Raw genomic sequence first — 57,671 nt, forward strand, 5'->3', positions numbered from 1 at the left:
AGTTAAGTATGGATGGTAAAGGAAGAGCTATCGATAATGTTTTTATAGAACGCTTATGGAGAAGTGTGAAATACGAAAACATCTATCTCAATCCTCCGGAATCCGGGGTAGGTTTATACAGGCAACTCCGGGACTACTTTGATTTTTACAACCATAGGAGAAGGCACCAGGGAATAGAAAATGAAATACCTATCAACCGATATTTAAAACAAGAAAGAAATGCTGCTTAAAAAATAAAAAATAGAACTTAATTTAGCAGCTAAGCTGTCCTAACAAATGGGGGTTCTTCAGAATTCGGCAAGAGAATAAGATTACTGTTGGTTTCCTCACCAATGGCCTGCAGTGTATCATAATGCTGCGTTACCACAATTAATGCCGAAGCTTCCTGGGAGTTTATTCCCACATTATTCAGTACATCTACGCTTTCTTCAAGTCCGCGGGCAATTTCCCTTCTTTGATCGGCAATTCCCTGTCCCTGTAAACGCTTACTTTCGGCTTCAGCACGTGCTTTTGCAACAATTCGTATTCTTTCGGCCTCTCCTTCGTATTCTGCAGCCACTTTCTCGCGTTCTGCCGAGTTTATTCTGTTCATAGCGTGTTTAACCTGTTCATCTGGATCAATGTCTGTTACAAGCGTTTTAATGATGTCGTAACCATAATCCTGCATAGATTGGTTAAGCTCACGGTTAACGGCAATGGCAATATCGTCTTTTCGTTCAAAAACATCATCCAGGATCATTTTTGGAACTTCGGCCCGAACTACATCAAAAACATACGAAGTGATCTGGTCTGACGGACTTTCAAGTTTATAAAAGGCGTCGTAAATATTGGTTCTAATTACCTGGAATTGCACCGATATTTTAAGCTTAACAAACACGTTATCCTTGGTTTTGGTTTCTACTAGAACGTCTAATTGCTGAACTTTTAAATTAATCCTGCCGGCAATTTGATCTATTACAGGAATCTTTAAATGAAGGCCGGAGTTTTTAATGCTTTTAAATTTTCCAAATCGTTCGAGAATCACCGCTTTTTGTTGGCGAACAGTGAAAATTCCGCTGAAAAGGATCACCAGAAATAAAACAATAATGATGGGGATGAATACGTAGCTAAGCATATTTGAAGTTTATGAATTGATTGTTCCCCAAGATAGTGAAACTTTGCTCGATAATCGAGATTAAATGCGCCGAGGCATTACTCTAAATCAAATTATATTTGCTAAAAATATTGCTGCTTGAGCTTGCTCTGAAGTAGTTTACTTAGCTATGCGGTAGAAGGTAAGAACAAAAAATAGGCTGTTTGAGTAGTATCGTATTCGTCAAGCTGAACTGGTTTCAGCTTCTAATGTTTCAAATTAATAACAAGTTAGATCCTGAAATAAATTCAGGATGACGTCTCAGAGATTTTTCAAACAGCCTACTCTTAAAAGTATACCTGAATTATTTTAACCTAAAGTTTTTATCGCTTTTTCCAGACGGGAAATGGTTTCTTCTTTTTCAATCATTTCAGCGATTTCGTAAAGGTCAGGACCTTGCATAGCACCAACTAAGGCTAATCTAAAAGGTTGCATCACTTTCCCAAAACCAACTTCTTTTTGCTGTATCCAGGCTTTTACTTCCGTCTGAACGGCTTCTGCTGTAAAATCTTCCTGTTTCTGGAGGACACTTATTAATTCCTGCATTAGATCGGCTGTATCATCCTTCCACGCTTTTTTCGCATTTTTAGGATCGTAAGAAGTAGGAGCGAGGAAGAAAAAATAACCCTGATCCCAAATATCGTTTACGAAAACAGCGCGTTCTTTCATTAAGCTTACTACCTTTAAAACGTAATCTGAAGAAACTTTAATTTCTTTTTCCCCAATTATTTTTTCTAGTTTTTCAGCGATTACTTTTTCATCTGCCTCGTGCATATAATGTTGCTGAAACCACTTGGTTTTTTCGGGATCAAATTTAGCTCCGCCTTTATGAACACGATCTATTTCAAAAGCTTCAACCAGTTCGTTAAGTTTAAAGAATTCCTGTTCTGTTCCGGGATTCCAACCCAAAAAGGCTAACATATTGGTAACGGCTTCGGGGAAATATCCATCTTCTCTATAACCTGCAGAAATTTCTCCTGAATTTGGATCTTTCCATTCCAGCGGAAATACGGGAAATCCGAGTTTATCTCCATCTCTCTTGCTTAATTTTCCTTTTCCCTGCGGCTTCAAAATAAGCGGTAAATGCGCAAATTTAGGAGCGTCCCATCCAAAAGCTCTGTACAACATAAAATGAAGCGCTAAAGAAGGCAGCCACTCTTCACCACGAATAACGTGAGAGATTTCCATTAAATGATCGTCAACAATATTGGCCAGATGGTAAGTTGGCATCCCATCACTTTTAAATAAAACCTTATCGTCTAAAGTGCTGGTATCAATTTCCATTTCACCACGAATTTCATCTTTAATATGAAGATTTTCTGCTTCAGGCGATTTAAACCTGATCACGTAATCTTCGCCGGCATCTAATTTATCCCTGATTTCATCTTCAGAAAGTGCCAGGGAGTTTTTCAATTTTTGGCGATTATGCCAGTTATAGATAAAGGTTTTGCCTTTTTCTTCGTGGTCTTTTCTATGTGCGTCTAATTCTTCAGCCGTATCAAAAGCATAATAAGCATTATCGGATTTAATAAGTTCTTCGGCATATTTTCGGTACATATCTTTGCGCTCACTCTGGCGGTAAGGGCCGTAATCACCTTCTTTGCCGGGACCTTCGTTAAAAGGAATTCCGCACCAATTAAGGGATTCAATAATATAATCTTCGGCACCTTCTACATAGCGGTTTTGATCGGTATCCTCAATACGCAATACAAAATCGCCCTTGTGTTTTTTGGCAAATAAATAATTATATAAAGCTGTTCTTACCCCGCCAATATGCAAAGGGCCGGTTGGACTTGGTGCAAAACGCACGCGAACTTTAGCTGACATATCTAATTTTGTTTTTAACCACAAAGATACAACCTTATTAAACGAAACCTAATGTGTGGATTATCAATCCCGTGGTAAATTACTCCGCTAAAATTGTTGTATTTTTAAGCCTCAATTATGGAAAGTTACAATCAAATAAAAAGAAAGCTGGCGGCTTTTATCAGGAAGTTTTACCTGAATAAATTGCTGAAAGGAATTATCTTATTTCTGGCTATTGGCTTACTTTATTTCCTAAGCGTTTTGACGATAGAATATTTTCTGTGGTTAGAACCTTCCGCAAGAACATTTTTGTTCTGGATTTTTGTTGGTGTAGAGGTGATGCTTTTGGGATACTTTATTATAATTCCGTTGACGAAACTATTTAAATTTTCCAGTGGAATAAATGATGAAGAAGCTTCAAGAATTATCGGCGCACATTTTCCTGAAGTAAACGATAAATTGCTGAATATTCTTCAGCTTAAAAAAGATTCGCAACAATCTGAATTATTATTAGCCGGGATCGAACAAAAGTCGGCCGAACTAAATAAAGTTCCATTTACCCGCGCTGTAGATTATAAAAAGAACCGGAAATACTTAAAATACGCCTTATTTCCAGTAGTATTGATTTTAGGACTTTTAGTAACCGGAAATATTAAGTTGATTGCTTCGCCTTTAGATAGACTTGCAAAATATAATACCGAATTTGAAGCACCGGCGCCATTCAGGTTTATAATTTTAAACGATTCTTTGATAGCCAGGGAGAATTCTGAATATAAAATATTGGTAATAACAGAAGGAAATATCACTCCAGAAAAACCTGAAATTTCTTATAACGGACAAACCTATTTTTTAAAACAAATTGTCCCGGGAAGTTTTGAATATACTTTTAAAAGGCTTCAGAATAATGTAAATTTTAGATTGAGTGCCAACGGCATAAATTCTAAGGAATATACTCTTGAAATCTTAAAAGTACCCAAACTTTTAGATTTTAAAATGAAGTTTGACTATCCCAATTACATAGGAAAGCTTAACGATAGTTTAAGAGGTTCAGGGAATGTAAATGTACCGGAAGGCACAAAAATTACCTGGAATTTTAATACCCGAAATACCGAAATTCTCAATTTTACAACTGAAGATTCTTTAATAAAACTTCCTGCTGAAAACTCCGCTTTCCAATATTCCCAGGCGGTTTATTCCCGTTTGGATTATAGTGTTAGCACTTCAAATAAGGCGATTAAAAACTTTGAGGCTTTAGATTATTCTATAAACGTGATCAAGGATGAATATCCGGTAATTGAAATTCAACAAAAACTGGATAGTACAGATAATACTACACAATATTTCTATGGAAAACTTTCTGACGATCACGGTTTAAATAGGTTAAATCTGATTTATTACATTGAAAATAAAGAAGATAGCCTTCAAAAAGAAGAGATTTTGATCTCTAAAGCCGCTTTTGATGATTTTCATTACACATTTCCCGGGAATTTGGATCTAAAACCCGGAGAAACCTATAATTTCTACTTTCAGCTTTGGGATAATGATGCGGTGAATGGAAGTAAAAATACAAAAACTTCAACCTTTAGTTTTAGAAAGAAAACAAGCGAGGAAATAGAAGAGGAAAAGTTAAGACAACAAGGTGAGTCTATAAATAATTTGAGTGAAAGTCTAAAAGATATTAAATCTTCAGAAGAAGAATTAAATGAACTTAACCGCCTGCAAAAAGAAAACGAAAACCTGGATTATAATCAGCGTAAAAAACTTCAGAATTTTATTCAACGCCAAAAGCAGCAATCTGAAATGATGCGTAATTATTCTGAAAAACTTAAAAATAGTTTTGAAGAAAATGAGCAGGAATTAAATTCAGAATCTTCTGAAAAAGATGAACTCAAAAAACGTTTGGATAGAAATGAAAAACGCCTTCAGGAAAATGAAGCGCTATTGAAAGAGTTGCAAGAAATAGCCGATAAGATTAACCGGGAAGAGTTGGGAGAAAAACTGGAAGAACTATCTAAAAGAAACCAAAGTGAAGAGCGAAACCTGGAGCAACTTTTAGAATTAGCCAAGCGCTATTATGTAGAAGAAAAACTTCAAAAACTGGCGAGAGATTTGGATAAACTTTCTGAAAAACAAAACCAATTGTCAGAAAATTCTGATGCTGAATCTTTAGAGGAGCAAAATAAAATTTCGGAAGAATTTGAAGAATTTCAGCAAGAAATGGATCAACTGGAAGAGGATAATAACGACTTACAAAAGCCAACAGATTTACCGCGTGAAGAAGTTGATGAAGAAAGTATAGAAAAAGAATTAAATGATGCCGAGGAAAATTTAGAAAAAGGAGATAAGGAAAAGGCAAAAGAAAAACAAAAGAATGCTGGGCAGCAAATGAAGGAAATGAGCCAAAAAATGCAGCAGCGTTCTATGCAGCAAAGTGGGGAAGAACTAAAGGCCGATATTGAAACCCTTCGACAAATACTGGATAATTTGGTCACATTTTCATTTCAGCAGGAGGAGCTATTGGAGGATTTTAGTAAAATTGATATCAATAATCCTGGATACGCGGCCAGGCTTAGAAGACAAAACGATCTTAGGGAAAACTTTAGGCATATTGATGATAGTTTATATTCCCTTGCGCTTAGTAATCCTATGATCACCGAAAATATTACTAAAAGCTTAACCGATATTGAATTTGATATCGATAAATCTCTTGAGCGACTTGCCGAGAATCAATTACCACAGGGAACGGCTAGTCAGCAATATGTGGTAACCGGCGCAAATGATTTAGCTTATATGCTGAGTGAAATTCTGTCGATGATGCAACAACAGGCCAATCCTCAATTAGGAAAAGGGCATGGTGAAAATTCAGAGTTTCAATTACAGGATATTATTAAGAAGCAGCAGGAAATTAATAAAGAATTTCAGGAGCAGGGAAAACAGCAAAAAGGAAAGCAGAATGAAGGAAAGAAACCTGGGGAAGGAATGGGAGAAGGGGAGATGGAAGGCTTGTTTGAGATTTATAAGGCTCAGCAGGAACTGCGGCAAAGCTTACAGGAATTAAATAAAAAAGAGGGATCGCAACAGGGAAGGCAAATTGAAAAACAAATGGAGGATGCCGAGGAACAACTTCTGGACAAAGGTTTTGATCCTGAAAACCTTCAGAAATTGCAGCAATTGGAACACGAATTGATGGAATATGAAGACGCGCGTTTGCAACAGGGAGAAAATAATAAGCGAGAGTCTGAAACCAATCTTCAGCAATTTGATAACCGGGCTAAAGATCAAAGTATTAAGGCTAAAGAATATTTTAATTCTATAGAAATTTTAAATAGACAAAGCTTACCTTTGCGCGAAATTTATAAACAGAAAGTAAAAACCTATTTTGAGCGAACAGATAATTAATTTTTATCCGGAAAATGATTTCGAGTTTCAGGAGGAAAAATCTTTTGATACCTGGATTAGAAAAGTAATCTCTTCAGAAGAGAAACAACTTGGAGAAATTAATTATATTTTTTGCGACGATCATTATTTGTATAAGATTAATCTCAAATTTTTGGAACACGATACTTATACCGACATTATCTCTTTTGATAATTCAGAAGGTGATGAATTGAACGGAGATATCTTTATTAGTACAGATCGAGTAACCGAAAATGCGAAAGAGTATAATGTGGATTTTTCTGATGAACTTAAAAGGGTTATGATCCACGGGATTTTGCATTTGTGTGGATATGGAGATAAGACTGAAAGTGAAGCTGCTTTAATGCGACAGAAGGAAGACGAAAAGATTGCATTGTTCCACGTGGAACAATAAATTTAGAAAGAAGAATTTTTATGTTCGAAAGTGAATATGATGTTATTGTAGTGGGTGCCGGTCACGCTGGAAGTGAAGCCGCAGCCGCAGCCGCAAATATGGGTGCTAAAACCTTGTTGGTAACGATGAACCTGCAGAATATTGCGCAAATGAGTTGTAATCCTGCGATGGGTGGAATTGCAAAAGGACAAATTTTGCGTGAGATTGATGCGATGGGAGGTTACAGCGGATTGGTTAGTGACACGAGCGCCATTCAATTTAAAATGCTTAATAAATCTAAAGGGCCTGCAATGTGGAGTCCTAGAGTGCAAAGCGACAGAATGATGTTTGCCGAGCATTGGAGACTTAGATTGGAGCAAACACCTAATCTAGATTTTTATCAGGAAATGGTTGCCGGTTTGATTTTAGAAGGCAAAGAACTTAAAGGTGTAAGAACTTCTTTAGGCCTGGAGATTCGTGCTAAATCTGTGGTGCTAACTAACGGTACTTTTTTAAATGGATTAATTCATATTGGCGATAAGAATTTTGGAGGCGGTAGAGCAGGAGAAAAAGCCGCAACCGGAATCACAAAAGATCTAGTTGATGTAGGTTTCGAATCTGGTAGAATGAAAACGGGTACACCTCCAAGGGTAGATGGTAGATCTTTAGACTATTCTAAAATGATAGAGCAGCCAGGGGATGATGTTCCTTCTAAATTTTCTTTTTTAGATGAAACCCAACCATTAAAAAAACAGCGTTCTTGTTATATGACTTACACCTCACCAGAGGTGCACGAAATTCTTAAAGATGGCTTTGAAAGATCTCCAATGTTTAATGGACGTATTCAAAGTATTGGACCTAGATATTGCCCAAGTATAGAAGATAAAATAAATAGATTCGCAGATAAGGACAGGCATCAACTTTTTGTAGAACCCGAAGGATGGAATACGGTAGAAGTTTATGTAAATGGCTTTTCTACTTCGCTCCCAGAGGATGTTCAATTTAAAGCTTTAAAATCCGTAGCCGGATTTGAAAATGTGAAATTTTTTAGACCTGGTTATGCAATAGAATACGATTATTTTCCACCTACACAGTTGAAACATACTTTAGAAACCAAGTTGGTTGAAGGGTTATATTTCGCTGGCCAAATTAATGGAACTACAGGATACGAAGAAGCCGCTTGCCAGGGATTAATGGCGGGAATTAATGCTGCTCTAAAAGTTCAGGAAAAGGAAGAATTTATCATAAAAAGGAACGAAGCTTATATAGGTGTTCTTATAGACGATCTTATTACGAAGGGTACAGAAGAGCCTTATCGAATGTTTACTTCCCGTGCTGAATACAGAACTTTATTGCGCCAGGATAATGCCGATTTTAGATTGACCGAACGTTCTTATAAATTAGGTTTGGCTTCTGAAGAACGTATGCGAAAAATGGAGGAGAAGAAAGAAAAGTCTTCTGATTTTGTAAATTTCCTTAAAAATAAAAGCGTTTCTCACGAGGATGCTAATCCTATTTTAGAAGAGAATAATTCTTCTCCAATGAAACAAAGCGATAAGATCTTTAAAATATTTTCCCGTCCAAATATTACTATGGATGATGTTCGAAATTTCCCCGGGGTAGAGGAATATATTCAGGAGAATAATTTGAATACCGAGATTTTGGAACAGACCGAAATCCAGGTAAAATATTCAGGATATATTGAAAAGGAAAAGAATAATGCTGATAAATTGAATAGGCTGGAAGATGTAAAAATTCCCAATAGTTTTGATTATTCTAAGATCAAATCTATGTCTTTTGAGGCACGGGAGAAACTAAATAAAATTCAACCGACATCAATTTCACAGGCATCAAGAATAAGCGGGGTGAGTCCTAATGATATTTCTGTTTTATTGGTTTATATGGGAAGATAATTTTAAAAGTTCCACGTGGAACAATTTAATTTTTGAAGTACTTTGTTTAGATAAATCAAATAGGATTAACTTGAAAAAACATTAAAGATCAATCACATTTTTCATTTTTTAAAAGCGAGTTTAGGTAATAAGAGCTTCTTATTGCTCTTCACTTTTTTGATTTTACAATCCTGCATAATTACTACGCATTCTGTAAAGGAAATTAAGACTTCAGAATTAAATTCCGCTGAAGATAAATCTGATTATACTTCTTTTAAATTTAGTAGTCCAATTAAGGTGCAAAAAACAAGAGATTGGTTTAGGAATTATTTCGCCTTAGAAGGTGAAGATGATTTAATGAATTTTGAAACCAGTTTTTTAAAGGGATCAGATCACGAATTTATTGTAACCGTTTTTGATTATTCCGATAGGGAACAATATATGGATCTCACCGGACTTTTTTTTGGAGGTGGCGTTGAAACTAGAGAGAGCGATCTAAAGTTTTTTGTAGGCATTACAGTAACCGATAAAACCGGAGTAGATCATTTAGCAGAAAGCTCTATTTTTCAAAAACCGCTACTTGAACAATTAGCTGAAATACGAGAAGAATTTAGAAACTTCACCGAGAATAATCCCGATCAAAAATTCTTTTAATGAGCGATAAAAATTTTCATTTAACCTGTAAAGATCATTTAGTTTCTGGCGAAGAATTTCAATTACAAAAAAGAAGTGATTTTGAAATATTAGAAACGATTCCAAAACCCGAAAATCTTTCGGCTTACTACGAAAGTGAAAATTATATTTCTCATACAGATTCCAGTAAAAGTTTTACCGATAAAATTTACCAGGCTGTTAAGAATTTTATGCTGCTGCAAAAATTGAAGTGGATCAATAAAGTTTCTAAGGGAAATCACTTATTAGATATCGGTGCCGGAACCGGAGATTTTTTACAAACTGCCAAAAGAAAGAAATGGAATGTTGAAGGTATTGAACCAAATTCACAGGCAAGAAAATTAGCCGCTGAAAAAGGGATTAAACTTCAGCAAGAATTATCCTACTTTGAAGACAATTCTTTTGATGTTATTTCTATGTGGCACGTTTTAGAGCACGTTCCAGATTTCGATTTTCAGGTAAAAGAATTGTATCGCTTATTAAAACCAAATGGGGTAGCGGTTATCGCGGTTCCGAATTTTAAAAGTTTTGATGCTGAATACTACAAAGAATTTTGGGTGGCTTACGATGTGCCAAGACATCTTTGGCATTTTTCTCAAACTGGAATTACCGAGTTATTCAAAAAGCATAATTTTGAAAAGCTTAAAACCAAACCTCTTGTTTTTGATTCTTTCTATGTGAGTTTACTTTCAGAAAAAAACAAAACGGGAAAATCAAATATGCTAAAAGCTTTTAAAACCGGCCTGGAATCAAATTTAAGAGCACAACGCACTTCAGAGTATTCTTCTCTCGTCTATTTCTTCAAGAAATGCTAAAAAACGTGTTTTAAGCGCGTTTAAGACTGTTTTGACTTCATTATAATATACAATCAGGTTTATTTTGAGAAATAAGCTTATTTTTAAGCTATTTAATTCATTTTTCATCTATTAAACTTATCGTTATAATTTTATACATAAGAATTTCTTATATATACTTCATAAGTCTGTTTTGATTTAAATCGAAAATTTAACTTTCATACATTTGCGGCAAACAAATTCAATTAATGATGAAAAAACTTTTAATGATTTTGGTAGTTGCTGTTTTGCTTACTTCCTGTGACCAGGAAAAAACGGCTTATGTAGATACCACAAAACTTATCCAGGAGTACAAAGAAATGAAAGATGTTGAAGCTGACTTTACTTCTAAATCAGATTCGGTAAAAAGACAATTAGATTCTATTGCCAGAGGATTTCAGCAGGAAGTTCAGGCTTACCAACAGGAAATGAATTCTATGTCTCAGGCGCAACGCCAGGAAAAAGAGCAGGAATTAATGCAGAAGCAGCAAAGAATCCAACAGCAACAGCAAATGCAAGGTAGTCGCCTTAGAGAGCAGAGCGATGCTGTTATAGATTCTATTGTAGATAAAGTTAAGGATTATGTAGCTGATTATGGTGAAGAGAATGGCTACACCTATATTTTTGGTTCTAACGAGTCTGCCAATATTATGTATGCGAAAGATGGGAAAGATCTAACCCAGGAAATTCTTGATAATTTGAATGAAACTTATAACAAGAACTAGGCTTAAGTTCTGAGTTTTTAAAAAAGGTCTGAGAAGCCATTCTTTTCGTCAAGCTGAACTTGTTTCAGCTTCTAAGTTAATTTTAACCTAGATCCTGAAATAAATTTAGGATGACGAGTTTAGAAAACTTCTCAGACCTTTTTCTATTTTAAGACATTAAGTAAACTCCAAAGATCACTACGATAAAGTAACCGGTTAATGTAAAGGCACCGGCGTAATCTTTAGCAATTCTTTGTCCGAATAATAACATTAAAAGGGTGATAGCAGCCAGGATGCAAGCGTAAAGCGCTATTGCAGGATCATTATAAGCGATTAGCCATATTATTCCCAGGATAGTGGCAAAACCTGTAATGATTTCAATTATCATTATTATTCCTACCATAAGCGGCACCTGCCCGGCAAGAAATGTTCCTGAAAAGTGCTCTTTTAACCAACCGGTATTTCCTTTCCAGTCGGCAGCTTTATCTATTCCAGACTGTAAAAATGTAATTAGAATAAATAATAGAATAAGAAGTTCGGTAATATTCGCGTAAAGGTTCTCCATAATTTTAAGTGGCTTTTTTATGTAAATATCGGGTTAGTCTTATAGAAAGATCGGTGAGTATAATTTTTGCATTTCCGTTTCTTTCAATATGATAAATGGCTTCTTCAAGAGCTTCAATAATATCTTTTATATTATTACCATGAACAAAGGGCGCAAATTTCTCCAGTTTAAATCCAGGCGTTGCCGGTTCAAGATAGACCAGGTTTTCGGCTTTATAATTCAGCATTAAGGCCTGGCGGAAAAAATCTATGCAATACAATAAAAAACTCTTTTGAGATTCCCTGCCCATTCCTGCAATTTCTTCGCTCCAGGCAATAAGTTCAAGAACCGTAGATCGATTTCCTTTAGCTTTAAATGCACTACGCACCCAATTGATAAACCAGGTTTCAAATTGCTGATCTCCGCTATCTTTTTGTAATAAATGCAAAGCGCGGGTATAACTACCATTGGCCTGGTGGGCAATTTTTAAAGCTTCAGGTTTACTACAATTTTCATTCTTTTCTAAAAATGCGGCAATTTCATCTTCCGGTAAAGGAGGGAAATGCAGTTTTTGGCAACGAGACCTTATGGTTTGTATAATTTGTTCTTCATCTTCGGTAACTAGAAGAAAAAGGGTATTGTTTGGTGGTTCTTCTATTAATTTCAACAATTTATTTGCAGCCGCAGTATTCATCTTTTCGGCCATCCAAATGATCATTATTTTAAATCCGCCTTCGTAAGCTTTTAAGGAAAGGGATTTAACCACTTCCTGTGCTTCATCTACACCAATTTGACCTTGTTTATTTTCAATTCCAAGTTTTTGGTACCATTCAAATAAACTTCCGTAGGGATTGGTTTTTACAAATTCCCGCCATTCTTCTAAAAAGTGAGAGGAAACAGGATGTTTTTTTATTTTTTGATTGGCAGCAACGGGAAATGCAAAATGAAGATCGGGATGCGCCAATTTTTTAAATCGTTCATTACAATTACTGTTTCCAGTATTGTTTTCTCCTTCCGTATTTTTACAAAGTATGTATTGCGCGTAAGCAATGGCCAGAGGCAAAGTACCACTACCACTTTTTCCTACAAATAACTGCGCGTGCGGAACACGGCCATTATCTGCAGTAGTAGTAAGATGTTTCTTTAAATGCTGTAAACCTATTATTTCTTCAAAAAGCATAAGCAAATATAAAATTTATATACACTTTAATGTCTTCGGAAAAATTTATATTTGTAAATAGCACAAGCTGAATGAAAGTCGATTGTGCTTAATGTTAATCAACCAAACCAGATTTTTAGGTTTTAAAAAAGAAATGAAAATGAAGACTTTAAACGATTTTAATTTTAAAGATAAGCAGGCCTTAATAAGAGTAGATTTTAATGTTCCGTTAGACAAGGATCTAAATGTAACTGATGCTAACAGGATTGAAGCTGCAAAACCAACAATTCTAAAGGTATTGGAAGATGGTGGAAGCGTAGTGCTGATGTCTCATTTAGGAAGACCAGAAGGACATGAAGAAAAATACTCTCTAAAAAATATTGTAAAAAAGGTTGCCGATGTTATTGGAGTAGAGCCAAAATTTGTGGACGACTGTGTTGGAGAGGAAGTTCAAACTGCTGCCGATAATTTAAAACCGGGCGAAATATTATTACTCGAAAACCTTAGATTTCATAAGGAAGAAAAAGGCGGGGACGAAGATTTTGCAAAAAAGCTTTCTAAACTAGGTGATATATATGTTAACGATGCTTTTGGTACCGCTCACCGTGCCCACGCTTCTACTACAATAGTAGCTAAGTATTTTGACGATAAATGCTTTGGATATTTATTAGAAAAAGAGATCAAAAACCTGGATAAAGTACTTCATAGTAAAGAAAAACCGGTAACCGCGGTTCTGGGAGGTGCTAAAGTTTCATCTAAAATTACCGTAATTGAGAATATTCTTGATAAAGTAGATCACTTAATTATTGGAGGCGGAATGGCCTATACCTTTATTCTCGCCAAAGGTGGAAAAATAGGAACTTCTCTTGTAGAAAAAGATAAGCAGGAATTAGCTTTAGATATTCTAAAAAAGGCTGAAGCTAAGAACGTACAGGTTCATCTTCCGGTAGATTCTATTATTGCTGATAGTTTTTCTGAACAGGCTACCACAGATGTTAGCAAGATCAACGAAATTCCTGATGGTTGGATGGGTCTTGATGCAGGTCCTGAAAGTATCAAGAACTTTGATGCTGTAATAAAAAAATCAAAAATTATCCTTTGGAATGGTCCACTTGGAGTTTTTGAAATGGATAAATTTTCAAAAGGTACCGTAGCTTTAGGAAATTCAATTGCTGAAGCAACTAAAAACGGAGCATTCTCTCTAGTTGGCGGTGGAGACTCTGTTGCAGCGGTTAAAAAATTCGGTTTTGAAGATAAAGTAAGCTATGTTTCTACCGGTGGTGGTGCTATGCTAGAAATGTTAGAAGGAAAATCCCTGCCAGGTATCCAGGCAATAGGGAAATAGACGTACTAAAAATTACGAGTTTACGTTCTTTTTAAAATCTTGAATATTATGGTTAAGCATATAATTTTATCTCTTGTATTCCTTTTTGGAATTAGCTTGCACGCCCAGGAAGAAACTAAGGGAAAGCAGGTAGAGAAAGCTAATTTTAGAGTACAAATCTTCCAAAAGGTAGATAGCAGTGAAATTATTCTTGCTCATCCAGACCCTGAATTCAGGGATAAATTACCAATTTCGGCTGTGATTAGGGATTCCTCTGCGGTATCGCTGGAAGATCTGCCTCGTGCGGCCGAAATTGATTCTGTTTGGAGAGCACAGCTTACCAATTCAGATCTTTTTGATACGATGTATAAAAGCATCAGGGAACAGGATTATGAAGACGAGGTCAATAAAGAACTTCCCACCGATACTTTAAAGGTCAGGCTGGCTAAATTAAATGCGCGTACGCCTTTTAACGTCCAATACCATCCGGTACTGGAAAGTGTAATAAACTCCTACTTAAAACGAAATAAGAAAGCTATGGAGCGTCTTATGGCACTAAGCGAATATTATTTCCCCATGTTTGAACAGCAATTGGATAGGTATGATATTCCATTAGAAATTAAATATCTGGCCATTGTAGAATCGGCTTTAAACCCAAGAGCAAAATCCTGGGTTGGTGCTACCGGACTTTGGCAGTTTATGTATAGAACCGGTAAGGCCCACGGTCTTGATGTAAGCAGTTATGTAGATGAGCGTATGGATCCTCAAATGTCTACCGAAGCCGCCGCAAAATACCTTGCAAACCTATATCGTTCGTTTGAAGACTGGGATTTAGTATTGGCTTCTTATAATTCTGGACCGGGGAATGTTTCAAAAGCTATTCGCCGTAGTGGCGGTTCCAATAATTACTGGGAATTAAGACGATTTTTACCACGGGAAACCGCTGGTTATGTTCCGGCATTCCTGGCCACACTCTATCTTTTTGAATATGCTGATGAGCATAATTTCCAGCCACAAGCTCCCGAAATTGCTTTTTTTGAAACCGATACGATCAAAGTAAAGAAGTTGATCACTTTCGAGCAGATTTCTGAAGTTACCGGGGTAGAAGAAGAGATGCTTCAGTTTTTGAACCCCAGTTATAAATTAGATGTTATTCCTTTTATAGAGGATGAAAATTATATGATTAGGCTTCCCACAACCGTTAGTGGCGCTTTTGTGAGCAACGAGGCTGCAATCTATAATTTCGCCGAAGAAGATATTAAAAAGAAAGCAAAGGCTTTCCCTGAGTTTGTAAAAGCAGAAGATAAAGTAAGGTATCGCGTTAAAAGTGGCGATTATTTAGGAAAAATTGCAGAAAAATACGGGGTAGGAGTGAGCAGTATTAGACGTTGGAATAATCTTAGAGGCAATAATATTAGAATTGGCCAGTATCTTACTATTTACCCAAGAAAACCCGGGGTTAGCTCCCAAAATGCTGCTGCTGAAAATAGCCAGAAAAACAGTGCAAAAACCTATACGGTGAAGAAAGGAGATTCACTTTGGAGCATTTCTCGGAAGTTTCCGGGAGTTACGGTACAGAATTTGAGGTCATGGAATGATATGGGCGCTAACAGCCTGAAACCCGGTATGAAACTTAAACTTTCTAAGGGGTAATCATTTCAAACCAAACTAAAAACAATGAAAAAAACATTATTTCTTCTATTCAGTTTAGTTTTTCTAGTCTCTTGTAATGAAAATGGAGATAAAGCAGAAGAACGTATCCTATCAGATTCTTCAGGAAATATTAATCAAATTACCTTAATCATTGAAAATGAGCTTTGGGAAGGTAAAGTTGGTGAAGCGATAAGAGATAATTTTGCCGCCACGGTAGAAGGTCTTCCGCAGGAAGAGCCAATGTTCTCCTTAAGCCAAATTCCTCCGGAAACATTTAGTGGTTTTGTGCGAAGAAACCGTTCATTTATCTCTGTACAGGAAGGTGATGAAGCCGGTGCCAGGATCGTTAAAGATCTTTATGCCCGCCCGCAAACAGGGGTGATTATCTCTGGTGAAAGCGAGGAAGAACTTGTTCATGTGATTAATGAAAGTTCAGAAAAGTTAGTTTCAGCCTTTAAGGAGACTGAAATGAAGGAGAAGCAACGCCGAATGCGAAAGTCGCTTAAAAAGGATGGTAAGCTGGAAGAAAAGTTCGGTTTATCACTTGATTTTCCATCTGCTTACAGATATGCCCTGGAAGAAGAAGATTTTGTGTGGATAAGAAAAGAGATTCCAAAAGGAAATATGGAAATTCTTATTTATGAAGTGCCAATTAATCAAATTGAGGCTGATACCAATACCATTGGCAATATTATAAAAATGCGTGATTCAATTGGAAAAACACATATTCCCGGCCCTACGGAAGGAACTTATATGATCACCGAAGAAGCTTATGCTCCTTATCTTTTTGAAACTGAAATTGATGGAAAATTCGCTTATGAAACTCGCGGAACCTGGGAGGTAAAAGGCGCATTTATGGCTGGACCATTTATTAATTACGCGATTAAAGATGAAGAAAATAACCGTTTTATCGTGGTTGAAGGCTTTGTTTTCTCACCATCTAGGGGAAAACGAGACAATATTTTTGAGTTAGACGCTATCCTGCAATCGGCCGATATTGAATAGCATTTATCTTACAACAAATAAAAAGCCCAAACTTAAAAGTTCGGGCTTTTTTTATAAGGTAGGTATTTGTCTATTTCTTCTCGTTAGAAAAGTTCTTATCATCAGATGGAACTTTCTTTTCGCCGTCTTCATCTTTAGAAGCGTCTTTAAATTCTTTAATTCCACTACCTAATCCTCTCATCAATTCAGGAATTTTTCGACCTCCAAATAGAAGCAAAATTACCACAACAATTAATATTATTTGTGGGGCACCAATGGCTAATGGTAAAATAAATGCGTTCATAATATATGATTTTAATATTACAAACTTAACAAGAATAAAGCAATTTCAACGTTAATATAACTTAAATTTAAGTTATACTTGACTTCGATTTCCAAATATATAAGAGCTTATAACTAAATTTATTTCTTCCTGACAGCGGGATGACTCAAATTGGGAGTATGTTTATGAACTTCATTAAGTGCCCTCAAATTTTAAATTATATTTGTAAGTGAATTATGGCTAAAAATAAAAAGGACAGGAAAAAAATAACCAGGAAGTTACTTCATAAATACCGGATGGTGGTTTTAAATGAAGATACTTTTGAGGAAAAACTCTCTTTTAAATTAACACGGCTCAATGTTTTTGTCACTATTACTTTAAGTGCTATAATTCTTATTGCTGCCACTACATATATTATCGCTTTTACTCCGCTTAAAGAATACATTCCTGGTTATTCTTCTGCCCAATTAAAACAACAGGCTTCCCAGTTAGCTTACCAGTCAGATTCCCTGCAGCAGGTTTTAAAACTTAATAATCAATATTTAAGTTCTATAAAAAATGTACTTACAGGTAAAGCCGATACTTCAAGTTTACATAGGGATTCCCTTATAGAAAATCCTATTATGGGACAGGAAATTGAAGCTATTGAACCCTCTCGCGCCGATTCCCTTTTGCGGGAAGAAGTTGCCCAGGAAGATAAATACAACGTATTGCCCTCGGCTACAGATAATATTGATTTTTCTTTATTTCCACCGGTAAAAGGTTCAATTTCTGAAGGCTACGATGCTAAAGACAAACACTATGCTGTAGATATTGTGGTTGCGAAGAACACCCCGGTTAAATCTGTAGCCGATGGTCGTGTTATTTTTTCAGAATGGACTACAGAAACCGGTTACGTGATTATTATTAAGCACGAATATGGTTTGTTATCTGTTTACAAGCACAACGCTTCCCTGTCTAAAGAACAGGGCGAAAATGTGCGAAGGGGAGAAGTTATTGCCACCGCAGGCTCTACCGGAGAATATACTACCGGCCCACATTTACATTTTGAGCTTTGGAATGAAGCCGTGCCCGTAGACCCTACAGATTATATTGATTTTGATTAATAAATCACGACCTTTGCATCGCTAAGGTATTGCTGAAATAGAAGTATACCATTTAATTTCAAAAAAACTTATGTCTTTAAAGTCGTTTGGAGCAAAGATTTTTGCTAAAAATATCCGCAAAAAAATAGATAAATGGGCTTCAAAACCTGAAGCCACGCAAGAAAAGGTATTTCAGGAACTAATTGAGAAGGCCAAAGACACAAAATTCGGAAAGGATCACGATTTTAAAAACATTAAATCTTATGCCGATTTCTCTAAAAAAGTACCGGTTCGGGATTACGAAGAATTGCGTTTTTATGTAGATAAAATGGTAGCCGGCGAAGAAGATGTATTATGGCCGGGAAAACCTTTATATTACGCCAAAACCTCTGGAACTACCAGTGGTGCCAAGTATATTCCGCTTACCAAAGATTCTATGCCTTCACATATCAATGCGGCCAGGAACGCGATTTTATGTTATATCGCAGAAACCGGTAATGCGAAGTTTGTAGACGGAAAAATGATCTTCCTCCAGGGAAGTCCCGAGATGGAAGAGAAAAACGGTGTAAAACTAGGTCGTTTATCTGGGATCGTGGCGCATTACGTGCCTTCCTATCTTCAGAAAAATAGAATGCCCAGCTGGGAAACCAATTGTATTGACGATTGGGAGACTAAAGTTGATGCGATTGTAGAAGAAACCCGAAACGAGGACATGAGCGTAATTAGCGGTATTCCTTCCTGGGTACAAATGTATTTTGAGAGACTTCAGCAAAAAACCGGTAAGAAAGTGGGGGAGCTTTTTCCTAATTTCGACTTGTTTATTTACGGAGGTGTAAATTATGAACCTTACCGCTCTAAATTTGAAAACCTTATTGGCCGAAAAGTAGATAGTATAGAATTATATCCTGCTTCAGAAGGATTTTTCGCTTTTCAGGATAAACAAACCGAAAAAGGAATGTTACTGCAACTTGATTCAGGAATGTTCTACGAGTTTATAAAAGCAGATGAATTTTTCGACGAAAATCCTAAAAGACTTACAGTTGGCGAAGTAGAAATGGGTGTGAATTACGTAATGTTGGTCTCTTCAAATGCGGGCCTTTGGGCTTACAACATTGGAGATACGGTACAATTTACAAGTACAAATCCTTACCGGGTTATGGTTTCAGGAAGGATTAAGCATTTTATTTCGGCTTTTGGGGAACACGTGATTGCTAAAGAAGTAGAAGAAGCGATGCAGGAAGCTACTGCAGCAACCAAGGCGAGAATTAGCGAGTTTACGGTAGCGCCTCAAATTACCCCTAAAAATGAAGAATTACCCTATCATGAGTGGTTTATAGAATTTGAAAAAGAGCCTGAAGATCTGGCGAAATTCAGTAAAACTCTGGATGAAAGTCTTCAAAAGCAAAATTCTTACTATTTTGATCTTATTGAAGGGAAGATACTTCAGCCATTAAAAATATCAAGAGTTCCGGAAAACGGTTTTCAGCAGTATATGAAATCTATTGGAAAATTGGGCGGACAAAATAAACTGCCACGCCTGGCCAACGATCGTAAAATTGCTGAAGTTCTGGAGAAAATAATAAAAGCATAACAAAAAATGATAAATCTAAAACTACTAGGCCGCACCCGCGCCCAGGAAAGTACCCACGCCATAGAACGTATGTATATTACCATGCGTCACCTTTTTAATCGTGGTTTTTATAAACCTATGGGAGTTTCCGGGGAAACGCTAAGGGAATCTTTACTTATTCTTCGTCCCGAAATTTATGGTTCTATTGCAGATGATAAAGCCGAATTAAGCGGATTGCTATACGTGATAGATCGTTTGCCAAAAGGAATTGAAGAATGCAGGTTTATCAACCTTACCAGTGATGAAGGTTATGGTAATTCGCATTTTAAGCCCATTGTTCCGCCTAAACGTCGACGTAACTGTTACAGGATAGACGATGAGCAAATGAATATTGAAATAACCCGTGGCCGTTCTGAGATCTACGATATTCTTACACACCTTACTTTTCTGTTCGTAGAATCTCATAAAATAATGCGTCGTGTAATTATAGATGAAGAAGGCAGTGTTACCCGAGACTGGCAAAAACTGGAAAAAGCTGTTTTACAGGAAGAACCTTTAGACCAGGCACAACGCGAAATCGCTTTAACTCATACCGCAAATATTTTAGGCCGAACTTTCTATGAGGTTCAGGATATCTATCCAAAGTTTTCCTTACCGGGCAATCCGGAGCGTTTCTTAAACATAATTTACTGGTTAGGGAAGCTGGCAATTGCAGAAACGGTAAATAATGATAAAAGAATTATCACGTTTAGTCCCGTATTGCGAGAGCGTTTAGGACACCATATTCACGGCGAGATTTGGGCCGATAATATTAAACAACATCTCATTAAAGAGAATTTAATGCATCGCCCGTTGCACATTATTAGTGCAAATATGCATAGTGTAATGAACACGCTTTATACGCCATCTGCCCTAAAAACCGAACTCAAAAAGAAAAAACCGCTGGAAATTTATGAAGCGCTTAGTAATAGCACCAATGGTGATCTAAGAAGCAAAGTCATGAAATCTGCTCTAGATAACGGGATGACTTTTTTAGAAGATAAAAGTGGAACCAACATTGATGTGCAAATCTTTGATACCGCTAAATTAAACGGTAAATATGGCTCCTGGGATATTAAAACCGAGGAAGAGGCTCCGGTTATTATAGTGATGGACTATGCTTTTGGAGAGCAGGCTTATGAAACTATGGATGAGCTCCTGAAACCCTATAATTTTGAAGGCAACGAGATTAAAATGAATGTAGAATCTATTTCTATTATGGGGAAAGCCGGGATTCTTGAAGGCGGAAAAGGAGATATTATGATTCCTTCTGCCCATTTATTTGAAGGAACTGCAGATAATTATCCTTTTAAAAATGAACTGAGTCGTGCCGATCTTGAAGAGAGCGATATAGCTGTAGTAGATGGTGCGATGATTACCGTTTTGGGAACTTCACTTCAAAACCGAGATATTCTTAAATTCTTCCATGATTCTACCTGGAATGTGAGTGGACTGGAGATGGAAGGTGCACATTACCAAAAAGCCATCCAGGCGGCCTCAAAATTAAGAGGCAGTATCAATAGTGATGTGAAGGTAAGATATGCTTATTACGCCTCAGATAATCCTTTAGAAACTGGTAGTACATTAGCTTCGGGAGGGTTGGGAACCACTGGTGTAAAACCTACTTATTTAATTACCGAAAAGATCCTGGAACAAATCTTTAAATCTTAGTTTATGAAAGTTGAAGAATCGCCTTTAAAAGACTGCTTTATCATAAAACCCGATATTTTTCGGGATAAACGCGGCCTTTTTCTGGAGAGCTATCACAAAAAGAAGTTTATAGAATTAACCGGGATAGAGAAAGAGTTTGTTCAGGATAATCAATCTATTTCCAAAAAGGGGGTTTTGCGTGGATTGCATTACCAAACCGGGGAATTTGGTCAAACCAAACTGGTACGTGCTATTTATGGAAAAGTATTGGACGTGGTGGTAGACTTGAGACCAGAATCGCCCACTTTTAAGCAGAGTTTTAAAATTATTCTAGATCACGAGAATTTATACCAGCTCTATATTCCCAAAGGATTTGGTCACGGCTTTGTTACGCTTTCAGAAACCTCGGTTTTTGCTTATAAATGCGATGAATATTATTATCCCGGTTCAGAAGCCGGTATTATTTATAACGATCCCGACCTGGCGATAGATTGGGAATTTCCGGAGGAAGAAATGATTATTTCAGATAAAGATTTAAAACAACCGCGCTTAAAAGGGGTTTTTAAATGAAAAATATTCTCGTAACAGGATCCAATGGCCAACTGGGGGCTTGTTTTAAAAAGATTTCGGGGAATTATTCTGAATTCAATTTCGTTTTTAAATCTTCTTCGGAAGCAGATATCACTGATAAACCGAAACTGGAAAAACTGTTTTCTGAAGTAAAATTCGATTACGTAATTAATTGCGCGGCTTATACCAATGTTGAAAAAGCCGAATCTGAAGAAGAAAAAGCCTTTCAAATTAACGCAACCGGACCTAAAAACCTGGCTGAGGTTTGTAATGAAAATCAAGCAATTTTAGTTCATTTTTCCACCGATTATGTTTTCGACGGTAAAGCTGAAAAGCCATACAAAGAAACCGATAAGACGAATCCTATAAACGTTTATGGCGCTTCAAAATTAAAGGGAGAGGAGCTAATCGCTGAGGTTTTGAAAGAGCATTTTATTTTTAGGACTTCGTGGCTGTATTCAGAATTCGGTCATAATTTTTATAAGACGATACTTAGAAAAATAGAAGAAAAAGCGGAGCTTAATATTACTACTTCTCAAACCGGTACTCCAACAAATGCTAATGATCTCGCAGAATTTGTTTTGGAAATAATCGATTCAGAAAATAAGAATTTTGGTTTATATCATTTCAGTAATTTAGGTCAGGCTACCTGGTACGATTTTGCAAAAGCGATTTTAGAATATACGGGAAATTCCGAAGAAATAGTTTTAAATAAAAGCAATAATTTTAAAACCATTGCCGCAAGACCAGCATATAGTGTGCTGGATAAAAGTAAACTGCAACAAACATTTCAACAACCGGTTTTAAATTGGAAAAAGAGTCTTGAAAAATTGATAAATGCTTAATTCTGAAAGAATTTCATTAATTTCAACTAAAATTAAATAATGGCAAAAAGAATACTCATTACCGGTGCCGCCGGATTTTTAGGTTCACATTTATGCGACCGATTTATTAAAGAAGGTTACGATGTTATTGGCATGGACAACCTTATTACCGGTGATCTTAAGAATATAGAACATCTTTTTAAGCGGGATAATTTTGAATTTTTTCATCACGATATCACCAAATTTGTTCACGTTCCCGGCGAGTTAGATTACATTCTGCATTTTGCTTCTCCTGCCAGCCCTATAGATTATCTAAAAATTCCTATTCAAACCTTAAAAGTTGGTTCTGTGGGCACTTTACATTGTCTTGGTTTAGCCAAAGAGAAAAATGCCAGGATTCTTATCGCTTCAACTTCTGAAGTTTATGGAGACCCTGAGGTTCATCCACAAAATGAAGAATATTATGGGAATGTGAATACCATAGGTCCACGCGGAGTTTATGATGAAGCCAAGCGTTTTCAGGAATCTATCACCATGGCCTATCACCGTTTTCACGGTTTGGAAACCCGGATTGCCAGGATTTTTAATACTTACGGTCCCAGGATGCGTTTAAACGACGGCCGTGTAATTCCGGCGTTTATTGGTCAGGCGCTTCGTGGGGAAGATCTCACTATTTTTGGTGATGGTTTACAAACGCGTTCTTTTTGTTATGTAGACGATCAGGTTGAAGGGATTTATAAATTGTTGCTAAGCGATTATTCAGAACCTGTGAATATTGGAAATCCAGATGAAATTACCATTAAAGATTTTGCTGAAGAAATCTTGAAACTTACTGGTACCAATCAGGAAATTGTGTACAAAGAACTTCCCGCAGACGATCCGCTTAAAAGACAGCCCGATATTAGTAGAGCAAAAGAGATTTTAGGTTGGGAACCAAAAGTTTCTCGAAGTGAAGGAATGAAAATCACTTACAATTATTTTAAAAACCTGAGTGCGGAAGAACTGGAAAAAAGTGAGCACAAAGATTTTTCAGGCCATATAAGACGTTAAATCAAATTATGGATAATCCTTTGGTTTCAGTAATTATGCCCGCTTTTAATGCGGAAGATTTTATTGAAGCCGCTGTGGAATCGGTGATTACTCAAACTTATTCCAATTGGGAATTGTTCATTATTGATGATGCCTCTACTGATGCTACTTTTTCTAAAACTAAAAAACTGGCAAAGCAAGATTTTCGGATTAAAATACTTCAAAATCAAATGAACTCTGGAACCGGCATAAGTCGGAATAAAGGAATTAAAGCCGCGCAGGGCGATTTTATAGCTTTTTTGGATGCTGACGACCAATGGAAACCTAAAAAGCTGCAAATCCAGCTTGAAATAATGCAGGAGCAGGATGCTTCAGTTTGTTTCTCCAGCTATCTACAAATAGATGAAAACGGAAATTCCAGAAATGAAATCATTGAAGCGCTACCAACTTTAACGTATCAGAAACTACTAAAATCAAATTATCTCGGCAACCTTACCGGAATCTACAGTGCGAAAAAGCTAGGTAAAATATATGCTCCTGAAATCAGGAAAAGACAGGATTGGGCGCTTTGGCTTGAAGCCGTTAAAAAGGGCGGACCGGCAATAGGTATTCAACAATGTTTAGCGAAATACCGGGTGAGAAAGGGATCTATCTCCAGGAATAAATTTGAAATGCTGAAATATAATTTCAATATCTACTATAAAATTTTAGGATTCAACTTCATCAAAAGTACCGGTTATATGCTAGTATTTTTAAAGGAACATTTTTTAGTAAAAAAGAAGCAAGTAAAGAAGATTTCGAATTGATTTATGTCATCCTGTCCCGAAGCTTCGGGATTATTTCAGAGCCTACCCCGATTTTGATCTGGTATCTAATTTTCGACTTAACCTTCACTTTCCTCAGCAAAGCTGAATTAATCTTTTCCCTGGAAAATAGGGAAGCAATTTTTCAGAAAATATTCGTGAATTCGTGGCGATAAAAAAATTACAAATCTGACGTAAATTGTTTCAACTTCCCACTTTTACTTCTCTTAAGCGTGTCTTTTCTTTCAAAAGCTACTTTCAGGTTTTTTCCCACGTAGGTCTCAATGGCCTGTAATATTTTTTGCTGCTGATTTTTAGAAAAATCCTCCTTGCTCACATATTCAATTTTAAAAGAATCGGGTGCATTTTGATTAACGATAAATTCTTTAATGCTGCCTGTATCTTCTATTATGCTTTTTGTGACATAATAGAACGTAAGTCCGGGTACAACTTTTCCATCAGGAAGTTTAGCGATATCACTGGTACGGCCAATTAATTTTTCTAAAATTGGAGTTTTTGCAGTGCTTTTGCTAGAAAGTATGCCGGTATCGCCAATATCGTAGCGAATCACAGGATGGGCCTTATTGTAAAGCGAAGTAATCACAATACGTCCTTCGTTTCCATAAGGGACGGCTTTGTTATTTTTATCCAGAATCTCTACAAAAAGATCTTCAGAATTAATTATCCATTCATTTTTGGGATTCTCAAAAGCAATAAGTCCAACTTCACTGGCCCCATATTCGTTGACTACAGGCACACCGAATACAGTTTGCATTAGTTCTTTGTCCTTCCTAAATAAACGTTCTGAAGTAACTATGCAAAGCTTTAAATTTGGGCAAACTTCTTTCAAAATTAGGTTCTTACCGGCCAGAAATTTAGCAAAAAGCAATACAGCACTGGTGTAACCATTAATATAGCTGAAGTCTGATCTTTGAAAACGCTTCAGAAATTTTTCCATTTTTTCTTCGCTAAGATCAAAAATAGGAAACCTGCGGCGTAAGCTAATTCGGTCTTTAATTCGCTCCTGGATATTTCCGTAGAAATCTAAGGGGATACCATAAAACCTTGCCTGTAAGGACTTATTAAGATCAATACCGAACCATTGATATCGGTCATGGAATCCAGCCCAACTTAAGGCGTGGGCAAATTTATCTTTAGCGAAAATAAACGGTGTACCACTGCTACCGGAGGTTTTTCCAATATAAGCGGTAGATTTTGTAAAGTCTTTACTAAGTCGGTTTTCCAGTTTCTGCTGTAAATCGGGTTTAGTCATTACAGGCACTTCGCTCCAGGTGGTAAAATTAGATTTTCCGAAGAAATCCTTATAAAACTCATTGTGCTTTAGATGATATTCAACAATTTCCTTCCGTTTTTCAAGAAGGTAAGTTTCGTATTGATCTTCCGGAATTTCCTGAATTTGCTCCAATGCTTTTTGTGCCCGGTTTATAGGGAATTTATTAAGCTGTAGCGAAAGTTTAAACCAGTCCAAGGGCAAATAGGCTTTTTTATCACAATTTATTGGTGCTTCAATTTACAAACAATTATTTTTGATGCCATAACTAAAATCACTTCAGGATGAAAATTTTAATTCTTGGCGCCGGCGGACGCGAACATACATTTGCTTATAAACTATCACAGAGCCCAAAATGTTCTCAACTCTTTGTGGCTCCGGGTAACGCAGGAACCGCTGAAATAGCTGAAAATATTGATCTTAAAGTGACCGATTTTGAGAGGATTAAAGCCTTTGTGCTGAAAGAAAAAATCGAAATGTTAGTAGTAGGTCCTGAAGATCCTTTAGTAGAAGGTATAACCGATTTTTTTGCCGAAGATGAGGCTTTAAAGCAAGTTAAAGTTATTGGCCCGTCAAAAAGAGGGGCGCTTTTAGAAGGAAGTAAAGAACGCGCTAAAGAGTTTATGGCGATCCATAAAATTCCTACCGCTGCTTATGAGAGTTTTACTGAAAAAAGTCTGGAAGCAGGGAAAAAATTTCTGGAAACCTTAAAGCCTCCTTATGTTTTAAAAGCCGATGGACTTGCAGCCGGAAAAGGAGTTTTGATCTTAAACGATCTGGATGAAGCCAAACAGGAACTTCAAAATATGCTTGCCGAAAAGAAATTTGGTGCAGCAAGCGCAAAAGTGGTGATCGAGGAATTTCTAGACGGCATTGAATTAAGCGTTTTCGTACTTACTGACGGGAAAAATTATAAAATCTTGCCAACCGCCAAAGATTACAAAAGAATTGGTGAAGGCGACACCGGTTTAAATACCGGTGGAATGGGTGCGATCTCTCCAGTTCCTTTTGTAGATGATGAATTGATGGGAAAAATTGAAGATCGAATCGTAAAACCTACAGTAAACGGACTTCGGGAAGAAAATATTGATTATAAAGGCTTTATCTTCATCGGACTTATAAAAGTGGATAATGAGCCTTACGTGATAGAATATAATGTAAGAATGGGAGATCCCGAAACAGAGGTGGTGCTGCCGCGTATAAAATCTGATCTTGTAGACATTTTTGAAAAAGTTAGCGAAGGAAAATTAAACGAAGCCAGCTTAGAGCTTGATGAGCGTACAGCCGCAACAGTTATGTTGGTATCTGGAGGTTATCCTGAAGCTTATGAGAAATCTAAAGAAATTACCGGGTTTGATAAGGTAGAGGGGTCAATTGTATTTCACGCCGGGACTAAAAATGAAGGCGATAAAATTGTAACCAGTGGTGGCCGGGTGATTGCGGTAACCTCTTTTGGGAAAGATTACAAAGAGGCACTAAAAAAATCTTATCAAAATGCAGAGAAACTACATTTTGATAAGATGTATTATAGAAAAGATCTTGGTTTTGATTTATCCTAAAAAAGAGTGTGCTGTTGGATCACGATCATCATCGCTAATGTCGTTGTAATGCTTAAGTTGCTTCATCCAATATGCAAAAGCAGCTAGCCCAACAAGGACAAAAATAAAATTTAAGGCATTTGCAGCCCACCAGGATTCTAATTCTAGATCTCTTAATAAATCTAAAGGATAGAAAAGTATCTCTTCAAATAAGTAGGCAATACCTTCAAATATATCTCTTAACATTTTTAATGAATTTAAGTTCAATTTATTTCAAAGCTATATTAAAGTGCCTCTAAAGAAGTTCAATAACTAACTTTGTTGTATTTAAGAATACAAAAATATAAAAAACCACAATGCTAACAAGCTTTTTTGGCAAATCAAAACCGGTAAACGGCGTAGCGATCAGTATTTTTTTGATCATATTTTTTATAATCGCCAATTTTAAAGCCTGGTTTTTGGAATTTGAGATCTTTAATTTTTTAGAGAAACTGGTAGTTTTACTATGTCTTATCCTTAGTGTTTTTGTGCTAAATTTTATTGCTAAAAAGAATGAACTTACCCAGCGTAGCGCTTATAAGATCCTATTTTTTGTGATTTTTTCGGCTTCCTTTTTTGCTCTCTTAAGAAACCACCAGGCTATTTTCGCGAATATATGCGTGCTATTTGCATTGAGAAGAGTTATAAGTTTGCAAACTAAAAAAGTTACTCAAAAGAAAATTTTTGACGCCACCTTTTGGATCTGTATCGCTTCACTTTTTTATTTCTGGTCTATTTTGTTTTTGGTGGTAGTTTATGCCGGGATTTTATATTATTTGCCAAAACCTAAAAACTGGTTAATTCCACCTATTGCCGTTTTAGCGGTTGCGGCGCTAACGCAAAGTTTTCACATTATTACCTACGATCAATTTTATACATTTTCCGAGTGGTTCCAGTGGAGTAATTTTGATTATTCAAAATATCAAAACCTTGAAATTCTTATTCCTGTAAGTATAATTTTGGCGCTTACTCTTTGGTCCCTGGTGCAGTTTTTTGCCGTGGTGAATAAAGCAAGTGTGTCTATGAAACCTTCCTTAAACCTGGTTTTGCTCAGTTTATTAACCGCTGTAGCCGTAGCTATTTTTGCGCCAACTAAAGATGGGAGTGAGCTAATTTTCTTTTTCGTGCCGCTTAGTATTGTGACCTCCATTTATTTTGATCAAAAAAGCGATAAGGTTTTCCGGGAAGTTTTACTTGTATTGCTTATCTTAATGCCATTGAGTATTCCATTGATTTTTTAAAAGTATTTACCTGCCGGTGATTGAAAAATATGTTGCTACTTTTGAAACTTCACAATTAAAAGAATTCCAATTTCAGCAGAGCAAAACCACATTAGCTGATGTGATTTGAGCGATAAAATGAATTATATAGGTTCTAAACATAAGCTTGGAGATTTTATTAAATCTACCGTATCAGAAGTGGTTTCTGAAGATCTTTCCCAAATGGTATTTTGCGATCTCTTTGCCGGAACCGGCAGCGTGGGCCGCAATTTTAAAACTTCGGTAAAATCTGTGATCGCTAACGATGTTGAATTTTATAGTTATGTTTTGCTGAAAAATTATATTGAAAATCATCAGCATCTGGAAGCTGAAGGTTTGCTTGCAGAATTAAATAAGCTGCAAGGTAAATCGGGGTTTGTTTTCGAGGAATACAGCGAAAATGGCAAGGCTGGCAGACTCTATTTTTCTGAAGCAAACGGAAAGAGAATTGACGCAATTCGGCAGCAAATAGATAATTGGAAATTGAATAAGAAAATAGGGGTAAACCAGTATTTTTTTCTCTTAGCTTCATTGCTGGAAAGTGCCGATAAAGTAGCGAATACCGCTTCGGTTTATGCTGCTTTTTTAAAGAAAGTAAAACCAACAGCCCAAAAGGAACTAAAATTACAACCGGCAAAATTTGAATTGACAACGCATTCTCATAAGGTGTTTCAAAAAGATGCAAATCAGTTAATTAAAGAAATAGAAGGAGATATCCTGTATTTAGATCCGCCCTACAATGCGCGTCAATATGGCGCCAACTATCATATTTTAAATACCATCGCAAAATATGATACCTTTGCACCTAGAGGTAAAACCGGGCTTCGAGATTATTATCGTTCTAATTATTGCAGAAGGAGAGAGGTTGAAAAATCTTTTCGGGATCTGGTAGAAAATGCCCGTTTCAGGTATATATTTTTCAGCTATAATAACGAGGGTCTAATGCCTTCCGAAGAAATAAAAAAAGTAATGAGCCGTTTTGGAAATTACGATTTAGTCACTAGAAATTATCAGCGTTTTAAAGCAGATAAGACTGAAAACCGAAACCACACGGCCAATAACACTACAGAATATCTACACATTTTAGAAAAAAAATAATTTATGTTTTCAGATAAAGCAAATAAGATTTTTCAAGAAGTAATAGAAAAATACCACGAAAAAGATACGGTAGAGCAGCCATTTGAAAATCCTTACGATAGCGAAAATGAACTAATTGAGCATTTGTTGTATAGAAAATGCTGGATTGACACTGTACAATGGCATTACGAGGATATAATTAGGGATAAACATATTGATCCGGTTGATGCACTGACACTAAAACGCCAGATAGATGCTTCTAACCAGGACCGCACTGACACGGTGGAATATATTGATAGTTATTTTTTAAAGAAATTTAAAGATATTCAGCCAAAAGATGATGCTACAATTAATTCTGAAAGTCCTGCCTGGGCAATAGATAGGCTTTCAATTTTAGCTTTAAAGATTTACCATATGCACGAGGAAGCTAACCGGGAAGATGCTTCGCAAGAGCACCAAATGAAGTGTAAAGCCAAGCTTGATGTATTACTGGAGCAACGTGTAGACCTTTCTAAAGCGATAAATCAATTGTTGGAAGATATTGCTGCCGGAAAAAAATATATGAAAGTGTACCGGCAAATGAAAATGTACAATGACGATGAACTGAATCCTGTACTTAGAAAAAAATAAAGCTTTAAAATTATTCTATATGAAGAAGCAGTCTCCCAATGTGAAAAAGACTTCTTCCCGAATGGGGGAGAGACCGCAGGCAAAGGGGGCTTCTCATATCCTGGTGATTAGGTTATCGGCTATGGGTGATGTAGCGATGACAGTTCCCGTGTTGCGGGTCTTAACGGCCACCTATCCATATTTAAAAGTTACAGTTTTAACCCGGGGATTTTTTGAACCAATGTTTAAAGGAATTCCAGGGGTTTCTGTTTATAAAGCCGATATTAAAGGGGTACATAGTGGCGTGGTTGGTCTTTGTCGCCTGGCAAAAGATCTTCGCGATATTGGTATTGATAAAGTAGCCGATCTTCATGATGTTTTACGCAGTAATGTGCTAAAATCGGTCTTCTATATGTTTGGAATTCCGGTAAAGCAAATCGATAAGGGCCGGAATGAAAAGAAAGCGCTCACCCGTGAAAATAACAAGATCTTTAAGCAATTAAAACCTACAATACAACGCTATGCCGATGTGTTTGAAGCTTTGGGTTACCCCATTGATCTTAGCTCGCATCAATTTCCGAATAAAGAAAAGCTTTCAGGAAAAATAAGAGAACTGGTAGGCACCGAACCTAAAAAATGGCTTGGGATTGCACCTTTCGCGCAGCATAATTCTAAAGCTTATCCGGCAGGTCTAATGGAAGAAGTTTTAGAGGAATTAAGCGAAAACCCAAAAATTAAGGTTTTGCTGTTCGGTGGTGGGGAAGAAGAAACTAACCAATTAGAAAATTGGTCAAAAAAGTTTAAAAACACAATTAGCATTGCCGGAAAACTGACTTTAGCCGAAGAACTTGCGCTTATTGATAATCTTGATGCTATGCTTGCTATGGATAGCGGAAATGGCCATATGGCTGCGATGTTTGGAACCCCGGTAATTACACTTTGGGGTGTTACACATCCTTATGCGGGTTTTGCGCCTTTTAATCAACCAGAAAGTCACAGTCTACTCCCTGATCTTACTCAATATCCAAAAATTCCCACTTCTGTGTACGGAAATTCATACCCTGAAGCTTATGAGAATGCCATTGGTAGCATTTCTCCTGAAAGTGTTTTAAAGAAAATTGATGAGGTTTTGTTTTAGAAACTACTCAATCCAATCTTACCAAAATTGGAAATTAAAAAAGGAATGGAAAGTTCTTAAATCGTCAAGCTGAACTTGTTTCATCTTCTAGTATGTTAATCGTTAGATCCTGAAACAAGTTCAGGATGACGTAGAGTAATTCAAAACCCTTTTTAGTTATTCTTACTTATAAAAAAACCTCACAGTTTTTAAAAACTGTGAGGTTTGAGTTAAGATAAAAAAGTTTATCCTTTTACTTCTTCTTTAGTTTTATTTGGTAAAACATCAAAGCCCATATTATAAAGAGTGAACCCAAAAATATCGGCATATTCTTCAATAATCATTTTTGTAGGTTTCCCTGCACCGTGACCGGCTTTGGTTTCAATCCTGATTAAGACAGGTTCTTCCCCAGCGTGTTTTTCCTGCAATTCGGCAGCGAATTTAAAGGAATGCGCAGGCACCACACGATCGTCGTGATCTCCTGTGGTAACCAAAGTAGCAGGATATTCAGTTCCTTTTTCAATATTATGAACGGGAGAATAGTTGTAAAGATATTCAAACATCTCTTTGCTATCCTGGGAAGTTCCATAATCGTAAGCCCAGCCTGCTCCTGCTGTGAAAGTATGGTAACGCAGCATATCCATTACGCCAACGGCCGGTAAAGCTACTTTCATAAGGTCTGGACGCTGGGTCATAGTTGCTCCAACTAAAAGTCCGCCGTTAGAACCACCGCGAATAGCCAGGTAATCACTTGAGGTATAATTCTCTTCAATAAGGTATTCCGCAGCAGCTATAAAATCGTCAAAAACGTTTTGTTTTTTGAGTTTAATACCGGCATCATGCCATTCTTTTCCATATTCACCACCTCCTCTTAGGTTTGGAACGGCATAAACGCCGCCTTGTTCCATCCAGATCGCATTTGCAGTGCTAAAAGAAGGCGTTAAACTAACATTGAAGCCTCCATATCCATAAAGCATTGTTGGATTCTTACCGTTAAGCTCAAGACCTTTTTTATGGGTAATAATCATTGGGATTTTTGTTCCGTCTTTTGAGGTGTAAAAAACCTGCTTACTTTCGTAATCGTCTGGATTAAATTTTATATTCGGTTTGTTATAAACTTCAGAAGTTCCTTCTTCAATATTGTATTTGTAGATGGTACCCGGAGTTACATAATTAGTGAAAGAATAATACAATTCTTCTTTTTCCTTTTTGGCACCAAATCCGCCTGCAGAACCAATTCCCGGAAGTTCAACTTCACGAACTAATTCTCCATCATAGTCGTATTGCTTTACTTCAGAAACTGCATCTACCATATATTCGGCAAAGAAATAGCCGCCGCCGGTAGAAGGGCTCAATACGTTTTCGGTTTCAGGAATAAAGTCTTCCCAGTTTTCAGGAGAAGGATTTGCGGCATCTACGGTCACAACCTTACGATTGGGCGCATCCATATTCGTAACGATAAACAATTTGCTGTCTTCGTTGGTAATTACGTAGCTATCGGTGTTTTCGTGGTCTAAAATAGTAACCAATTCTGGATTATTTTTGGAGAGATCCATCATAAAAAGTTTCCCGCCGGAAGTTGAATTCCTTGCAGAAATAAATAAAAAACGGTCATCTTCTGAAACGCCACCGCCTACGTAACGATGTTTTTGTTCTTCAGTATCTCCAAAAATCACCTTGTCATCACTTTGTGGAGTTCCCAGTTTATGATAAAATAACCTATGTTGATCTGTCTTTGCCGAAAGCTCGCTGCCTTCTGGCTTTTCGTAGCTGGAATAGTAAAAGCCTTCGTTTCCTTTCCAGGAAATTCCACTGAATTTTACATTCTGAATAGTATCTTCTACGCGTTCTTTATTTTCGGCATCTATAATGATTATTTTTCTCCAGTCGCTACCACCTTCAGAAATAGCATAAGCGGCTTTACTGCCGTCTTTAGAGAAACTTATGCCGGCAAGGGAAGTAGTACCATCTTCACTGAATTTGTTAGGATCCAGGAAGATTTCTGTTTCCCCATCTTCACCTTTTTTTCTATAAACCACGTATTGATTTTGTAAACCATCGTTTTTGTAGAAATAGGTGTAATCGCCTTCTTCAAAAGGGGCACTTATTTTTTCGTAATTCCATATTTCTGAAAGTCTTTCTTCAAGTTCTTTTTTATACGGAATACTGTTTAGATAATCGAAAGTTACCTCGTTTTGGGCTTTTACCCAAGCTTCGGTTTCTTCGCTGCGGTCGTCTTCCAGCCAGCGGTAAGGGTCTTTAACTTCGGTCCCAAAATAATCGGTAACCGTATCTACTTTTTTGGTTTCAGGGTAATTCAAACTGATTTCTTTTTCGTTTTTAGAATCATTGCAGGAAGCCAGGACGGCAAGAGCAAAAATTCCGGGTAATGTTTTTTTCATAAATTATGTTTTGATACAAACAGTTAGTACTAAAAAATGCCTGTAAGTTACAATTTTACAGGTATTAGTTAGTTTTTTGTTTGCTACCGTTTACACTAATTTATTTTTAATCAGGTATTCGGCAATTTGTATGGTATTGGTAGCTGCGCCTTTCCTAAGATTATCGGCCACTACCCACATATTTAAACTTTTAGGTTGTGAATAATCCCGGCGAATCCTGCCAACAAAAACATCGTCTTTTCCTTCAGCGTAAATAGGCATTGGGTAAGTATTGGTCTCCGGGTTATCCTGAACGGTTACCCCAGGAAACTGACTCAGGATTTTTCGTACTTCAGCTTCATCAAATTCATTTTCAAATTCAATATTCACAGATTCTGAATGCCCGCCAACCACAGGAATTCTAATTGCGGTAGCACTTACCAATACCGATTCATCTCCAAGGATCTTTTTGGTTTCTTTAGTAAGTTTCATCTCTTCTTTGGTGTATCCGTTTTCCTGGAACACATCACAATGCGGAAGGGCATTCTTATGAATAGGATAAGGATAGGCCATCTCGCCTTTTTCACCTTTGTATTCATTTTCCAACTGCTCCACCGCTTTTACGCCGGTACCGGTAATAGACTGGTAAGTAGAAACGATAACACGCTTAATTTTGAAAGCATCGTGCAGCGGTTTTAAAGCCATCAACAACTGGATGCTAGAACAGTTAGGATTTGCAATGATCTTGTCTTCTTTGGTCAATTCAGAAGCATTAATCTCCGGAATCACCAGTTTTTTGGTTTCATCCATTCTCCAGGCCGAAGAATTATCTACTACCGTTGTTCCATTTTCGGCAAATTTTGGAGCCCATTCCAAAGAAGTTTCTCCACCGGCAGAAAATAGCGCAATATCCGGTTTAAGGTCTACCGCCGTTTGCAAGCCAATTACTTCATAGTCTTTTCCTTTAAAATTGATCTTTTTCCCAACTGACCTTTCTGAAGCAACCAGGTATAATTCCGTAACCGGAAAATTCCTTTCGGCTAAAACTTTTAACATGATCTCGCCTACCATTCCGGTAGCGCCTACAACTGCTATTCTCATAATTTATAACTTTTGTCTTTCCCGTGAAGACGGGAAACTATTATGCTTTTTTCAAATTGTATTAACAGCTTTCGACACCTGTTAATTTAATCAGCCGCAAATTTATTATCCCCAACTTAACTTACATAGTCTGAGCCCTTAAAATTGAAAAGAATTATTGTTTTTAAACTAATTCGTGTTTTTCGTTAAAAAAAGACCCCACAGTTTCCTGTGGGGTTTAATTAAATTACGATTTATTTAAAATGAGCAGTATAGCGGTGCTCGTATCTTTAAAAAATTTAAGTCGTACTGTTCTGTTTTTTTAGCTCATCCCTAATTTGGGTAAGCAAATCTTCCTGGGTTGGCCCTTTTGGCTCCACCAGTTTTGGGGCTTCTTTTTCCTTTTTAGTCTTTTCATACGCCCGTAATACCAAAAATATAAAAAATGCAACGATTATAAAATGAATAATGGTATCTATTAAATTTCCGTAAGTGATTACAGCGGCTTCAGCTTCTTTTGCAGATTCTAATGTTTCGTAGGAAACGCCATTTAACGATATGAATTTCTGTGAAAAATCTGTTCCTCCGGTAATTAAACCAATTATAGGCATAATAACATCGGCCACTACAGAAGCGATGATTTTGTTAAAAGCGGCACCTATCACCACCGCAGTAGCAAGGGCTATAATATCACCCTTGAGCATAAACTTTTTAAAATCTTGAATAAAACTCATGATAAATTCTGATTGGATTAGTAACTAACCAAATTACACAATAATTGGCTAGAAAAAATCATTTAATTACTGAATAATCACACGTTTTACTCTTTGTGAAATACCGGTAATAAGCTCATAAGAAACGGTTCCTCCTTTGGCTGAAAATTCAGGGACATCTTGGGGGCCGCCAAAAATTATTACTTCATCACCTTCCTTACAGTCAATGTGGGTAACGTTTATCATAATAATATCCATACAAACGTTACCTACAATAGGAGCGTATTCGCCATTAATAAAAACCCCGGCTTTTCCGTGGCCATAAATGCGTTTTATACCATCGGCATGGCCAACAGGAAGCGTAGCTATTCTGGTAGTTTTTTCGGCTTTAAAAGCACGGCCATAACCTACCGTATCTCCTTCTTCTAAATTTTGAATTTGAGAAATAACCGATTTAAAAGTACCAACAGGTTTGAGTTTTTTGTTGAGATTATCGTCATTGGCAAAACCGTACAGTCCCAAACCGCTTCTTACCATAGAAAAAGTGGCAGAAGGATAATTAAAAATCGCTGAAGTATTACAAAGATGCAAAAGCGGTTCGTAACCAATATCTTCCAAAAGTTTACCCACCAGATCTTTGAATTTATAGATTTGAGAAAGGGTGAATTCACGCTCTTTCCAATCTTCGCTAGCTGCTAAATGGGAAAAGGCAGAAGCTATTTTTACCGACTTCGTTTTCTTTAATTTCTCCGGAATATGATGATAATTGGCTTCAGTAAATCCAAGGCGGTTCATTCCCGTATTAAACTTTAGATGCACCGGATAATCTTTCTGCTTTTGCTTTTCTGCGAGATCTATAAAAAGTTGAAGCGTTCTTGCACTGTATAAATTAGGTTCCAGGCAATGTTCAATTATTTCAGGATAATTTACGGGTTGTGGGTGCAGAATTAAAATAGGTTTGCTAATACCTGCTTCCCGCAGTCTAATGCCTTCTTCAGTATAAGCAACCGCAAAATAATCGGTGCCCAGTTCTTCTAATTTATGTGCCATTGCTACAGAATCATTTCCGTAGGCATAAGCTTTAATAACCGACATAAATTTAACGCCGGGTTTTAACTGCGATTTTATGGTTTTAAAATTATGAGCTAAGGCGTTAAGGTCTATTTCCAGAACGGTTTCTTCGGCTTTAGGCATTCTTTTTCTTTAGGTTAGGTTGCAATTCTTCGGCATCTTTCACATCTAATTTCTTAACCCTTTCCCTAAGCATAGCTTTGTAATATGCACCACGGCTTAAAGGTTCGTATTCCTCGTTTTCCCCTAAAAAAACCAGGTCGTCATTAATAGCTTTTCTATAGCTAAATTGTGCCAGGTTTCCGGTGCGGGTGCAAACTGCGTGTACTTTGGTTACATATTCTGCAGTAGCCATAAGATAGGGCATAGGACCAAAAGGATTTCCTTTAAAATCCATATCCAATCCGGCTACAATTACCCTAATTCCTCTATTTGCGAGATCGTTGCAAACCGTTACAATTTCATCATCAAAAAACTGGGCTTCGTCTATTCCTACCACATCACAACCATCGGCAAGAATCCTGATATTGGAAGCCGAAGGAACGGGAGTAGACCTAATTTCATTGGAATCATGAGAAACCACCATTTCCTCGTCATAGCGCGTGTCTATGGCGGGTTTAAAGATTTCTACGGTTTGTTTGGCGAACTGGGCTCTTTTTAAACGGCGAATTAGTTCTTCGGTCTTGCCAGAGAACATACTGCCACAAATAACTTCAATCCAGCCAAATTGCTCTTCGTGATTTACTGTATTTTCGAGAAACATTTTGTAATTTTCAAATCGAAATGGGAACTTGCCCTTTTTGATAAAGGTGGAACAAATTTATTAAAAATACAAGCCATTACCGGTTGGTAACCACTAAAGTTATTAAACCAGATTAAGGCACTTTTTTTGTAAGTGTTATATTGAAACTTGAGAGACTTTAAATAAAAAAGTGGGTTCATAAATATTGCTGAAAAATGAAAAACAGACTTAAAAAAGAGTTAGTAAAACTTGCCGAAGAAATAATTTCTGAAAAAGAAAATCTAGATACCAAAGCGCTTAAATTAAAAGCGGCAACCTTATATGAGCAACTTTCTATATTGAACTTCACCGAAAAGAATCTTGAGGCATTTGAAGCTTCTGAAGCCACTCCAACACCTAAGATTGAGAAGAAAGTTCAGGCTAAAGCACCGGTACAGCACGAACGTGACGATTACGCCCCAGATGGTACCGAATATCGGGAAGATGCCGATGCAATTACCGAACCCAATACAGAAAAGATAAAAGATATTGTAGCGCAAATGCCTGCGGAATCTGAGCGTGTAGATGAGCTTATAGAACAGGCAAATCCTAAACCACAGGCACCGCCGGCACAACAGCAATCTCTCCAAATGGAAGAAGAGCCACCAAAGCCAAAAACCGAAGCGCCTAAAAACGATTTTAGAAATATTGGAGTAGATTATGATAATCTTCCCGATTTCGAACCATTGAATAATCGGCAAAAAGACCAAAGACCAAAGTCTGTAAACGACAGGTTGAAAAAAGGAATTAATATTGGACTTAACGAACGACTTTCATTTATAAAAAATCTTTTCGACGGAAATTCTTCAGATTATAACCGGGTACTTTCCCAGTTAAATACTTTTAGTTCTTTAGATGAAGCTCAAAAATTCATCCAGTTGGTGGTGAAGCCAGATTATAATCACTGGGAGGGAAAAGAAGATTACGAAGAGCGATTTATGGCAAAAATAGAGAACAAATTCAGTAATTAAATTCGCTTTAATGGGAAAATTATTCCTGGTCCCTACACCAATAGGAAATTTGGACGATATGACTTTTAGGGCGGTAAAAGTGCTAAAAGGAGTAGATACAATTCTTGCCGAAGACACCCGAAATAGCGGGAAACTTTTAAAGCATTTTGACATTGGCACGCATATGCAAAGTCACCATATGCACAACGAACATAAAACAGTAGATCACATCGTAGAGCGGATTAAAAGCGGCGAAAATATAGCGCTGATAAGTGATGCCGGAACTCCCGCAATTTCAGATCCGGGATTTTTATTAACACGAGCTTGTGTTGAAGCAGGTATAGAAGTAGATTGCCTTCCGGGCGCTACAGCTTTTGTTCCGGCGCTGGTAAACAGTGGCTTTCCAAACGATAAATTTATTTTTGAAGGTTTTTTACCGGTAAAAAAAGGCCGCCAAACCCGCTTAAATTTACTTGCCGAAGAAACCCGAACTATGATTTTTTACGAATCGCCTCATAAATTGCTGAAAACCTTAAAACATTTTTCAGAGTATTTTGGCGAAGATAGGCCTGTTTCGGTTTCGCGGGAAATTACTAAACTTCACGAAGAAACTATTCGCGGTACAGCAGCTGAGGTTCTTCAGCATTACACCAGTAAACCGCCTAAAGGTGAAATTGTAATTGTGGTAAAAGGAAAATCTTAATGCAGGAATTGCTAAAAGAAGCCAGGGCCTGCAAATTTTGTGAAAAACATCTGCCGCTTGGAGCAAGACCTATTGTAGAAGCCACTAAAAACTCTAAAATCGTTTTAATAAGTCAGGCGCCGGGAAGAATAGTCCACGAATCGGGGATTGCCTGGAACGATCAAAGCGGAAAAAAGTTAAGGGAATGGCTGGGAGTAGATGAAACTACTTTTTATAATCCCAATAATTTTGCGATTCTTCCTATGGGATTCTGCTATCCGGGAAAAGCCAAAACCGGGGATGCGCCACCCCGAAAAGAATGTGCACCAATGTGGCACGATACTATTCTTTCAGAATTAAAGAATGTTGAACTCACTATTCTAATTGGAGCTTACGCAGCAAATTATTACCTGCCCGGGAAATTAAATCTTACCGAAAAAGTAAGTGCCTACCAGGATTTTCTACCTGATTATTGGTGTTTACCGCACCCTTCGCCAGTGAACCGTTTTTGGAGAAGTAAAAATCCCTGGTTTGAGCAAGAGGTGGTACCCAAATTACAAACCAGGATTCATAAAATTATAGATTAGTTTTTATTTAATAAATCAACAAAATCAAACTTTTTTCCGCTAAATAAACCTTTATCCGAAAGTTTTAGATCGGGAATTACTAAGAGCGCCATAAAAGAAAGTGTCATAAAAGGGGCTTTTAAAGTGCTGCCTAAATCTTTGGCCATTTTATCTATTTCTTCGTATAATCTACCGGTTTCCCAACCATCTTTATCGCTAATAATCCCGGCAATTGGCAGTGGAAGCACTTTTTGATCATTCCCATTCACGCTACAAATTCCTCCTTTATGCTTAATGATAAGGTTTACCGCATTGCAAATTTCTTCGTCTGAAGTTCCCACAGCTATAATATTATGCGAATCGTGCGCTACCGAGCTGGCAATCGCTCCTTTTTTCAAACCGAAATTCTTTATAAATGCTACTGCAGGAGCTTTGTCCTCATACCGGTTAACAACCGTGATTTTTAAAATATCATTTTCAATATCTGAAATTAGGCTTTCCTCTTTTTCCAGCGCTTTCTCTTGAATTTCATTAGTAATAAGTTCCCCATCCAGCGCTTCGATGACGTTAATAGTATTGCCTGCTGCTTTTACTTTAAAATCTTCCGGATTTTTGGATGAAGTATGAAAATTGTTCGGCTTTTCAAATGGAGAAGATTTGATATGAGATTTACCATTTTCAGCAACTAACTCTCCGTCAATATAAGTTTGTAAAACTTCAAAGTTGTTCAGATCTTTTACCGAAATAAAATCGGCGGGATCGCCTACTTTTAATTGTCCAACTTCTAAATTATAGTGATTTATTGGATTAATACAAGCGACTTCAAGAACCTTAAAAACATCTATACCTTTAGCAACCGCTCTTGCACAAAGCTGGTTAATATGACCTAAAACCAGGTCGTCTGGATGTTTATCGTCTGAGCAAAACATCATATTTTTATAATGCTCAGGCAGCAGATCTATAAGCGCTTCAAAATTTTTGGCGGCGCTACCTTCGCGAATAAGTATTTTCATACCCAGGCCAAGCTTTTCTTCGGCTTCTTCAGCGGTATAACATTCGTGGTCTGTAGAAATATCGGCTTCAGCATATTTTTTCGCATCTTCCCCGCGCAATCCGGGTGCATGGCCATCGGTAGGTTTGTTAAAATGTTTAGCCCAGGCAATTTTCTTTAGCACTTCTGCATCTTTGAAAATCACGCCGGGATAATTCATTATTTCGGCGAGATATTTTATTTCAGGAAGTGCCAATAGGTCTTTAATATCTTCAGCATTGATAACCGCTCCCGAAGTTTCAAAATTGGTAGCCGGCACACAGGAAGGTGCGCCAAAGTTAAATTTCAACGGACTTTTATTTCCGTTTTCAATCATAAATTTAACGCCTTCTTTCCCTAAAACATTGGCAATCTCGTGAGGATCTGAAACGGTGGCTACCGTACCGTGAATTGTGGCCAAACGGGCAAACTCGGTAGGCACCAGCATAGAACTTTCAATGTGTATATGCGCATCTATAAACCCGGGAAGCAAAAAGCTTTTTACTTCGTGCTGTTTTTCTTCAATCTTTGTAATCTTTCCATTCTCGATGCTAATTTCCGCAGGAAAAATCTTTCTGTTTTTAATATCTACGAGCTGGCCTTGTATAATTTTGATCATATTTTATCTGTAAATCCTAAAGCGTGAAATTAGGGATTATTATTAATTGCTGAAAAATTTCTCTTAATCTGTTTTAGTGAATTCCCCCTTATTAGTATTGAAATACAATACGTATTTTTGAAAAAAACTTACGATGCGCTGGACTTTAAAACCTAAACCCGATTCTTTAGTTGTTAATAAACTTGCAGAAGAATTAGGGGTGGAAACGCCTGTGGCGACACTTTTGGCGCAGCGCGGAATAATGACTTTTGAAGCTGCAAAAAAGTTTTTCAGGCCCAGTCTGGAAGAGCTGCACGATCCCTACCTGATGAAAGATATGGATGTGGCTGTAAACCGAATTCAGAAAGCAATTGCTTCCGAAGAAAATATTATGGTATATGGCGATTATGATGTAGACGGGACCACCAGTGTAGCTTTGATGTCTTCTTACTTAAAAACCCTTACCCCAAATATCGCGACCTATATTCCCGACAGGTATACTGAAGGTTATGGGATTTCTTATCAGGGAATTGATTTTGCAGCAGATAACGAGATATCGCTGATTATTGCCCTGGATTGTGGAATAAAAGCCATTGATAAAGTGGCTTATGCAGCAGAAAAAGGAATCGATTTTATTATCTGTGATCACCACCGCCCGGGAGAAAGCATTCCTGAAGCCGTTGCAGTGCTAGACCCCAAGCGTGAGGATTGCGAATATCCTTATAAGGAGCTTTGTGGCTGCGGGGTTGGTTTCAAATTAATTCAAGCTATAAATACTAAAAGAGGAGGATCGCCCGAAGTTTTACTGCCTTATCTGGATTTGGTTGCTACTGCCATTGGAGCCGATATCGTTCCTATTACCGGGGAGAACCGAATTCTGGCCTATCACGGTTTAAATGTAATTAACGTTGCACCCCGAATGGGATTTAAAGCGATTTTGGCCCAGGTTAAAAAGGATAAACTCACAATAACCGATGTGGTTTTTATTATAGCACCGCGTATAAATGCAGCCGGAAGAATGAAGCACGGCTTGCACGCGGTGAATTTACTCACCGAAGAAGATGAAGCAACCGCTATGGAGTTCGCTGGGGAAATAGAGAATTTTAACGCCGAAAGAAAAACTACCGATAAAGCGATTACCGTTGAAGCGCTGGAACAAATTGAACAGCTGCGGGAGCAGGAACGCTATAGTACCGTGGTTTATCACGAAGGCTGGCATAAGGGTGTGATAGGGATCGTGGCTTCCCGTTTAACCGAAACTTATTATCGCCCAACGCTTGTTTTTACCAAAAGCGGTGAGAAGCTGGCGGCTTCAGCGCGCTCGGTAAAAGGTTTTGATGTTTACAATGCTTTAGAAGCCTGTAAAGAGCATATTGAGCAGTTTGGCGGGCATAAATATGCGGCAGGACTCACATTAGAAGCTTCAGAATATGAAAACTTTAAAGCGAAATTCGAGTCGGTGGTTTCTGAAACTATAGATAGGCGGCTGCTAACTCCAGAAATTGCTGTAGATGCTGAAATTGATCTAGATGAAATTACTCCGAAATTCTTTAGAATTCTAAAGCAATTTGCTCCTTTTGGGCCGGGGAATATGAGCCCGGTTTTTATGACACAAAATCTTACCGATACTGGTTATGGGAAATGTGTGGGTGCAGATGAAGCACATCTAAAATGCCAGGTAAAACAGAAAGGAAAGCCCGCGGTCTTTGATATGATCGGTTTTGGACTGGGAGAGAAATTCGAAACAATTTCAGAAAAGAAAACTTTTAAAGCGGTTTATTCTCTAGACGAAAATGAATGGAATGGAAATGTTTCTATTCAGTTAAAATTAAAGGATATCAGCGAATAAATCTCTTCTATTTAGATTCATTTTAAATAATAATTTTATATTTGGGTAAATTATTATTAAAATGGATGAAGTTGCAATAATTTATCACAATAAGCTAGGTATTGCTTTTCGTTGGAAGAACAACATTCCCAATGTAGATTCCAAGAGAATACAGATGGTTTTTAAGGATATGGGTTTCTATTTGTTACCTGAAGAGATTCAGCATTTTTCCAGTAATATACAAACAGCTAAATATTATAATTGTGGTAATTGTAGCAGTGAAAAATCCTGTAGGAACATTCTGTTAAGATCTCCACTTGAAAAAATGGATTTCGCGGTAAGTGCCATAGAGCTGGAGCAAATTTCAGACTTAATAGAGGGAACTTTGTTTAAGTTGGATCTGGAAAATTATTTAAATGGGTGTGGGAGGAATTAAACAGTCTTGCGAAATGAAAAGGGTCAAATACTCAAATCTAAAATTCTGGATGAATAAGGTTCAGAATGATAATATTAAGGTAACTATTAGCATGAAAGAGGGGAGGGATTTAGTTTTGCTTCCACTCGAAGAATATAATTCTCTGAAAGAAACAATTTATTTACTCAGCGGCAAAAACAGGGAGGTTTTATTAAAATCAATCGATGAACTTGAAACAGGCAGATTTGTAAGAAATAGTTACAATAATTTATAATTTTAATTTCTTTAAAACCGTCTCTTCCCCATCAAAAACCGCATAGGTGTAAAAGTCTATCCAATCTCCGGTGTTGATATAGGTAGATTTTTCGTTTAGGTCGATTTCAAGGGGTAAATGCCGGTGGCCAAAAAGAAAATAATCGTAATGCTTTTCTTCCAATTTTCGCCGGCAATATTGAATAAGCCATTCCTTTTCTTCTCCTAAAAATTTTTGCTCCTGATCGCCAGAAATCGCTTTATTTTTTACCGAAAAATACTGCGCCAACGGAATACCTAAATCTGGATGTAACCAGCGATAAAGCCATTTAGAAAAAGGATTGGTAAAAACCTTTTTCATTCGTTTATAACCGTGGTCGCCGGGGCCAAGTCCGTCCCCATGGGCAACAAGGAAGGTTTTATTATTGAATTCAAATTCTTTAGGCTTACGAAATACCGGGATATTAAGTTCGTCTTCAAAATAACTTTCCATCCACAAATCGTGATTCCCTACAAAAAAATAAATCGGGATGCCGCTATCTTTAATTTCTGCCAGTTTCCCTAAAACCCTTACAAAACCTTTAGGCACGGCGTGTTTATACTCAAACCAAAAGTCAAAAAGATCGCCCAGGAGAAAAATAGCGGCAGCGTCTTCTTTAATTTCATCCAGCCATTTTACAAACCTCAATTCCCTTGGCCTGCTTTCTTCTTGAGTAGGTGCACCAAGGTGATTATCGCTGGAGAAATAAACTTTTTTGCCTTCGGGAATAGTCATTTATGATAATTCTAAGCTGTAAATATAAATATTTTGATATTTAGACCTCACAGGTTTTCAAAACCTGTGAGGTCTATGTGTTTTAACCCTTCCGTCTTAATCTTCTCTTTAAAGGAAGATGCTTTTGCTTATTCCCCCTTCGGTGGTTGGGGGGCTTATTGATCGCTTGCAAACCATTCAGCAAAACTGGATTCGGTTTCCTGGAGTTTTAGCGAATGTAGTTTTATATGTTCGGGTAAATGTTTTTGAATCTTTTCAGCAAAATCTACCACCATATTTTCGCTGGTGGGTTGGTATTCCACAAGAATTACATGGTGTCCTCGATTTTTTAATTCTTCAGCTAGCTCTACGTGAGGTGTGTTTTTATTAAAAACCGTGGCATGGTCAAACTTATCTACAATTTCAGATTTTACGATCTTTTTCAAATCTCCAAAATCTATTACCATCCCAAACTTCACATTATCTTTATCGGTAATAGGTTCTCCAATCACACAGACACTAAGTTTATAGCTGTGGCCGTGAACGTTTCGGCATTTCCCATCGTAGCCATAAAGGGCGTGGCCGGTTTCAAAAGAGAACTGTTTGGTAATTCTAATCTTGCTCATCTCGCGTTATTTTTTGCAAAGTTAAGGGTTTTTTAGCGTTATATTTTTTTGGCCTTGCAATTATGTTTCTGTTGTATATTTGCCTGTTTTTTTGATGAAAAATGATAGTAGAAACTGCTCCCGAACTTTTTGAACGACTGGATTTTATAGAAAATCCTTTTTACGAAAATATTATTACCGATTTAGTTGAAAATCAATACTGTATTGTAGACGATTTTTTTTATGCTGAAGAAGTTGAAATGCTTCGAAATTCTTTAAAATCGAAATTTGAAGAAGCACAGTTCAAAAAGGCGGCGATTGGTAATAAAACCAATGAAGTTGTTGCTAAGTCCATTCGCGGGGATTTTATTTTGTGGCTTAACGAAGCTGAAGCAGGTAAGGCTGAAAACCTGTTTTTCAACAAAATAAATTCATTAGTAGCTTATTTAAACAAAACCTGTTTCCTTGGAATTTTAACTAAAGAATTCCATTACGCGCTGTATCCTGAAGGTACTTTTTATCAGCGACACCTGGACACTTTCCAGAATGACGGTAGAAGAAAACTTTCTATGGTTTGTTACTTAAATGAGGAAGACTGGAAACCAGAAAACGGCGGAGAACTGGTAATTTATTCAGAAGAAAATGGGGTTGAGGTTTCAAAAGCCATTTATCCAATGCCGGGGCGTGTTGTAATTTTTGAAAGTCAGGTGCTGGAACACGAAGTGAAACCGGTGAAAACTGCAAGGCTAAGTATTACGGGCTGGTTAAAAACTAGATAACCGAGATTAACTTCTCCTAGATTTTTCTCGAAATAAAGAATGGCTTTTTTAATCTAGACAGAAATTAGCCAGGGCGGGTTATTTGTTGAATTTTTTATAAAGCACCACAATAATTAAAACTAGCGCTAAAATCAGCCAGAATCCCATTCCGCTTAGAAAACTTAGAAATTCCCACGTATCTTCTCCCATTAGTTCATGCGGCTTTTTTGCTGCCTTCTTCTCCAGCTATATCGAGCATAAAGAAAAATAGCAAGAATAAGTAAAATACCTATTAGGTAAAGCCAGTTGTCGGCAATAAACTCCCAGATGGTAAAACCCCATTCCTGTTCGCTTGTTGCGTCGCGGTCTTTTGGTAAATGTTCCTGTGGTAAACTCATAAGCTTGTTTCTAGAATGGAAATTACACTTTTCTCATTAAGGATTATGTTATAGTGATGCTAATTTCTTCTGCTGTGGTTTTTAACCATTTTTAGAATGAAGTTTTTTATTTCTGATCCTTCTGCGATGAAACAACATTAGCGGTGCTAAAATTAAAAGGAAACTAAAAACCAGTATTAAAAAATTATCGGCGATAGCCGAACCGATAGAAACCCCAAGATCTTGAATTTGGCCGCCGTTGGGGTTCAAGTAAAGTAAGCGCATATTTTTATTTTTTATATTTAGCTAGAGCGTTTTTGGTAAAATCTGAAAGCACTAATTCTCCCGAAATTGCAGCTCTTTCAGCTAGTAATTTATCCCAATGATCTGTATTTTTCCACAGCATTTGTTTCATTTCGTAAAGTGCTTCGGGATTATAAGAAGCCAGTTTTTCGGTAAAAATCATTACCTCCTTATCCAGTTCTTTTAGACTTTCAAACACACGGGCATATAAGCCTTTATCTTTGGCCCAATAGGCGTTTTTCCATTCGTGGGCGGCAAGACTCAATTCCCCAAGTGCGCCAACGCCAATTTTGCGCTCTACGGCTGGGGCAATTACAAACGGACCAATACCTATGCTAATTTCTGAAAGTTTCACAGCGGCAGCATCAGTGGCCATGGCGTAATCGCAAGCAGCAACCAATCCCACTCCGCCGCCAACGGTTTTTCCTTGGATTCGGCCAACGATGAGTTTTTTACAGTTTCGCATCGCATTTAAAACTTTTGCAAAACCCGAAAAGAATAATTTTCCGGCCTGCATGGTTTCAATCGCTACAAGTTCGTCAAAAGAGGCTCCTGCACAAAAGGCTTTTTCTCCTTCAGATTTTAATAAAATCACTTTTACGCTGTCGTCTTCAGATAATTTCTGAAACTCTTTCTCAAGGCGGTCTAATAACTCTGAAGGGAAAGAATTACTGGCAGGATGGCCAAATTCTAGGTGGGCGATTCCATTTTCAATATTGGTATATAAACTTCCGTTTTCACGTGTGGTAGACATAAATTTGATTTTTCAGTTAGCTGAATACCCAAATTTAGAAAGATTAATGCTGAAATAAATTTTTTTGGTTCAATAATTTAAAATTCAATTTTAGAACAGAACCCTATTTCTATCATTGGCGTAATTTATTTACAATATGAATACCAGCAATTTAATTAAAACCTTAGAACAGCTTATTTTTCATTTTCTTTGTTCGCCCAAAGAAAACGAAACAAAAGAAAAGGCGCTTTTTCCAAGGTATTTTTCAGCAAAGCTGAAAACCAGTTTTGTTTTGCTAAAATCTTTCCAGGGTTTCAAGATTTTTTAACGCAAAACAAAACTTATACTGCGGAAAAAGATTCCAAAGCGCTGTTTTGAAACGTCAAAACCGCGGTTTTTTAAAATTTTTGTATTGAATCCCACTGAGACTGCAAACTGCTCACTAAAGATTGCCACTGAAACTTAGACTTCTTTTTGTAAATATTTTCTTCTGAATTTAATGACCAAACCGGCGCTTCGAATAAGCATCCAGACAAAAAACGCAATCCAGATTCCGTAGAGTTTTAAACCGTAATAATCTGAAATTAAAAGGGCAGGAGTGAAGCCCAAAAATGTAGCTACCATCAATAAATTACGCAGATACTTTGCCTCACCCAAACCTTTAAAGATTCCGTCGAACATAAAAGCGATGGCATTTACAGGTTGCATTAATAAAACGATCCAGAAAACCGATGCGAATATAGCCAGCACGGCCATATCTTTATTAAAAACCAAACCAATTTGATTGTAGAACAGTCCGCAGATCGCCATTAACATAAAAGCGATCAAGACCGCGTATTTGCTTATTTTCTTACTAAGTTCCCATAAATTTCTATAATCTCTGGCGCCGAGTAATTTCCCGCCAATCGCGTTTCCTGCGTTCGCATAACCATCTATAAAAAAGCTAAAGAAAAGCCAGATATTCATTAAAATACTTTGGGCGGCGATATAGTTTTTTCCATAATCGGTGGCGTAGGCATTGGCCAGGTAAATGGCGAAATTTAAGGCTGCCGTTCTAACAAAAAGGTTGGCAGCCATAAGTAAAAGTCCTTTTAATCGCGGATTTATATTCAAGCTCAGTTTTAAGTGAAAAGGTGTTTTTTTAAAGAAAAACCAAAGTGCCATCACCAACATGGTTCCTTGTGCAGCAAGACTGGCATAAGCAGCGCCTTTAAGATGCATCGCAGGAATAAGCCCGTCGATTCCATAAACTAGTAGAAAATCTAATCCTACATTTACCGCGGCTCCTGCAAGGCTACACTTCATAGCCCAAAGCGTGTTTTGAAGTCCGCGGAAAACGCCAAATATTGCAAAAGTCACTAAAGTTAGCGGGTAGCCCAACGCGCGGATTTGATAATAATCTTCAGAATATCGTAAGATCAAACCTTCGGCGTTATAGGCGCTAAAGATTGATTCGGCGAAAAAGGCGGTGGTAGCATAGATCACCAGGCTAAAAGCAAAATTGAAATATATTGCCTGTGGAATAAGCGTTTTTACTGCGTGAATTCGGTTTGCGCCCAGATGCTGGGAAACAATAGCAGAAATAGCAGTTTTTGTTTGAGCTACGATCCAAATAATGGCTGATAGAAATGAACCCACGATTCCTGCTGCCGCAAGTGCTTCAACCGAGTTTTTTTCTACATTTCCAATTACCGCAATATCGGTTAGGGAAATTAGCGGCTCGGCAATTCCGGCAATAATAGCGGGAATGGCAATTCGGTTTATATTTTTAAAACTAACAGAAGATTCCAACAGCGGTTATTTTCAGCAGCAAATATAGAATGCTTTATTGTAAAGCCTCATCGCCAGACTAATTTCTTAAGAGTTTTTCTCAATTCTCGTTTAAAGAAGTTGCTAACAGTTTTTCGTAGCAATGAAAAGGATATTCATTTTTATACGGAAAATATACATCACCAAGTTTGGTGTATCCACGGGCTTCATAGAATTTTTGATTGCGTGTGTTTTTACTGAATGTATCTAACCTTATGGAAGTAAAATTCTTGTTTTTAGCGAATTCTTCAGCAAAATCCATCATTTTCCTGGCGTATCCCTTTCCCCAAAATTCTGGGTGTGTGGCCAGCCTATGAACATATAAATTGTTTCCAGATTTACTAAGCCATTTTATATTTCGGTAAACTTCATCCATTTTTGAGGTGAGTACGATAATGGAGATAATAGTATTCTCTGCCTCAAAAATATATAATTCCTGCTTCTCAATATCGTTTTGAAGTTTTTCGAAGGAAGGATAATGTTCATTCCATTGAAAAATATTTTGCTGCTGAAGCGCTTTTGCACAGGCTTCGGTTAGTTTCTTGATCTTCCTGAGATCGTTGAGCTTAGCTTTTCTAATCATTTTTTAATCAACAATAATAAATAAAAGTTATCTGTTGGAATTTACAGAAAATTATTACATTTGCCTTCCAATTGGGGGATTAGCTCAGCTGGCTAGAGCGCCTGCCTTGCACGCAGGAGGTCATCGGTTCGACTCCGATATTCTCCACAAAACCACCGTTTTTCGCGGTGGTTTTTTTGTTTCCGAACTTTTTCATTTTCAAAATATTGAGAGCTGGCTAGTGCGTCCCGATGCAAGATCGGGAAGGCCATCGGTTCCTCAGACGGCTCGGGGCGATATTCTCCACAAAACCACCGTTTTCGCGGTGGTTTTTTTGTTCCCGAACTTTTTCATTTTTAAAATAATGAAAGCTGGCTAAAATGGTTTTCGTCAAGCTGAACTTGTTTCAGACTTTATCCCGAATTTGCTTCGGGATTCTATTATGTCTAGATTATCAAAATATTAGATTCTGAACTAAATTCAGAATGACGATTTATTTAAAATAAAAAAACGATCTTAAAGATGAATTCAAGACCGTTTTTAGTGAAAATATACTTTTAAGAAACTTAAGAATCAGCTTCGTCGTTATCTATGTATTCGTCTTTTAGATCCTGAACGCTGGCTGCAAGAAACTCTGAAGTTCTATTTAAAACGTGCTGAAATTCTTTAGTTAATTCATCTTTATTCCACGGGTGAGAAATACCAAAAACGTGGTCTGCATTTTCAACTAAAAGCAATTTCGAGATCGCACTCCATTCAAATAAATTTCCGGCATCAGCAATAGAAACCGTGGTGTCGTTACTTCCGTGAGCAATAAAATGGGGAATATCCAGCTTTTTGGTAGATTTTTGAATATTTAAACGCTCTCTATTTTCTTTAAAATTTTTATAGAATTGGTAATGATGAGGTAATTGCTGACCGGTACGCGTGTTTTTTATATATCGTACACCTTTTTTCTCCCAGGCTTCCAATTCCTTTTCTTTTGGAAAACGCGAAGCAAAGTCACTAACCGCGGCAAGGGTGATAAGTTTATCGATCCTTTCTTCTTCAGCCGCTTTTATAATTGCAATACCACCACCGCGGGAATGTCCAATTAGGTTAATACTCTTTGCATCTATTTGTTGAGCCTGGTCAAAATCTGGTGTTAGCACCCAGTCTATCACTGTTTGTAGATCGTCTAGCTCTTTTATATAGTTATTGTCGCCAAAGGCTTCAATATTTAAAAATTCTGTTGGGTTTTCTGGAGAGGTCCCGTTGTGAGAAAAATTAAATTTCACAAAGAAATAACCTTTTTCTGCATAAAATTCACCCATTTTATCCCAGGCGCCCCAGTCTTTGAAACCTTTATAGCCGTGGCAAAAGATTATGATTGGTTTTGGCTTTTTATCGTCCTTAAAAATTAAATCAATTAAAATTTGTTTATTATGCTTTCCATCAATCTGGAGATTGGTCCTTTTAGTAATTTCCATAGGTTTTTTTATATTTCTTTCTCTTTAAAAGGAATTTCAGGATCGCAAATTTCGATTATTAGTTTTTTTAACTCTACTTCAAATGCCTCAAGAATTTCCTTGTTTATAGCCGTTTCTTTATTTTTTGTTCTTGGTTTATCTTTTTTTCCGAATTTCAGGAACCCGCTTTTTAAATTTTTGAATGAAATTATTCCTGCTTCTACGGGAAAATCAAGCGAATTTTGATCTTGCATCATTTTCGTATACGCCAATACCTGGAAACTTTTACTGTATTTGTCGTAATCTGAAGCGAGATCTGCCCAATCTACAATTTCAATTTTATCCTGGGTTACCTTTCCCGTTTTATAGTCAATAATTCTGGTGATACCGTTAGTATTTTCTACCCTGTCCACCTTTCCACGCATAAATATCGGAAAATCAAGCTTCTCTATCTTAATTTCAGATTTTAAATTTTCCTCAATTTTTAGAATTTTAACTTCTTCGGTTTTAAGTCGGTCTAGTTCCAGGTTTAAAAAGTTACGCAGATAGCGCTTGGCCACTTCATAAATTAACAGGTTTTTACCCTGGTTTACGGGCCCGTTCATATAAGATTTTTTAAACTGAAGCGTGATTTCTTCTTCGATCTTTTCTTTAAAAGCTTTAATATCTTCTGCAGTGAGCAGTTTATTCTCCAGCGGTTTGTAGAAATTTTCCAGGCTATCGTGTACTACAGTCCCCAGTGTATTGTAAGCTACTGTTTCCTCCACTTCTTCGCTATCACGAACCCCTAGAACGTACTGCCTGTAAAAATCTAGCGGATTCCTTATGTAGGAAGTCAGAGCAGAAGGGGAGAAACCGTAAGCAGCGAGCGACTTTATTTTCTCCATAATCTGCGGGGTTTTTTTAACTTCCCGAAGTTCATTTTTAATTGCCGGAACTTTTGGGCTCACCATAGCATGCGTGAGCTGATGCGCCGGTTGTTTCTCGATTTCCAGTTGGGTAAGAAACCTGCTTTTTTCTCCGGAATTTAACCCGTCGGTTTCTGTGTTGTAAAGCAAATGGACATTTTGAGCGCGTTGTAAAAGCCGGTAAAAGTGATAGGTATAAACCGCGTCTTTTTCTTTGTAAGTGGGCAGTTTGTAGTTTTGTTTTAGATCGAAAGGAATAAAGGAACTACCCGATTTCCCCGAAGGTAAAACCCCTTCGTTAACCGAGCAAATAATGATATTTTTAAAATCTAAGGCACGCGACTCCAGCATTCCCATAAGCTGTAAACCTTTAAACGGCCTTCCCTGGAAATCCAGGCTTTGGGTGCTCATTATTTCTTTATAAAACTGGTACAGCGATTTAATACTTTTTAAATGCGGATAAGCTTCATTGAGATTTTCAAGCTTATTAAATAACACATGAAAATGATATAAAAACTCCAGCCCAAGCTTATTTTCGCTGCTTTTTAAATGAATTTTGATCTGGTTTATAATTTCCTGAAAAGATTCTAATGCTTTTTTAGGCGAGTTATCCCAGCTTCTAAAACAAGCTTTTATTAAAGGTTTTGCTTCAGTAGAAAAGGAATTTATAATTTCTTCGGAAGATAGGTTTACCGTGTTCTCTGACTGAATTTTTTCGATAAAAACCTCGGTTTCCTCCTTTAGTATTTCGTTTAAAGCAGGGTGATTGATTACCGAAATCACATCTTTATAATAATAGGCGGAACCGGTATTTTGATGAATTTGAAACAACCTATCAAAGAGTGAAGCAATGGGGGCGTTTTTAAGCGGAAATCCCATGGTGATATTCAAATCCTGTACATTGGGTGGCAAACTGTTTAAAACCGGTAATAAGAGATCTTCTTCTCCCAGCACCACTGCAGTTTCCTGTAAGGTCTCTTCATCTAAATTAGCCAGTAATTCCCCTAGATATTTAGCCTGGCCAACATTTTTAGGAATCCCGGTAATTTGGATATTTTTAGATTTATGATACTCGTTTACATTGAGTTTTGCTTTCTTTTTTTCGTATACCGGCCAGTCTTTTAAATACTGATTTATAAAAAGGGATGCATCGTGCTGACGATCTTTTACAAAAACATCGTCCAGATCCCAATAGATCTCGGCTATATCATTTTCAAGTAAATGCTGAACAATTTTCTGTTCTGCTGTATTTAATGCGTTAAAACCAATAAAAACGTGTTTAGCGCGATTATTTTGAGCATAGGCTGCGATATTTTCTGAAGCCAGGCGATAAATTAAACCCTGGTAACCGGTATTGTTGGTAAGCAATTCTTTTTTTAAACCTTCGTAATAAGCCGGCAGACTTTTCCAAAAGGCTAAATAATTATTAATGAGCTCTGTTTTGGGCTCCTGAATGGACCAGTGTTTTAAGTCCTGAATATCGGCCAGGTAATTAAAGAACTTTTTGTAGTCTATTAAGTAGCGATCAATTTCATTAAAATCGTGAATTAGGCTCTGCGCCCAGGCAGTAAAAGTTTCAAAATCTTCCTGTGCTTCCGCAGGAGTAATTTCTTTATAAACCTTATAAAATTCAAATAAAGCTATGGTATTATCTACAGTTTTTGCTTCAGAAATAACTTCGGTAAATTCTTCAATACTATAAACTTTTGGAGCGAAAATATGATGTGCCCCTAATGCTGAAAGCTCTTTTAGTAAAAAGCTTCCGGCCCTTTTACTAGGAAGGATAAAGATTGTTTCTGAAATATTTTCTTTGGAAGAAATAAGTTCCTTTAGAACTCCTGAAATAAAAGATACCATAGCATAAAAATAAAAAACGCCCCGGGAACCGAGGCGTTTTTATATAATAATTATCTAACTAATTACAAGATTAATTACTCCATAGAAGAATCAGAATCTTTAACTTCTTTATTCTTATCTAAAGAAATTTCTACTCTACGGTTATCTTGTCTTCCAGCTGCAGTATTGTTAGTAGCAATTGGTCTTTCTTCACCATAACCTTCAGAAGTTAATCTGCTGCTTGGTACACCATTTTCTTCTAACCACAGTTCAACTGATTGAGCACGCTCACGAGAAAGTTTCTCGTTATAGTCAGCGCTACCAGTACTATCTGTGTGACCTTCAATATGGAAAATTGTATTTGAATATTCGTTCATGATTTCAGCAATAGACTCTAAAGCTTCTTTTGAATCATCTCTAATAGTAGCCTTGTTCAAGTCGAACAACACAGTTTTAGAATATTCGTTCAATTCAGAGATAACTTCTACGTCTGGTTCTGGACAACCATTGTTGGCTGCAGTTCCGGCAACTTCAGGACAATCATCATCCTTGTCTAAAACACCGTCATTATCCATATCTTCGTAAGGACAACCATCATTCTCAGCAGGACCTGCTTCGTTTGGACATTCGTCTTCGTTATCAGCAACTCCGTCGCCGTCAGCATCAGGACATCCATTCATTTCCACAGAACCAGCTTCTTCTGGACATTCATCTTCTGGATCTGGAACACCATCACCGTCAGTATCAGGACATCCGTCAAATTCAGCTAAACCAGCTTCCTCAGGACAGTTATCCATACGGTCTTCGATGCCATCTCCGTCAGAATCTGGACATCCGTTAAATTCTGGTAAACCAGGAGTTTCAGGACATTCATCATCTTTATCGTAGATTCCGTCACCATCAGAGTCAGTTCCTCCAAACATGAATTTTACACCACCGGCGTGTTGAAAGTGTGTTGCACCATCAACATCAAAAACATGCTTATAGTTAGATTCTAATGTTAACGCAATATTGTCGCTAAACCAGAAGTTTAGTCCAACCTTACCGTTTAGCGTTGCTGCATTAAGATTTGAGATAGGAGCGTCACCGTTATCAGCAATGCTAGTGTAACCACCACCAATACCAACTACAGGGTCAATCCACCCGTCATTTAGTAAAGCTCTTAAGCTGTAATTAAAAGAGCCGTCTATAGCGTAGTATGCCATTTGTGGAACTCCCATATCGCCATACTGCTCTATCTGGTTTAAAGAACCTGCAAGTTCAAATACAAAACCACTGCCAATATAGCGACCTACTGTTAATCTTGATACAGAAGGCAAGATATTCCAGTGATCTCCAGTGTTAAAGTACTCATCAAAAGTTCCGCCTAATGGAGCATCCTCACCGGTTGGATAGAAATCTACCGCATTGGTTTGAACCCCAATAGACCAGGGATTGTTAGCATCCTGTGCATTCATAGAAGTGATGCCCAGAACCAACATTGTAGCGAATAAAATTTTGCTAAGATGTTTCATATTCAATAGTTTAGTTTTAAGTGTTAATTGTTAACAAAAGTAGACTGTTAAAGCTTATTGGCAAAGCATAAAATAATAAAGTTTTCTTAATAAACCCTTGAATAGTCTCGTTTTTGAGGGCTTTTTAAGAATTGTAAAGCTTTATTTTTAGCGAAATATTAATATGCCAACACCAATTTAACTTCCTGGGTTTAAATTACTCCTAATTCTTTCCCAACCCTTGTAAATGCTTCAATAGCCTTATCTAAATGTTCCTGTTCGTGAGCTGCAGAGAGCTGTACTCTAATTCTCGCCTTTTCTTTTGGAACCACCGGATAAAAGAATCCAATTACATAAATACCTTCTTCCAGTAACCTGTCTGCCATTTTTTGAGATAATTTGGCATCATATAGCATTACGGGAACTATTGCTGATTCTCCATCTATAATATCAAAACCGGCATCTTTAATTCCCTGTTTAAAATATTTAGTGTTGCTCTTTAGTTTTTCACGCAAACTGCTGTCATTCTCTAACATATCAAAGACCTTGATAGAGGCTCCTACAATAGAGGGCGCTAACGAATTTGAGAACAAGTATGGTCTTGAACGCTGTCTTAATAACTCTATAATTTCTTTTTTAGCCGTTGTGTAACCGCCCATTGCGCCACCAAGTGCTTTTCCCAGAGTTCCTGTAATAATATCCACTCTGTCCATCACTCCTTTTTCTTCCAGGGTGCCAATTCCTTTTTCTCCAATAAATCCGGTAGCGTGGCATTCGTCTATCATTACTAGTGCGTCATATTTATCGGCTAAATCGCAAATTTCATCTAGTGGTGCCACAAGCCCGTCCATTGAGAAAACACCATCGGTTACAATAAGCTTAAATCTTGCTCCTTTCTCATTGGCGTCTTTAAGTTGTTTTTCTAAATCGGCCATATCACCGTTTTGGTAACGATATCTTGCCGCTTTACATAAACGTACTCCGTCAATAATAGAAGCGTGGTTTAATGAATCTGAAATTATTGCGTCTTCTTTGGTTAAAAGCGGTTCAAAAATTCCACCATTCGCATCAAAACACGCAGCATAAAGTATAGTGTCTTCTGTTCCGTAGAAATCGGCTATTTTTTGCTCCAGTTCTTTATGAATATCCTGGGTTCCACAAATAAACCTAACACTAGACATTCCAAAACCGTGGGTGTCCATCGTGTCTTTTGCGGCTTTTATAACTTCTGGGTGGGAGGATAATCCTAAATAATTATTGGCACAAAAGTTAATCACTTCCTGCCCGGTAGAAATTTTGATTACCGCATCCTGTGGGCCGGTAATTATTCGTTCTTTTTTAAAAAGGCCGTCTTCTTTAATCTGTTCCAGCTCTTTTTCTAAATGTTGTTTTATTGATCCGTACATAATTCTATTTTTTACAAACTTACATTTCTTTTAAACAAGGCGCACTTTAAGCGCTTTATTTGTATAAACAAGGTTTTTGCTTCCTATGCTGTAGCCCATGTCTTCTAAAACCGCGGCATACGTATTAATTTGTGTTTCGTGAGCGGTATCAAATTTTCCGGTTTTATAATCTATAATATTCACCGTGTTTCCTACAAAATTAATGCGGTCTGGCCTTAATCTTTTGCCTGCGGGAGTTAAAATGTCACGCTCATTATAATTTTTAGCTTCTTCGGTGTAAAATGCTGAAAGCTGTGGATGATCAGTTATTTCAAGAAGCAATTTTTCTATTTTTTCTGCAGAATCTTTAGTGATGATCCCATCGTTTATAGCTTGAGCAACCACAGGTATTACCTGAACCTTATAATTTATTTGCGCCAATAATTCGTGCAGAATTTCTCCTTTTTCTATGGCTTCTTCCTGTTTACTGTCCCATAGCATTCCCGATTTCGTAACGATATTTACCGCTTTATTTTGCGTGGCTGAAGAATAGAATGTTTCTGAAATAATATTTTCTGAATGACTTTCTTCTGAAATTTCCGGGCTTCCAATTTCACCAAATTCATAAGTATTGATATTGGCATCCCATCTTCCAATTTCTTTTAAAAAGCCTATTAGCAAGCCTGAAGTCTTATAAGCTTTTTCATTTCCTTTTGCATCTATTTCTTTTTTGCTTAGCAAATACAGCTGTTGTGAAGCTCGGGTGCAGGCTACATAAAGTACATTTAAAGTATCGAGTTCTTTTTGATGAATCAACTCCGAATAAATATCTGAAGCTTTTGGGCCCCAATTCAGCATTTTATCTGATGCACTCAGGTAATTCATAGGAATTTCATCTAATGGCGGCTCCATTGGTAACCAAAGTGAATCCATACGCGTGCTTTTGGAATCGGAATTCGCATAAGGATAGATCACCACCGGAAATTCGAGGCCTTTAGATTTATGAATGGTCATTATTTGAACCGCATCTTCAGCCTTGGGAACTACAATGCTTAGATTTTCTATTTCCTGTTTCCA

54 protein-coding genes and 1 tRNA gene (1 of these 55 running past the window's edge) are annotated in these 57,671 nt (G+C 37.2%); 30 read left to right on the forward strand and 25 right to left on the reverse strand.

All coding sequences use genetic code 11. The features are described 5' to 3' along the window. The first annotated feature begins 8 nt into the window (after positions 1–8). On the forward strand, positions 9–230 hold the full coding sequence (locus B5440_RS12955; RefSeq protein WP_079711126.1) for an integrase core domain-containing protein: 222 nt from the start codon (positions 9–11) through the stop codon (positions 228–230). Between the two features lie 29 nt (positions 231–259). On the opposite strand, the gene B5440_RS12960 is transcribed toward B5440_RS12955, so the two are convergent. Further along, the gene (locus B5440_RS12960; protein ID WP_079711151.1) at positions 260–1,114 is read right to left on the reverse strand and encodes an SPFH domain-containing protein; all 855 of its coding nucleotides are present in this window, start codon (positions 1,112–1,114) and stop codon (positions 260–262) included. 327 nt (positions 1,115–1,441) lie between these two features. Further along, complete coding sequence (gltX, locus tag B5440_RS12965; protein WP_070054229.1) at positions 1,442–2,959, reverse strand: glutamate--tRNA ligase; 1,518 nt, start codon at positions 2,957–2,959, stop codon at positions 1,442–1,444. A gap of 117 nt (positions 2,960–3,076) precedes the next feature. Here gltX and B5440_RS12970 point away from each other — a divergent pair, with 117 nt between their 5' ends. The 6 genes from B5440_RS12970 (at position 3,077) to B5440_RS12995 (ending at position 10,850) form a co-directional block, all read left to right on the forward strand. Beyond that, entirely contained in the window at positions 3,077–6,337 is a 3,261-nt protein-coding gene (locus B5440_RS12970) for a coiled-coil domain-containing protein (protein ID WP_070054230.1), read from the forward strand. Then, on the forward strand, positions 6,330–6,749 hold the full coding sequence (gene ybeY, locus B5440_RS12975; protein ID WP_070054276.1) for an rRNA maturation RNase YbeY: 420 nt from the start codon (positions 6,330–6,332) through the stop codon (positions 6,747–6,749). Before B5440_RS12970 ends, ybeY begins: the two co-directional genes overlap by 8 nt. Positions 6,750–6,769: 20 nt before the next feature. After that, positions 6,770–8,641: a tRNA uridine-5-carboxymethylaminomethyl(34) synthesis enzyme MnmG gene (gene mnmG, locus B5440_RS12980; protein ID WP_070054231.1), complete on the forward strand. Its 1,872-nt coding sequence runs from the start codon at positions 6,770–6,772 to the stop codon at positions 8,639–8,641. Between the two features lie 141 nt (positions 8,642–8,782). Continuing rightward, positions 8,783–9,274, forward strand: coding sequence for a hypothetical protein (locus B5440_RS12985; RefSeq protein WP_070054232.1), 492 nt, complete (start codon positions 8,783–8,785; stop codon positions 9,272–9,274). Further along, positions 9,274–10,107: a class I SAM-dependent methyltransferase gene (locus tag B5440_RS12990; protein ID WP_070054233.1), complete on the forward strand. Its 834-nt coding sequence runs from the start codon at positions 9,274–9,276 to the stop codon at positions 10,105–10,107. The genes B5440_RS12985 and B5440_RS12990 overlap by 1 nt, the downstream gene beginning before the upstream one ends. Positions 10,108–10,334: 227 nt before the next feature. Further along, positions 10,335–10,850, forward strand: a complete 516-nt coding sequence (locus tag B5440_RS12995) for an OmpH/Skp family outer membrane protein (RefSeq protein WP_308430028.1) — start codon at positions 10,335–10,337, stop codon at positions 10,848–10,850. Between the two features lie 148 nt (positions 10,851–10,998). On the opposite strand, the gene B5440_RS13000 is transcribed toward B5440_RS12995, so the two are convergent. Both B5440_RS13000 and B5440_RS13005 read right to left on the reverse strand, forming a co-directional pair. Further along, positions 10,999–11,394 carry a DoxX family protein gene (locus B5440_RS13000; RefSeq protein ID WP_070054234.1) on the reverse strand — a complete coding sequence of 132 codons (396 nt, stop codon included), beginning with the start codon at positions 11,392–11,394 and terminating at the stop codon, positions 10,999–11,001. A gap of 4 nt (positions 11,395–11,398) precedes the next feature. Then, positions 11,399–12,553: a DNA polymerase III subunit gene (locus tag B5440_RS13005; RefSeq protein ID WP_070054235.1), complete on the reverse strand. Its 1,155-nt coding sequence runs from the start codon at positions 12,551–12,553 to the stop codon at positions 11,399–11,401. A 139-nt stretch (positions 12,554–12,692) separates the two neighbouring features. On the opposite strand from B5440_RS13005, the gene B5440_RS13010 reads away from it, so the two are divergent. The 3 genes from B5440_RS13010 to B5440_RS13020 are packed head-to-tail and all read left to right on the forward strand — an operon-like array spanning position 12,693 to position 16,514. Next, positions 12,693–13,877 (forward strand): phosphoglycerate kinase, encoded by a 1,185-nt coding sequence (locus tag B5440_RS13010; protein WP_070054277.1) that lies wholly within the window; start codon positions 12,693–12,695, stop codon positions 13,875–13,877. A 48-nt stretch (positions 13,878–13,925) separates the two neighbouring features. Continuing rightward, complete coding sequence (locus B5440_RS13015) at positions 13,926–15,509, forward strand: lytic transglycosylase domain-containing protein (protein WP_070054236.1); 1,584 nt, start codon at positions 13,926–13,928, stop codon at positions 15,507–15,509. A 24-nt stretch (positions 15,510–15,533) separates the two neighbouring features. Beyond that, positions 15,534–16,514, forward strand: a complete 981-nt coding sequence (locus B5440_RS13020) for a DUF4837 family protein (protein ID WP_070054237.1) — start codon at positions 15,534–15,536, stop codon at positions 16,512–16,514. 70 nt (positions 16,515–16,584) lie between these two features. On the opposite strand, the gene tatA is transcribed toward B5440_RS13020, so the two are convergent. Further along, positions 16,585–16,797, reverse strand: a complete 213-nt coding sequence (gene tatA, locus B5440_RS13025; protein ID WP_057480932.1) for a twin-arginine translocase TatA/TatE family subunit — start codon at positions 16,795–16,797, stop codon at positions 16,585–16,587. Positions 16,798–17,012: 215 nt separating this feature from the next. Here tatA and B5440_RS13030 point away from each other — a divergent pair, with 215 nt between their 5' ends. The 7 genes from B5440_RS13030 to B5440_RS13060 all read left to right on the forward strand — a co-directional run bounded on the left by B5440_RS13030 (position 17,013) and on the right by B5440_RS13060 (position 24,349). After that, on the forward strand, positions 17,013–17,882 hold the full coding sequence (locus tag B5440_RS13030) for a M23 family metallopeptidase (protein ID WP_070054238.1): 870 nt from the start codon (positions 17,013–17,015) through the stop codon (positions 17,880–17,882). A 70-nt stretch (positions 17,883–17,952) separates the two neighbouring features. Then, positions 17,953–19,452 carry a GH3 auxin-responsive promoter family protein gene (locus B5440_RS13035; protein WP_070054239.1) on the forward strand — a complete coding sequence of 500 codons (1,500 nt, stop codon included), beginning with the start codon at positions 17,953–17,955 and terminating at the stop codon, positions 19,450–19,452. A gap of 6 nt (positions 19,453–19,458) precedes the next feature. After that, entirely contained in the window at positions 19,459–21,141 is a 1,683-nt protein-coding gene (locus tag B5440_RS13040; protein WP_070054240.1) for a DUF6909 family protein, read from the forward strand. A 3-nt stretch (positions 21,142–21,144) separates the two neighbouring features. Continuing rightward, positions 21,145–21,690 (forward strand): dTDP-4-dehydrorhamnose 3,5-epimerase, encoded by a 546-nt coding sequence (gene rfbC / locus B5440_RS13045; RefSeq protein ID WP_070054241.1) that lies wholly within the window; start codon positions 21,145–21,147, stop codon positions 21,688–21,690. Next, complete coding sequence (gene rfbD / locus B5440_RS13050) at positions 21,687–22,535, forward strand: dTDP-4-dehydrorhamnose reductase (RefSeq protein ID WP_070054242.1); 849 nt, start codon at positions 21,687–21,689, stop codon at positions 22,533–22,535. The genes rfbC and rfbD overlap by 4 nt, the downstream gene beginning before the upstream one ends. A 39-nt stretch (positions 22,536–22,574) precedes the next feature. Next, positions 22,575–23,564: a UDP-glucuronic acid decarboxylase family protein gene (locus tag B5440_RS13055; RefSeq protein WP_070054243.1), complete on the forward strand. Its 990-nt coding sequence runs from the start codon at positions 22,575–22,577 to the stop codon at positions 23,562–23,564. 8 nt (positions 23,565–23,572) lie between these two features. Further along, complete coding sequence (locus B5440_RS13060) at positions 23,573–24,349, forward strand: glycosyltransferase family 2 protein (RefSeq protein WP_070054244.1); 777 nt, start codon at positions 23,573–23,575, stop codon at positions 24,347–24,349. A gap of 178 nt (positions 24,350–24,527) precedes the next feature. Here B5440_RS13060 and B5440_RS13065 read toward each other — a convergent pair whose 3' ends face one another. Then, positions 24,528–25,835: a phenylacetate--CoA ligase family protein gene (locus tag B5440_RS13065; protein ID WP_070054245.1), complete on the reverse strand. Its 1,308-nt coding sequence runs from the start codon at positions 25,833–25,835 to the stop codon at positions 24,528–24,530. An 86-nt stretch (positions 25,836–25,921) separates the two neighbouring features. Between B5440_RS13065 and purD the strand changes: the two genes are divergently transcribed. Then, positions 25,922–27,196 (forward strand): phosphoribosylamine--glycine ligase, encoded by a 1,275-nt coding sequence (gene purD / locus B5440_RS13070; RefSeq protein WP_070054246.1) that lies wholly within the window; start codon positions 25,922–25,924, stop codon positions 27,194–27,196. Here the strand turns inward: purD and B5440_RS13075 are convergent. After that, a complete protein-coding gene (locus B5440_RS13075) occupies positions 27,188–27,421 on the reverse strand; it encodes a DUF6341 family protein (RefSeq protein WP_070054247.1) in 234 nt (77 codons plus the stop codon). The two genes, purD and B5440_RS13075, sit on opposite strands and share 9 nt — an antisense overlap. A 110-nt stretch (positions 27,422–27,531) precedes the next feature. Between B5440_RS13075 and B5440_RS13080 the strand changes: the two genes are divergently transcribed. The 4 genes from B5440_RS13080 to B5440_RS13095 all read left to right on the forward strand — a co-directional run bounded on the left by B5440_RS13080 (position 27,532) and on the right by B5440_RS13095 (position 31,297). After that, positions 27,532–28,455, forward strand: a complete 924-nt coding sequence (locus B5440_RS13080) for a DUF6427 family protein (protein WP_070054248.1) — start codon at positions 27,532–27,534, stop codon at positions 28,453–28,455. A gap of 117 nt (positions 28,456–28,572) precedes the next feature. Further along, positions 28,573–29,571 carry a DNA adenine methylase gene (locus B5440_RS13085; RefSeq protein ID WP_070054249.1) on the forward strand — a complete coding sequence of 333 codons (999 nt, stop codon included), beginning with the start codon at positions 28,573–28,575 and terminating at the stop codon, positions 29,569–29,571. Between the two features lie 3 nt (positions 29,572–29,574). Then, positions 29,575–30,180, forward strand: a complete 606-nt coding sequence (locus B5440_RS13090; protein WP_070054250.1) for a DUF4254 domain-containing protein — start codon at positions 29,575–29,577, stop codon at positions 30,178–30,180. Positions 30,181–30,199: 19 nt separating this feature from the next. Further along, positions 30,200–31,297, forward strand: a complete 1,098-nt coding sequence (locus B5440_RS13095) for a glycosyltransferase family 9 protein (RefSeq protein ID WP_079711152.1) — start codon at positions 30,200–30,202, stop codon at positions 31,295–31,297. Between the two features lie 224 nt (positions 31,298–31,521). On the opposite strand, the gene B5440_RS13100 is transcribed toward B5440_RS13095, so the two are convergent. From B5440_RS13100 to B5440_RS13120, 5 genes are all read right to left on the reverse strand, one after another. Continuing rightward, entirely contained in the window at positions 31,522–33,678 is a 2,157-nt protein-coding gene (locus B5440_RS13100; protein ID WP_070054251.1) for a prolyl oligopeptidase family serine peptidase, read from the reverse strand. Positions 33,679–33,768: 90 nt separating this feature from the next. Beyond that, positions 33,769–34,758, reverse strand: a complete 990-nt coding sequence (locus tag B5440_RS13105) for an aspartate-semialdehyde dehydrogenase (protein ID WP_070054252.1) — start codon at positions 34,756–34,758, stop codon at positions 33,769–33,771. 278 nt (positions 34,759–35,036) lie between these two features. Continuing rightward, positions 35,037–35,471 carry a large conductance mechanosensitive channel protein MscL gene (gene mscL, locus B5440_RS13110; RefSeq protein ID WP_070054253.1) on the reverse strand — a complete coding sequence of 145 codons (435 nt, stop codon included), beginning with the start codon at positions 35,469–35,471 and terminating at the stop codon, positions 35,037–35,039. A 66-nt stretch (positions 35,472–35,537) separates the two neighbouring features. Continuing rightward, positions 35,538–36,644, reverse strand: coding sequence for an alanine racemase (alr, locus tag B5440_RS13115; RefSeq protein WP_070054254.1), 1,107 nt, complete (start codon positions 36,642–36,644; stop codon positions 35,538–35,540). After that, positions 36,637–37,284 (reverse strand): thymidine kinase, encoded by a 648-nt coding sequence (locus B5440_RS13120; protein ID WP_070054255.1) that lies wholly within the window; start codon positions 37,282–37,284, stop codon positions 36,637–36,639. Before B5440_RS13120 ends, alr begins: the two co-directional genes overlap by 8 nt. Positions 37,285–37,478: 194 nt before the next feature. On the opposite strand from B5440_RS13120, the gene B5440_RS13125 reads away from it, so the two are divergent. From B5440_RS13125 to B5440_RS13135, 3 genes are read left to right on the forward strand one after another with little or no spacing between them, the layout of a single operon-like run. Next, on the forward strand, positions 37,479–38,273 hold the full coding sequence (locus B5440_RS13125) for a hypothetical protein (protein ID WP_070054256.1): 795 nt from the start codon (positions 37,479–37,481) through the stop codon (positions 38,271–38,273). Between the two features lie 10 nt (positions 38,274–38,283). Beyond that, positions 38,284–38,955, forward strand: a complete 672-nt coding sequence (gene rsmI, locus B5440_RS13130) for a 16S rRNA (cytidine(1402)-2'-O)-methyltransferase (protein WP_070054257.1) — start codon at positions 38,284–38,286, stop codon at positions 38,953–38,955. Next, the gene (locus tag B5440_RS13135) at positions 38,955–39,521 is read left to right on the forward strand and encodes a uracil-DNA glycosylase family protein (protein ID WP_070054258.1); all 567 of its coding nucleotides are present in this window, start codon (positions 38,955–38,957) and stop codon (positions 39,519–39,521) included. Before rsmI ends, B5440_RS13135 begins: the two co-directional genes overlap by 1 nt. Here B5440_RS13135 and ade read toward each other — a convergent pair. Next, on the reverse strand, positions 39,518–41,149 hold the full coding sequence (gene ade / locus B5440_RS13140) for an adenine deaminase (protein WP_070054259.1): 1,632 nt from the start codon (positions 41,147–41,149) through the stop codon (positions 39,518–39,520). The genes B5440_RS13135 and ade overlap by 4 nt on opposite strands. A gap of 133 nt (positions 41,150–41,282) precedes the next feature. On the opposite strand from ade, the gene recJ reads away from it, so the two are divergent. The 3 genes from recJ (at position 41,283) to B5440_RS13155 (ending at position 43,645) form a co-directional block, all read left to right on the forward strand. Next, positions 41,283–42,977, forward strand: a complete 1,695-nt coding sequence (gene recJ, locus B5440_RS13145) for a single-stranded-DNA-specific exonuclease RecJ (protein WP_070054260.1) — start codon at positions 41,283–41,285, stop codon at positions 42,975–42,977. 61 nt (positions 42,978–43,038) lie between these two features. Further along, the gene (locus B5440_RS13150) at positions 43,039–43,392 is read left to right on the forward strand and encodes a hypothetical protein (RefSeq protein WP_070054261.1); all 354 of its coding nucleotides are present in this window, start codon (positions 43,039–43,041) and stop codon (positions 43,390–43,392) included. After that, positions 43,373–43,645, forward strand: a complete 273-nt coding sequence (locus tag B5440_RS13155; RefSeq protein ID WP_232756010.1) for a type II toxin-antitoxin system Phd/YefM family antitoxin — start codon at positions 43,373–43,375, stop codon at positions 43,643–43,645. The genes B5440_RS13150 and B5440_RS13155 overlap by 20 nt, the downstream gene beginning before the upstream one ends. Here B5440_RS13155 and B5440_RS13160 read toward each other — a convergent pair. Then, positions 43,640–44,398, reverse strand: a complete 759-nt coding sequence (locus B5440_RS13160) for a UDP-2,3-diacylglucosamine diphosphatase (RefSeq protein ID WP_070054262.1) — start codon at positions 44,396–44,398, stop codon at positions 43,640–43,642. The two genes, B5440_RS13155 and B5440_RS13160, sit on opposite strands and share 6 nt — an antisense overlap. A 155-nt stretch (positions 44,399–44,553) precedes the next feature. Next, positions 44,554–45,003, reverse strand: coding sequence for a 6-pyruvoyl trahydropterin synthase family protein (locus tag B5440_RS13165; protein WP_070054263.1), 450 nt, complete (start codon positions 45,001–45,003; stop codon positions 44,554–44,556). Positions 45,004–45,104: 101 nt separating this feature from the next. On the opposite strand from B5440_RS13165, the gene B5440_RS13170 reads away from it, so the two are divergent. Further along, a complete protein-coding gene (locus B5440_RS13170; RefSeq protein WP_070054264.1) occupies positions 45,105–45,761 on the forward strand; it encodes a 2OG-Fe(II) oxygenase in 657 nt (218 codons plus the stop codon). A 188-nt stretch (positions 45,762–45,949) separates the two neighbouring features. On the opposite strand, the gene B5440_RS13175 is transcribed toward B5440_RS13170, so the two are convergent. The 5 genes from B5440_RS13175 to B5440_RS13195 all read right to left on the reverse strand — a co-directional run bounded on the left by B5440_RS13175 (position 45,950) and on the right by B5440_RS13195 (position 49,545). After that, positions 45,950–46,138 (reverse strand): hypothetical protein, encoded by a 189-nt coding sequence (locus B5440_RS13175; RefSeq protein WP_070054265.1) that lies wholly within the window; start codon positions 46,136–46,138, stop codon positions 45,950–45,952. Between the two features lie 81 nt (positions 46,139–46,219). Beyond that, on the reverse strand, positions 46,220–46,402 hold the full coding sequence (locus B5440_RS13180; RefSeq protein ID WP_070054266.1) for a hypothetical protein: 183 nt from the start codon (positions 46,400–46,402) through the stop codon (positions 46,220–46,222). Between the two features lie 4 nt (positions 46,403–46,406). Continuing rightward, positions 46,407–47,174: an enoyl-CoA hydratase/isomerase family protein gene (locus tag B5440_RS13185; protein WP_070054267.1), complete on the reverse strand. Its 768-nt coding sequence runs from the start codon at positions 47,172–47,174 to the stop codon at positions 46,407–46,409. A 441-nt stretch (positions 47,175–47,615) separates the two neighbouring features. Continuing rightward, on the reverse strand, positions 47,616–48,944 hold the full coding sequence (locus B5440_RS13190) for an MATE family efflux transporter (RefSeq protein ID WP_070054268.1): 1,329 nt from the start codon (positions 48,942–48,944) through the stop codon (positions 47,616–47,618). Between the two features lie 79 nt (positions 48,945–49,023). Then, entirely contained in the window at positions 49,024–49,545 is a 522-nt protein-coding gene (locus tag B5440_RS13195) for a GNAT family N-acetyltransferase (protein WP_070054269.1), read from the reverse strand. 73 nt (positions 49,546–49,618) lie between these two features. On the opposite strand from B5440_RS13195, the gene B5440_RS13200 reads away from it, so the two are divergent. Continuing rightward, positions 49,619–49,692: transfer RNA gene (locus B5440_RS13200), tRNA-Ala, on the forward strand. A 398-nt stretch (positions 49,693–50,090) separates the two neighbouring features. Here the strand turns inward: B5440_RS13200 and B5440_RS13205 are convergent. The 5 genes from B5440_RS13205 to B5440_RS13225 form a co-directional block, all read right to left on the reverse strand. Continuing rightward, positions 50,091–50,993 (reverse strand): alpha/beta hydrolase family protein, encoded by a 903-nt coding sequence (locus tag B5440_RS13205; RefSeq protein ID WP_070054270.1) that lies wholly within the window; start codon positions 50,991–50,993, stop codon positions 50,091–50,093. Between the two features lie 8 nt (positions 50,994–51,001). After that, positions 51,002–53,737, reverse strand: coding sequence for a PD-(D/E)XK nuclease family protein (locus B5440_RS13210; protein WP_070054271.1), 2,736 nt, complete (start codon positions 53,735–53,737; stop codon positions 51,002–51,004). A gap of 74 nt (positions 53,738–53,811) precedes the next feature. Beyond that, positions 53,812–55,230 (reverse strand): OmpA family protein, encoded by a 1,419-nt coding sequence (locus B5440_RS13215; protein WP_070054272.1) that lies wholly within the window; start codon positions 55,228–55,230, stop codon positions 53,812–53,814. Between the two features lie 191 nt (positions 55,231–55,421). Beyond that, entirely contained in the window at positions 55,422–56,615 is a 1,194-nt protein-coding gene (gene kbl / locus B5440_RS13220; RefSeq protein WP_070054273.1) for a glycine C-acetyltransferase, read from the reverse strand. 30 nt (positions 56,616–56,645) lie between these two features. Further along, a protein-coding gene (locus tag B5440_RS13225) for a UvrD-helicase domain-containing protein (protein ID WP_070054274.1) crosses the window boundary here: on the reverse strand, positions 56,646–57,671 show its 3' end. It continues 2,106 nt past the right edge of the window; the window shows 1,026 of its 3,132 coding nt (coding positions 2,107–3,132); the start codon falls outside the window, past its right edge — the gene reads right to left on this strand; it ends in the stop codon at positions 56,646–56,648.

The sequence above is a fragment of the Salegentibacter salarius genome (genome assembly GCF_900168265.1).
In the GTDB taxonomy this organism is placed as follows: Bacteria; Bacteroidota; Bacteroidia; order Flavobacteriales; family Flavobacteriaceae; genus Salegentibacter; species Salegentibacter salarius.

Excerpts from the sequence above, each read along its gene's own strand:
- B5440_RS12955 (WP_079711126.1), top strand. The coding sequence starts at position 9 with ATGGATGGTAAAGGAAGAGCTATCGATAATGTTTTTATAGAACGCTTA.
- B5440_RS12960 (WP_079711151.1), bottom strand. The coding sequence starts at position 1,114 with ATGCTTAGCTACGTATTCATCCCCATCATTATTGTTTTATTTCTGGTG.
- gltX (WP_070054229.1), bottom strand. The coding sequence starts at position 2,959 with ATGTCAGCTAAAGTTCGCGTGCGTTTTGCACCAAGTCCAACCGGCCCT.
- B5440_RS12970 (WP_070054230.1), top strand. The coding sequence starts at position 3,077 with ATGGAAAGTTACAATCAAATAAAAAGAAAGCTGGCGGCTTTTATCAGG.
- mnmG (WP_070054231.1), top strand. The coding sequence starts at position 6,770 with ATGTTCGAAAGTGAATATGATGTTATTGTAGTGGGTGCCGGTCACGCT.
- B5440_RS12990 (WP_070054233.1), top strand. The coding sequence starts at position 9,274 with ATGAGCGATAAAAATTTTCATTTAACCTGTAAAGATCATTTAGTTTCT.
- B5440_RS12995 (WP_308430028.1), top strand. The coding sequence starts at position 10,335 with ATGATGAAAAAACTTTTAATGATTTTGGTAGTTGCTGTTTTGCTTACT.
- B5440_RS13000 (WP_070054234.1), bottom strand. The coding sequence starts at position 11,394 with ATGGAGAACCTTTACGCGAATATTACCGAACTTCTTATTCTATTATTT.
- B5440_RS13005 (WP_070054235.1), bottom strand. The coding sequence starts at position 12,553 with ATGCTTTTTGAAGAAATAATAGGTTTACAGCATTTAAAGAAACATCTT.
- B5440_RS13010 (WP_070054277.1), top strand. The coding sequence starts at position 12,693 with ATGAAGACTTTAAACGATTTTAATTTTAAAGATAAGCAGGCCTTAATA.
- B5440_RS13015 (WP_070054236.1), top strand. The coding sequence starts at position 13,926 with ATGGTTAAGCATATAATTTTATCTCTTGTATTCCTTTTTGGAATTAGC.
- B5440_RS13020 (WP_070054237.1), top strand. The coding sequence starts at position 15,534 with ATGAAAAAAACATTATTTCTTCTATTCAGTTTAGTTTTTCTAGTCTCT.
- tatA (WP_057480932.1), bottom strand. The coding sequence starts at position 16,797 with ATGAACGCATTTATTTTACCATTAGCCATTGGTGCCCCACAAATAATA.
- B5440_RS13030 (WP_070054238.1), top strand. The coding sequence starts at position 17,013 with ATGGCTAAAAATAAAAAGGACAGGAAAAAAATAACCAGGAAGTTACTT.
- B5440_RS13035 (WP_070054239.1), top strand. The coding sequence starts at position 17,953 with ATGTCTTTAAAGTCGTTTGGAGCAAAGATTTTTGCTAAAAATATCCGC.
- B5440_RS13040 (WP_070054240.1), top strand. The coding sequence starts at position 19,459 with ATGATAAATCTAAAACTACTAGGCCGCACCCGCGCCCAGGAAAGTACC.
- rfbC (WP_070054241.1), top strand. The coding sequence starts at position 21,145 with ATGAAAGTTGAAGAATCGCCTTTAAAAGACTGCTTTATCATAAAACCC.
- rfbD (WP_070054242.1), top strand. The coding sequence starts at position 21,687 with ATGAAAAATATTCTCGTAACAGGATCCAATGGCCAACTGGGGGCTTGT.
- B5440_RS13055 (WP_070054243.1), top strand. The coding sequence starts at position 22,575 with ATGGCAAAAAGAATACTCATTACCGGTGCCGCCGGATTTTTAGGTTCA.
- B5440_RS13060 (WP_070054244.1), top strand. The coding sequence starts at position 23,573 with ATGGATAATCCTTTGGTTTCAGTAATTATGCCCGCTTTTAATGCGGAA.
- purD (WP_070054246.1), top strand. The coding sequence starts at position 25,922 with ATGAAAATTTTAATTCTTGGCGCCGGCGGACGCGAACATACATTTGCT.
- B5440_RS13075 (WP_070054247.1), bottom strand. The coding sequence starts at position 27,421 with ATGTTAAGAGATATATTTGAAGGTATTGCCTACTTATTTGAAGAGATA.
- B5440_RS13080 (WP_070054248.1), top strand. The coding sequence starts at position 27,532 with ATGCTAACAAGCTTTTTTGGCAAATCAAAACCGGTAAACGGCGTAGCG.
- B5440_RS13085 (WP_070054249.1), top strand. The coding sequence starts at position 28,573 with ATGAATTATATAGGTTCTAAACATAAGCTTGGAGATTTTATTAAATCT.
- B5440_RS13090 (WP_070054250.1), top strand. The coding sequence starts at position 29,575 with ATGTTTTCAGATAAAGCAAATAAGATTTTTCAAGAAGTAATAGAAAAA.
- B5440_RS13095 (WP_079711152.1), top strand. The coding sequence starts at position 30,200 with ATGAAGAAGCAGTCTCCCAATGTGAAAAAGACTTCTTCCCGAATGGGG.
- B5440_RS13100 (WP_070054251.1), bottom strand. The coding sequence starts at position 33,678 with ATGAAAAAAACATTACCCGGAATTTTTGCTCTTGCCGTCCTGGCTTCC.
- B5440_RS13105 (WP_070054252.1), bottom strand. The coding sequence starts at position 34,758 with ATGAGAATAGCAGTTGTAGGCGCTACCGGAATGGTAGGCGAGATCATG.
- mscL (WP_070054253.1), bottom strand. The coding sequence starts at position 35,471 with ATGAGTTTTATTCAAGATTTTAAAAAGTTTATGCTCAAGGGTGATATT.
- alr (WP_070054254.1), bottom strand. The coding sequence starts at position 36,644 with ATGCCTAAAGCCGAAGAAACCGTTCTGGAAATAGACCTTAACGCCTTA.
- B5440_RS13120 (WP_070054255.1), bottom strand. The coding sequence starts at position 37,284 with ATGTTTCTCGAAAATACAGTAAATCACGAAGAGCAATTTGGCTGGATT.
- B5440_RS13125 (WP_070054256.1), top strand. The coding sequence starts at position 37,479 with ATGAAAAACAGACTTAAAAAAGAGTTAGTAAAACTTGCCGAAGAAATA.
- rsmI (WP_070054257.1), top strand. The coding sequence starts at position 38,284 with ATGGGAAAATTATTCCTGGTCCCTACACCAATAGGAAATTTGGACGAT.
- B5440_RS13135 (WP_070054258.1), top strand. The coding sequence starts at position 38,955 with ATGCAGGAATTGCTAAAAGAAGCCAGGGCCTGCAAATTTTGTGAAAAA.
- ade (WP_070054259.1), bottom strand. The coding sequence starts at position 41,149 with ATGATCAAAATTATACAAGGCCAGCTCGTAGATATTAAAAACAGAAAG.
- recJ (WP_070054260.1), top strand. The coding sequence starts at position 41,283 with ATGCGCTGGACTTTAAAACCTAAACCCGATTCTTTAGTTGTTAATAAA.
- B5440_RS13150 (WP_070054261.1), top strand. The coding sequence starts at position 43,039 with ATGGATGAAGTTGCAATAATTTATCACAATAAGCTAGGTATTGCTTTT.
- B5440_RS13155 (WP_232756010.1), top strand. The coding sequence starts at position 43,373 with ATGGGTGTGGGAGGAATTAAACAGTCTTGCGAAATGAAAAGGGTCAAA.
- B5440_RS13160 (WP_070054262.1), bottom strand. The coding sequence starts at position 44,398 with ATGACTATTCCCGAAGGCAAAAAAGTTTATTTCTCCAGCGATAATCAC.
- B5440_RS13165 (WP_070054263.1), bottom strand. The coding sequence starts at position 45,003 with ATGAGCAAGATTAGAATTACCAAACAGTTCTCTTTTGAAACCGGCCAC.
- B5440_RS13170 (WP_070054264.1), top strand. The coding sequence starts at position 45,105 with ATGATAGTAGAAACTGCTCCCGAACTTTTTGAACGACTGGATTTTATA.
- B5440_RS13175 (WP_070054265.1), bottom strand. The coding sequence starts at position 46,138 with ATGAGTTTACCACAGGAACATTTACCAAAAGACCGCGACGCAACAAGC.
- B5440_RS13180 (WP_070054266.1), bottom strand. The coding sequence starts at position 46,402 with ATGCGCTTACTTTACTTGAACCCCAACGGCGGCCAAATTCAAGATCTT.
- B5440_RS13185 (WP_070054267.1), bottom strand. The coding sequence starts at position 47,174 with ATGTCTACCACACGTGAAAACGGAAGTTTATATACCAATATTGAAAAT.
- B5440_RS13195 (WP_070054269.1), bottom strand. The coding sequence starts at position 49,545 with ATGATTAGAAAAGCTAAGCTCAACGATCTCAGGAAGATCAAGAAACTA.
- B5440_RS13205 (WP_070054270.1), bottom strand. The coding sequence starts at position 50,993 with ATGGAAATTACTAAAAGGACCAATCTCCAGATTGATGGAAAGCATAAT.
- B5440_RS13210 (WP_070054271.1), bottom strand. The coding sequence starts at position 53,737 with ATGGTATCTTTTATTTCAGGAGTTCTAAAGGAACTTATTTCTTCCAAA.
- B5440_RS13215 (WP_070054272.1), bottom strand. The coding sequence starts at position 55,230 with ATGAAACATCTTAGCAAAATTTTATTCGCTACAATGTTGGTTCTGGGC.
- kbl (WP_070054273.1), bottom strand. The coding sequence starts at position 56,615 with ATGTACGGATCAATAAAACAACATTTAGAAAAAGAGCTGGAACAGATT.